54 protein-coding genes and 2 tRNA genes (1 of these 56 running past the window's edge) are annotated in these 55,577 nt (G+C 73.5%); 17 read left to right on the forward strand and 39 right to left on the reverse strand.

Features of this window, described 5'->3' with window-relative positions:
• Positions 1-85: 85 nt before the first annotated feature.
• The 7 genes from AB0M03_RS25915 to AB0M03_RS25945 all read right to left on the reverse strand — a co-directional run bounded on the left by AB0M03_RS25915 (position 86) and on the right by AB0M03_RS25945 (position 4,664).
• Positions 86-700: a response regulator transcription factor gene (locus AB0M03_RS25915; protein WP_363494822.1), complete on the reverse strand. Its 615-nt coding sequence runs from the start codon at positions 698-700 to the stop codon at positions 86-88.
• Positions 697-1,938, reverse strand: coding sequence for a sensor histidine kinase (locus AB0M03_RS25920; protein ID WP_363494945.1), 1,242 nt, complete (start codon positions 1,936-1,938; stop codon positions 697-699). Before AB0M03_RS25920 ends, AB0M03_RS25915 begins: the two co-directional genes overlap by 4 nt.
• Before the next feature lie 97 nt (positions 1,939-2,035).
• Complete coding sequence (locus tag AB0M03_RS25925; protein ID WP_363494824.1) at positions 2,036-2,854, reverse strand: ABC transporter permease; 819 nt, start codon at positions 2,852-2,854, stop codon at positions 2,036-2,038.
• The gene (locus tag AB0M03_RS25930) at positions 2,851-3,825 is read right to left on the reverse strand and encodes an ABC transporter ATP-binding protein (protein ID WP_363494826.1); all 975 of its coding nucleotides are present in this window, start codon (positions 3,823-3,825) and stop codon (positions 2,851-2,853) included. Before AB0M03_RS25930 ends, AB0M03_RS25925 begins: the two co-directional genes overlap by 4 nt.
• A gap of 172 nt (positions 3,826-3,997) precedes the next feature.
• Positions 3,998-4,070 (reverse strand) — tRNA-Gly (locus AB0M03_RS25935).
• A gap of 56 nt (positions 4,071-4,126) precedes the next feature.
• Positions 4,127-4,199, reverse strand: a tRNA-Gly gene (locus tag AB0M03_RS25940).
• Between the two features lie 147 nt (positions 4,200-4,346).
• Positions 4,347-4,664 (reverse strand): Lsr2 family protein, encoded by a 318-nt coding sequence (locus AB0M03_RS25945; protein ID WP_363494828.1) that lies wholly within the window; start codon positions 4,662-4,664, stop codon positions 4,347-4,349.
• A 472-nt stretch (positions 4,665-5,136) separates the two neighbouring features.
• On the opposite strand from AB0M03_RS25945, the gene purS reads away from it, so the two are divergent.
• From purS to AB0M03_RS25970, 5 genes are all read left to right on the forward strand, one after another.
• Positions 5,137-5,391 (forward strand): phosphoribosylformylglycinamidine synthase subunit PurS, encoded by a 255-nt coding sequence (gene purS, locus AB0M03_RS25950; RefSeq protein ID WP_363494830.1) that lies wholly within the window; start codon positions 5,137-5,139, stop codon positions 5,389-5,391.
• Complete coding sequence (gene purQ / locus AB0M03_RS25955) at positions 5,388-6,065, forward strand: phosphoribosylformylglycinamidine synthase subunit PurQ (RefSeq protein WP_363494832.1); 678 nt, start codon at positions 5,388-5,390, stop codon at positions 6,063-6,065. Before purS ends, purQ begins: the two co-directional genes overlap by 4 nt.
• A complete protein-coding gene (gene purL / locus AB0M03_RS25960) occupies positions 6,065-8,320 on the forward strand; it encodes a phosphoribosylformylglycinamidine synthase subunit PurL (RefSeq protein ID WP_363494834.1) in 2,256 nt (751 codons plus the stop codon). Before purQ ends, purL begins: the two co-directional genes overlap by 1 nt.
• A gap of 68 nt (positions 8,321-8,388) precedes the next feature.
• Entirely contained in the window at positions 8,389-9,201 is an 813-nt protein-coding gene (locus AB0M03_RS25965; RefSeq protein ID WP_363494836.1) for a sterol carrier family protein, read from the forward strand.
• Between the two features lie 76 nt (positions 9,202-9,277).
• Complete coding sequence (locus tag AB0M03_RS25970; RefSeq protein ID WP_363494838.1) at positions 9,278-11,026, forward strand: hypothetical protein; 1,749 nt, start codon at positions 9,278-9,280, stop codon at positions 11,024-11,026.
• A 47-nt stretch (positions 11,027-11,073) separates the two neighbouring features.
• On the opposite strand, the gene AB0M03_RS25975 is transcribed toward AB0M03_RS25970, so the two are convergent.
• From AB0M03_RS25975 to AB0M03_RS25995, 5 genes are all read right to left on the reverse strand, one after another.
• On the reverse strand, positions 11,074-11,946 hold the full coding sequence (locus AB0M03_RS25975; RefSeq protein ID WP_363494840.1) for a DUF3152 domain-containing protein: 873 nt from the start codon (positions 11,944-11,946) through the stop codon (positions 11,074-11,076).
• A 239-nt stretch (positions 11,947-12,185) separates the two neighbouring features.
• Complete coding sequence (locus AB0M03_RS25980; protein WP_363494842.1) at positions 12,186-12,767, reverse strand: hypothetical protein; 582 nt, start codon at positions 12,765-12,767, stop codon at positions 12,186-12,188.
• 125 nt (positions 12,768-12,892) lie between these two features.
• Positions 12,893-13,309 carry a GNAT family N-acetyltransferase gene (locus AB0M03_RS25985; protein ID WP_363494844.1) on the reverse strand — a complete coding sequence of 139 codons (417 nt, stop codon included), beginning with the start codon at positions 13,307-13,309 and terminating at the stop codon, positions 12,893-12,895.
• Between the two features lie 93 nt (positions 13,310-13,402).
• Positions 13,403-13,816 (reverse strand): DUF3151 domain-containing protein, encoded by a 414-nt coding sequence (locus tag AB0M03_RS25990; RefSeq protein WP_363494846.1) that lies wholly within the window; start codon positions 13,814-13,816, stop codon positions 13,403-13,405.
• A gap of 92 nt (positions 13,817-13,908) precedes the next feature.
• Entirely contained in the window at positions 13,909-14,361 is a 453-nt protein-coding gene (locus AB0M03_RS25995; RefSeq protein WP_363494848.1) for a hypothetical protein, read from the reverse strand.
• A gap of 395 nt (positions 14,362-14,756) precedes the next feature.
• Between AB0M03_RS25995 and AB0M03_RS26000 the strand changes: the two genes are divergently transcribed.
• Together AB0M03_RS26000 and AB0M03_RS26005 are read left to right on the forward strand one after the other, a co-directional pair.
• Positions 14,757-16,388, forward strand: coding sequence for a class I adenylate-forming enzyme family protein (locus AB0M03_RS26000; RefSeq protein WP_363494850.1), 1,632 nt, complete (start codon positions 14,757-14,759; stop codon positions 16,386-16,388).
• Positions 16,385-16,765 carry a hypothetical protein gene (locus tag AB0M03_RS26005; RefSeq protein WP_363494851.1) on the forward strand — a complete coding sequence of 127 codons (381 nt, stop codon included), beginning with the start codon at positions 16,385-16,387 and terminating at the stop codon, positions 16,763-16,765. Before AB0M03_RS26000 ends, AB0M03_RS26005 begins: the two co-directional genes overlap by 4 nt.
• Positions 16,766-16,857: 92 nt before the next feature.
• Here the strand turns inward: AB0M03_RS26005 and AB0M03_RS26010 are convergent, their stop codons facing one another.
• Positions 16,858-18,024: an oxidoreductase gene (locus AB0M03_RS26010; RefSeq protein ID WP_363494853.1), complete on the reverse strand. Its 1,167-nt coding sequence runs from the start codon at positions 18,022-18,024 to the stop codon at positions 16,858-16,860.
• Positions 18,025-18,317: 293 nt separating this feature from the next.
• Here AB0M03_RS26010 and AB0M03_RS26015 point away from each other — a divergent pair, with 293 nt between their 5' ends.
• The 3 genes from AB0M03_RS26015 to AB0M03_RS26025 all read left to right on the forward strand — a co-directional run bounded on the left by AB0M03_RS26015 (position 18,318) and on the right by AB0M03_RS26025 (position 20,795).
• Positions 18,318-18,962, forward strand: a complete 645-nt coding sequence (locus AB0M03_RS26015; RefSeq protein WP_363494855.1) for a ScbR family autoregulator-binding transcription factor — start codon at positions 18,318-18,320, stop codon at positions 18,960-18,962.
• Between the two features lie 369 nt (positions 18,963-19,331).
• Positions 19,332-20,261: a ScbA/BarX family gamma-butyrolactone biosynthesis protein gene (locus AB0M03_RS26020; RefSeq protein ID WP_363494857.1), complete on the forward strand. Its 930-nt coding sequence runs from the start codon at positions 19,332-19,334 to the stop codon at positions 20,259-20,261.
• Between the two features lie 60 nt (positions 20,262-20,321).
• Positions 20,322-20,795 carry a LysR family transcriptional regulator gene (locus AB0M03_RS26025; RefSeq protein WP_363494859.1) on the forward strand — a complete coding sequence of 158 codons (474 nt, stop codon included), beginning with the start codon at positions 20,322-20,324 and terminating at the stop codon, positions 20,793-20,795.
• On the opposite strand, the gene AB0M03_RS26030 is transcribed toward AB0M03_RS26025, so the two are convergent.
• From AB0M03_RS26030 to AB0M03_RS26045, 4 genes are all read right to left on the reverse strand, one after another.
• Positions 20,693-21,289, reverse strand: a complete 597-nt coding sequence (locus AB0M03_RS26030) for a TetR/AcrR family transcriptional regulator (protein WP_363494860.1) — start codon at positions 21,287-21,289, stop codon at positions 20,693-20,695. The genes AB0M03_RS26025 and AB0M03_RS26030 overlap by 103 nt on opposite strands.
• 183 nt (positions 21,290-21,472) lie before the next feature.
• The gene (locus AB0M03_RS26035; protein WP_363494862.1) at positions 21,473-23,140 is read right to left on the reverse strand and encodes an AMP-binding protein; all 1,668 of its coding nucleotides are present in this window, start codon (positions 23,138-23,140) and stop codon (positions 21,473-21,475) included.
• Positions 23,137-23,907, reverse strand: coding sequence for a class I SAM-dependent methyltransferase (locus AB0M03_RS26040; RefSeq protein ID WP_363494864.1), 771 nt, complete (start codon positions 23,905-23,907; stop codon positions 23,137-23,139). Before AB0M03_RS26040 ends, AB0M03_RS26035 begins: the two co-directional genes overlap by 4 nt.
• 131 nt (positions 23,908-24,038) lie before the next feature.
• A complete protein-coding gene (locus AB0M03_RS26045) occupies positions 24,039-24,800 on the reverse strand; it encodes a helix-turn-helix domain-containing protein (protein WP_363494866.1) in 762 nt (253 codons plus the stop codon).
• Between the two features lie 304 nt (positions 24,801-25,104).
• Here AB0M03_RS26045 and gap point away from each other — a divergent pair, with 304 nt between their 5' ends.
• The 3 genes from gap (at position 25,105) to hisC (ending at position 28,252) form a co-directional block, all read left to right on the forward strand.
• Entirely contained in the window at positions 25,105-26,112 is a 1,008-nt protein-coding gene (gap, locus tag AB0M03_RS26050; RefSeq protein ID WP_363494868.1) for a type I glyceraldehyde-3-phosphate dehydrogenase, read from the forward strand.
• A gap of 138 nt (positions 26,113-26,250) precedes the next feature.
• A complete protein-coding gene (locus AB0M03_RS26055) occupies positions 26,251-27,150 on the forward strand; it encodes a pyridoxamine 5'-phosphate oxidase family protein (protein WP_363494870.1) in 900 nt (299 codons plus the stop codon).
• A gap of 28 nt (positions 27,151-27,178) precedes the next feature.
• Complete coding sequence (gene hisC, locus AB0M03_RS26060) at positions 27,179-28,252, forward strand: histidinol-phosphate transaminase (RefSeq protein WP_363494871.1); 1,074 nt, start codon at positions 27,179-27,181, stop codon at positions 28,250-28,252.
• Positions 28,253-28,301: 49 nt separating this feature from the next.
• Here the strand turns inward: hisC and aroA are convergent, their stop codons facing one another.
• The 12 genes from aroA to AB0M03_RS26120 form a co-directional block, all read right to left on the reverse strand.
• Positions 28,302-29,540 (reverse strand): 3-phosphoshikimate 1-carboxyvinyltransferase, encoded by a 1,239-nt coding sequence (gene aroA / locus AB0M03_RS26065; protein WP_363494872.1) that lies wholly within the window; start codon positions 29,538-29,540, stop codon positions 28,302-28,304.
• Positions 29,537-30,007: a type II 3-dehydroquinate dehydratase gene (locus AB0M03_RS26070; RefSeq protein WP_363494873.1), complete on the reverse strand. Its 471-nt coding sequence runs from the start codon at positions 30,005-30,007 to the stop codon at positions 29,537-29,539. The genes aroA and AB0M03_RS26070 overlap by 4 nt, the downstream gene beginning before the upstream one ends.
• Positions 30,008-30,021: 14 nt before the next feature.
• Positions 30,022-31,185, reverse strand: coding sequence for a prephenate dehydrogenase (locus AB0M03_RS26075; protein ID WP_363494947.1), 1,164 nt, complete (start codon positions 31,183-31,185; stop codon positions 30,022-30,024).
• Positions 31,185-31,559, reverse strand: coding sequence for a chorismate mutase (gene aroH, locus AB0M03_RS26080; RefSeq protein WP_363494875.1), 375 nt, complete (start codon positions 31,557-31,559; stop codon positions 31,185-31,187). Before aroH ends, AB0M03_RS26075 begins: the two co-directional genes overlap by 1 nt.
• Positions 31,559-32,953 carry a class II 3-deoxy-7-phosphoheptulonate synthase gene (locus tag AB0M03_RS26085; protein WP_363494877.1) on the reverse strand — a complete coding sequence of 465 codons (1,395 nt, stop codon included), beginning with the start codon at positions 32,951-32,953 and terminating at the stop codon, positions 31,559-31,561. Before AB0M03_RS26085 ends, aroH begins: the two co-directional genes overlap by 1 nt.
• Positions 32,954-33,119: 166 nt before the next feature.
• On the reverse strand, positions 33,120-34,370 hold the full coding sequence (locus AB0M03_RS26090) for a multidrug effflux MFS transporter (protein ID WP_363494879.1): 1,251 nt from the start codon (positions 34,368-34,370) through the stop codon (positions 33,120-33,122).
• A gap of 145 nt (positions 34,371-34,515) precedes the next feature.
• Positions 34,516-35,154 carry an NAD(P)H-binding protein gene (locus AB0M03_RS26095; protein ID WP_363494881.1) on the reverse strand — a complete coding sequence of 213 codons (639 nt, stop codon included), beginning with the start codon at positions 35,152-35,154 and terminating at the stop codon, positions 34,516-34,518.
• Positions 35,155-35,200: 46 nt separating this feature from the next.
• Positions 35,201-36,001, reverse strand: coding sequence for a class II aldolase/adducin family protein (locus AB0M03_RS26100; protein ID WP_363494883.1), 801 nt, complete (start codon positions 35,999-36,001; stop codon positions 35,201-35,203).
• Between the two features lie 39 nt (positions 36,002-36,040).
• A complete protein-coding gene (locus AB0M03_RS26105) occupies positions 36,041-37,588 on the reverse strand; it encodes an FAD/NAD(P)-binding protein (protein WP_363494884.1) in 1,548 nt (515 codons plus the stop codon).
• A 165-nt stretch (positions 37,589-37,753) separates the two neighbouring features.
• Positions 37,754-38,788, reverse strand: a complete 1,035-nt coding sequence (locus AB0M03_RS26110; protein ID WP_363494886.1) for a hypothetical protein — start codon at positions 38,786-38,788, stop codon at positions 37,754-37,756.
• A 21-nt stretch (positions 38,789-38,809) separates the two neighbouring features.
• Positions 38,810-39,307: a flavin reductase family protein gene (locus AB0M03_RS26115; RefSeq protein WP_363494888.1), complete on the reverse strand. Its 498-nt coding sequence runs from the start codon at positions 39,305-39,307 to the stop codon at positions 38,810-38,812.
• Between the two features lie 59 nt (positions 39,308-39,366).
• Positions 39,367-40,908 carry a 4-hydroxyphenylacetate 3-hydroxylase family protein gene (locus AB0M03_RS26120; RefSeq protein WP_363494890.1) on the reverse strand — a complete coding sequence of 514 codons (1,542 nt, stop codon included), beginning with the start codon at positions 40,906-40,908 and terminating at the stop codon, positions 39,367-39,369.
• Between the two features lie 247 nt (positions 40,909-41,155).
• On the opposite strand from AB0M03_RS26120, the gene AB0M03_RS26125 reads away from it, so the two are divergent.
• Positions 41,156-41,893, forward strand: coding sequence for a CGNR zinc finger domain-containing protein (locus tag AB0M03_RS26125; protein WP_363494891.1), 738 nt, complete (start codon positions 41,156-41,158; stop codon positions 41,891-41,893).
• Positions 41,894-42,012: 119 nt separating this feature from the next.
• Here the strand turns inward: AB0M03_RS26125 and fbaA are convergent, their stop codons facing one another.
• The gene (fbaA, locus tag AB0M03_RS26130) at positions 42,013-43,035 is read right to left on the reverse strand and encodes a class II fructose-bisphosphate aldolase (RefSeq protein ID WP_363494892.1); all 1,023 of its coding nucleotides are present in this window, start codon (positions 43,033-43,035) and stop codon (positions 42,013-42,015) included.
• Positions 43,036-43,315: 280 nt separating this feature from the next.
• Between fbaA and AB0M03_RS26135 the strand changes: the two genes are divergently transcribed.
• Entirely contained in the window at positions 43,316-44,026 is a 711-nt protein-coding gene (locus AB0M03_RS26135) for a VTT domain-containing protein (protein ID WP_363494894.1), read from the forward strand.
• 123 nt (positions 44,027-44,149) lie between these two features.
• Here the strand turns inward: AB0M03_RS26135 and pyrE are convergent, their stop codons facing one another.
• From pyrE to AB0M03_RS26170, 7 genes are all read right to left on the reverse strand, one after another.
• On the reverse strand, positions 44,150-44,689 hold the full coding sequence (gene pyrE / locus AB0M03_RS26140; protein WP_363494896.1) for an orotate phosphoribosyltransferase: 540 nt from the start codon (positions 44,687-44,689) through the stop codon (positions 44,150-44,152).
• Positions 44,690-44,721: 32 nt separating this feature from the next.
• Positions 44,722-45,909 (reverse strand): SRPBCC domain-containing protein, encoded by a 1,188-nt coding sequence (locus tag AB0M03_RS26145; protein ID WP_363494898.1) that lies wholly within the window; start codon positions 45,907-45,909, stop codon positions 44,722-44,724.
• Positions 45,910-46,014: 105 nt separating this feature from the next.
• Positions 46,015-47,709: a spermidine synthase gene (locus AB0M03_RS26150; protein WP_363494900.1), complete on the reverse strand. Its 1,695-nt coding sequence runs from the start codon at positions 47,707-47,709 to the stop codon at positions 46,015-46,017.
• A gap of 154 nt (positions 47,710-47,863) precedes the next feature.
• Positions 47,864-48,409, reverse strand: a complete 546-nt coding sequence (locus AB0M03_RS26155) for a DUF2617 family protein (protein ID WP_363494902.1) — start codon at positions 48,407-48,409, stop codon at positions 47,864-47,866.
• Positions 48,410-48,795: 386 nt separating this feature from the next.
• Positions 48,796-49,956: a pyridoxal phosphate-dependent aminotransferase gene (locus AB0M03_RS26160; protein ID WP_363494904.1), complete on the reverse strand. Its 1,161-nt coding sequence runs from the start codon at positions 49,954-49,956 to the stop codon at positions 48,796-48,798.
• A 144-nt stretch (positions 49,957-50,100) separates the two neighbouring features.
• Positions 50,101-50,652 carry a YbjN domain-containing protein gene (locus AB0M03_RS26165; protein ID WP_363494906.1) on the reverse strand — a complete coding sequence of 184 codons (552 nt, stop codon included), beginning with the start codon at positions 50,650-50,652 and terminating at the stop codon, positions 50,101-50,103.
• A 144-nt stretch (positions 50,653-50,796) separates the two neighbouring features.
• A complete protein-coding gene (locus AB0M03_RS26170) occupies positions 50,797-51,150 on the reverse strand; it encodes a beta/gamma crystallin domain-containing protein (protein WP_363494908.1) in 354 nt (117 codons plus the stop codon).
• A gap of 296 nt (positions 51,151-51,446) precedes the next feature.
• On the opposite strand from AB0M03_RS26170, the gene AB0M03_RS26175 reads away from it, so the two are divergent.
• Positions 51,447-51,734: a helix-turn-helix transcriptional regulator gene (locus tag AB0M03_RS26175; RefSeq protein WP_363494910.1), complete on the forward strand. Its 288-nt coding sequence runs from the start codon at positions 51,447-51,449 to the stop codon at positions 51,732-51,734.
• A complete protein-coding gene (locus AB0M03_RS26180) occupies positions 51,731-52,579 on the forward strand; it encodes a hypothetical protein (protein WP_363494912.1) in 849 nt (282 codons plus the stop codon). Before AB0M03_RS26175 ends, AB0M03_RS26180 begins: the two co-directional genes overlap by 4 nt.
• A gap of 89 nt (positions 52,580-52,668) precedes the next feature.
• Here AB0M03_RS26180 and clpB read toward each other — a convergent pair whose 3' ends face one another.
• Complete coding sequence (gene clpB / locus AB0M03_RS26185) at positions 52,669-55,272, reverse strand: ATP-dependent chaperone ClpB (protein ID WP_363494914.1); 2,604 nt, start codon at positions 55,270-55,272, stop codon at positions 52,669-52,671.
• Between the two features lie 143 nt (positions 55,273-55,415).
• Positions 55,416-55,577 carry the final stretch of a LysR family transcriptional regulator gene (locus tag AB0M03_RS26190; RefSeq protein WP_363494916.1) on the reverse strand. Its footprint extends 756 nt past the window's final position, so only the last 162 of its 918 coding nucleotides appear in the window; the start codon falls outside the window, past its right edge — the gene reads right to left on this strand; the stop codon is at positions 55,416-55,418.

Below are 55,577 nucleotides of genomic sequence, written 5' to 3' on the forward strand. Positions count from 1 at the left end.
GCCTCCCAGCCTTCGGCCGGGAGGCGCCCCACGCGCCCCTGTTTTCGCCCGCCCTGTTCCCGGAGCCGGACCCAGGTTCCCGGAGCTAGATCCAGCCGTGTTCGCGGGCCAGGCGGACGGCGGCGTGGCGGTTCTCGGCGCCGAGTTTGCCGGCGGCGGAGGACAGGTAGTTGCGGACGGTGCCGGGGGAGAGGGCGGCACGTTCGGCGATCTCGGCGATCGAGGTGCCGTGGGCGGCCAGCTCCAGGACGTCCGTCTCGCGGGGGGTGAGCGGGCTGTCGCCGGCGCTGATGGCGTCGGCGGCGAGTTCGGGGTCGACGTAGCGGCCACCGGCCACCACGGTGCGGATGATGCCGGCGAGGTCGGAGGCGGAGACGGTCTTCGGGAGGAAGCCGCGGACGCCGACCTCCAGGGCCCGCTTGAGGTATCCCGGCCGGCCGTGCCCGGTGACGATCATCGTCCGGCAGGAGGGCAGGACGTGCCGGAGTTCGGCGGCGACCTCGATCCCGTCCAGGCCCGGCATCTGGAGGTCGAGGACGGCTACGTCCGGCCGGTGGGCGCGGGCCATGGCGAGGGCCTCCGGCCCGGAGGCGGCCTGGGCCACCACCCGGAGGTCTTCCTCCAGCCCGAGGAGGGTGGCGAGGGCGCCGCGGATGAGGTGCTCGTCGTCGGCGAGCAGGACGCGGACGGGTTCGGTCACGGGGCGGCCACCTCCAGGGCCGGCAGGTTCAGCGGGAGCGATGCGGTGAGGCGGAACCGGCCCGGGTCGGCGGGCGGGAGGGTGAGCCCGCCGCCGTGGGCGGCGAGCCGTTCGCGCAGGCCCAGCAGGCCGGTGCCGGGGTGGTCGCGCGGTTCGGGGCGCTCGCCCACGCCGTCGTTCTCCACCTCCAGCCGGGCGTGGCCGCCGTCGAGCCGCAGGGTGACGGTGCAGTGCCCGGCCTCGCTGTGCCGCAGCACGTTGGTGGTGGCCTCGCGGACGACCCAGCCGAGCACGGACTGGGCGACGGCGGAGAGGGAGGCGGCGTCCGGCCCGAGGTCGATGTCGCACTCGACGCCGGCGGCGCGCAGCACCGAACGGGCACCGGCGACCTCGGCGGCGAGGTCGGCGGTGCGGTAGCCGCGGACGACCTCGCGGACCTCGCGCTGCGAGTCCTGGGCGATCCGCTGGACCTCGACCATCTGGTCGGCGGCCTCGGTGCGTCCGCGGCGGGCGAGCTGAACGGCGAGCTCGCTCTTGAGGGCGATGGTGGTGAGGTTGCGGCCGAGCACGTCGTGCAGGTCGCGGGAGAAGCGGAGCCGTTCCTCGGCGACGGCGAGCCGGGCCTGGGCCTCGCGGGCGGTGTCGAGTTCCCAGACCACGGCGACGATCCAGGCGGAGCCGCGCCAGGTGGCGCCGACCAGGACCATGGAGACGGCGTTGCCGACCGCCAGGCCGGCCGCGGCCCCGGCGGGCACGCCGCCGACCAGGGCGGCGGGGGCGCAGAGCAGCAGGCCGAGCAGGCCGATCGGGGCGCAGGCCTTGGCGGGTACGGCGATGGCCAGCGGGGCGAACCAGAAGACCAGCAGCCAGGTGGCGGCGACGACCCCGGAGGGGACGGCCTCGGTGCTGCCGGAGTGGTAGGTGCCGAGCACGGCCCAGTACCCGCCGAGGGCGGTCGCGGTGAAGGCGGTCAGCCAGCCGGTGGGCCGCGGGCGGCGGCCCAGGTAGTGCTCGAGCCCGGTGCGGCAGCACACGAGGAACAGCGCCGTGGTGGCGAGCGAGGCCGTGGCGATCGCGATCCGGGTGGGGGCGGGCAGGCCCTCGCCGTCCTGCCCGGTGAGCGCGCCGACGACGACCAGCGGCTGGAGCAGGCCGGTCAGGTACAGCGACCAGCGGATGAAGATCTCGGTGCGCTTGGGCTTGCCGACGTCCCGCCAGCGCCGGGCCGGCTTCGGCATGTCCACGTCGTCCCCTCTCGACGGATGCACGGTCGTCAGATCCTCCCATCAGCGGTGGTCGGCGAATACGGGTGTGTTCCGGGGGTAACGGGTGCGGTCAGCGGCGGGGCTCCCAGCGGAACCAGCGGCGGGCGGCCCAGACGCCGGCGGCCAGCCACAGGACGCCGAGTCCGAGGTGGGGGAGGGCCTCCAGCCAGCTGCCCGGGAAGCCGGTGGGCTCGTCGGAGCCGTCGGTACCGAACCAGCCGAGGCGCATCAGCTGGAAGGCCGGGGTGGTGGGCAGCAGGCGGCAGGCGGTGGCCAGGCCGTCGGGCATGGTCTCCAGCGGGAGGAGCAGGCCGGAGCCCATCTGGGCGAGGAACAGCAGCGGCAGGGTGGTGATGCCCGCGGTCTCCACCGTCTTGGTGAAGGCGCTGGTGGCGGCGGCCAGGGCGATCAGCAGTCCGATGCCGAGGAGCAGGCCGAGGGCCATCAGCAGCGGGTTGACCGGGGCGGGCAGGCCGAGCCGGGCGGCGCCGACCGCGCCGATCAGGCCGCACTCCAGCAGGCCGAGGACGACCGAGGGCAGCGCGGTGCCGCCGAGGATCTCCAGGTCGCGGGCCTCGCCGGTGCGCAGCCGCTTGAGCACGAGCTCGCCGCGGCGGGCGACGTAGGCGGTGGTGAGGTTGTAGTAGACGACGAAGAGCAGGACCAGACCGGCGACGCCGTTGACCAGGTTGGCGTGCAGGTCGAGGTTCGGGGTGGTCGCGGCCTGCTGGTCGAGGATGCCCTTGAGGGCCACCATCATGACCAGCGGCATTGCGGCGGCCATGAAGAGCGCGGTGCGGTTGCGGAGCAGCAGGGTGGCCTCGGTGCGGCCGAGGGCGAGCAGGCGGCCCGCGGTGGTGGTCGGGGCGGGGGCGGCGGGCGCGGTCATCGGGTGCTGCCGATCGTCTCGGGGGTGGCGGCCGCTTCGGCGGCAATGGCGAGGAAGGCCTCTTCGAGGGTGGCGCTGCGGGCCTCCAGCCCGCCGAGGGCGACGCCGTGGTGGGCGGCCCAGCCGAGGAGGTCGGTGAGGTCGCTCTGCAGCCGGTGGGTGCGGACGGTGATCCGGCGCCCTTCCGCGGTGACCTCGGCGGCGGGCAGGGCGGGCAGGCCGAGCGCCTCGTACGGGCCGCAGCGCTCGGGGAGCTCGAAGGCGATCCGGGCCGGGCGGTCGGCGATGACCTCGCCAACGGTGCCGGTGGCGGCGATCCGTCCGGCGCGCATGATGGCGAGCCGGTCGGCGAGCTCCTCGGCCTCCTCCAGGTAGTGGGTGGTGAGGAGGACGGTGGTGCCCTCGCCGCGGAGCTCGCGGATCAGCCGCCAGACGGCGGCGCGGGCCTCCGGGTCCAGGCCGGTGCTGGGCTCGTCGAGGAAGAGCACCTCGGGGCGGCCGAGCAGGGCGACGGCGAGGTCGAGGCGGCGGCGCTCGCCGCCGGAGAGCTGCTTGACCCGGACGCCGGCCCGGTCGCCGAGGCCGACCAGGCCGAGGGCCTCGTCGACGGGCCGGGCGCCGGTGGTGAGCCCGGCCCAGCCGCGGCAGGTCTCGGCGACGGTGAGGTCGCCGGGGAAGCCGCCCTCCTGCAGCATGATGCCGATCCGCGGCCGGACGGCGGTGCGCTCGCGGTGCGGGTCGCGGCCGAGCACGCGCACCCGGCCGGCGGTCGGGGCGGCGAGGCCCTCCAGGAGTTCCATGGTCGACGTCTTGCCGGCGCCGTTGGTGCCGAGCAGGGCGAAGAGCTCGCCGCGGTGGACGGTGAGGTCGAGGCCGCGGACGGCGTCGAAGCCGTTCGGGCCGGCCGGGCCGTAGCGGCGGTGCAGTTCCACGGCCTCGACGGCGGGCCCGGAGTGGCTGGTGTCCTTCATGCCTCCAGCCTTCCGGCGCGCGGCGCGCACGGTCAGTGCGCGCCGTCATCGGCTGCCCGTGCGCTTCCACGGGTCGGTGGTGACAAATGTCATGGCGCCCGGCGGGGCCGGATGTGGGACAGGCCGGAAACCACGAAGGGCCCCCTCGCGAGAGGGAGCCCTTCGTATTCGGAGCGGACGACGAGATTCGAACTCGCGACCCTCACCTTGGCAAGGTGATGCTCTACCAACTGAGCCACGTCCGCATGCTGTTGAGTTGTACTGCCGGGTCGGGCGGAACTGCTGTTTGCTCGACACTGCGAGCGGACGACGAGATTCGAACTCGCGACCCTCACCTTGGCAAGGTGATGCTCTACCAACTGAGCCACGTCCGCATGGTGCCTGGGCACCGATCGCCCCGCCCGGCTGCCTTTCGGCCCCCGGTTGCGGCGACGAGAAATACTCTACCCCATCGATCGGAGTGCTCGCCCCACCCTTTCCCCGGAGGGGTACCGGGGCGGGGCTGCTGCTGCGGCCGGACCTCAGTTGGCCTCGGCGAACTGCTCGTAGACGGCCTTGGGGATGCGGCCGCGGGCGGGCAGCTCCATGCCGTGCGACTGGGCCCACTTGCGCACGGCGGCCGGGTCCGGGGTGAGGGCGGTGCGCCGGAAGGACTTGCCGGTGCGGCTCTGTCGGCGGCCGGCCGCGACGAACGGGGCGAGGGCCTCCCGCAGCTTCTCCGCGTTCTCCACGGAGAGGTCGATCTCGTACGACTTCCCGTCGACACCGAAGTGGACGGTTTCTGCGGCGGCGCCGCCGTCCAGGTCGTCGGAGAGCGTGACGACTACACGCTGAGCCATGGGTGTCAATCCTCTCGGGCAATTCGGCCGCCGGGTGCTGGTGCCCGGTGGCCCGTCCGCCGGCGGTGCGGGCGCATGACGGCAGGCGGGCACGCCGTGCCGAAAGACAGCCGCTTGCTGCCGCCGGTCGCCCTATTCTGCACCCAAAGGGGCTGGAAATCGAAGGCCCCGGCATTCCTTTTTTCCGGATATTCACGAGGCTTCACGAGGGGGAGGATTGCCGTCGATAGGCGTGGCCGACATGTCCGGTGTGCCGGTATTCGGGTGTTCTCGGAGGGGCCGCCCGGGCGGGGATTGAATCCGGAGAAAAGGGGCACCCGGGAGGATGCCCGGGAGGGCTTCGAACGCCCGGAGCCCTTGCTGCGTAAGGGGCGTTTGTCTACGCGCGTCGCTAGGAGTGGCCCGCGGAGGGGCCCGAAATCCCAGGTAGTCTGAAGGTCCCCCGCCTTCGCAATCACCACCGGGAGTGCCAGTGGCACGCGTCGTAGTCGACGTCATGCTCAAGCCGGAGATCCTCGACCCCCAGGGACAGGCGGTGCAGCGTGCACTGCCGCGTCTCGGCTTCGCCGGGATCGCCGACGTCCGCCAGGGCAAGCGTTTCGAGCTGGAGCTGGAAGGGCCGGTCGACGACGCCGCGCTGGCCCGCATCCGCGAGGCCGCCGAGACGTTTCTCGCCAACACCGTGATCGAGGACTTCACCGTCCGCGTCGAGGAGGAGGCGAAGTGACCACCCGCGTTGGCGTCGTCACTTTCCCCGGATCCCTCGACGACCGCGACGCACAGCGCGCGGTCCGCCTCGCCGGCGCGGAGCCGGTCGCCCTCTGGCACCGCGACAAGGACCTGCACCAGGTCGACGCGGTCGTTCTGCCGGGCGGATTCTCGTACGGCGACTATCTGCGCTGCGGGGCCATCTCCCGCTTCTCGCCGGTCATGGACACCATCATCGAGCAGGCCCGGCAGGGAATGCCCGTCCTCGGTATCTGCAACGGCTTCCAGGTGCTCTGCGAATCGCACCTGCTGCCCGGTGCGCTCACCCGCAACGACTCGCTGCACTTCATCTGCCGCGACCAGAAGCTGCGCATCGAGAACGCCGACACAGCGTGGACGTCCGATTACAGCAGCGGCCAGGAAATCGTCGTGCCGCTGAAGAACGGCGAGGGCCGCTTCGTCGCCGACGAGCACGTCCTCGACGAACTCGAGGCCGAGGGACGGGTCGTGGCCCGTTACCTCGACGTCAATCCGAACGGTTCGTACCGCGACATCGCCGGCATCACCAACGCCACCGGCAACGTCGTCGGCCTGATGCCGCACCCGGAGCACGCCGTGGAGCCGCTCACCGGCCCGACCACCGAGGGCCTGGGCTTCTTCACTTCCGTCCTGAAGCAGCTGGTGAACGCCTGATGAGCCTCGACACCGTCAAGAACGCCGAGCAGACCCCGGACGCCGCCCAGCCCTGGGCCGAACTCGGCCTCAAGGAGGACGAGTACACGCGCATCCGGGAGATCCTCGGCCGCCGGCCGACCGGCGCCGAGCTCGCGATGTACTCCGTCATGTGGTCGGAGCACTGTTCGTACAAGAGCTCCAAGGTCCACCTGAAGCAGTTCGGCGAGAAGGCCCCGGAGAACGACGCCATGCTCGTCGGCATCGGCGAGAACGCCGGCGTCGTCGACGTCGGCCAGGGCTACGCGGTCACCTTCAAGGTCGAGTCGCACAACCACCCGTCGTACATCGAGCCCTACCAGGGCGCGGCCACCGGCATCGGCGGCATCGTCCGCGACATCCTCGCGATGGGCGCCCGCCCGGTCGCGGTGATGGACCCGCTGCGCTTCGGTGCGGCCGACCACCCGGACACCCGCCGGGTGCTCCCGGGCGTCGTCGCCGGCATCGGCGGCTACGGCAACTGCCTGGGCCTGCCCAACATCGGCGGCGAGGTCGTCTTCGACCCCTGCTACCAGGGCAACCCGCTGGTCAACGCGCTCTGCGTCGGCGTCATGAAGCACGAGGACATCCACCTCGCCAAGGCCTCCGGCCCCGGCAACAAGGTCATCCTCTACGGCGCCCGCACCGGCGGCGACGGCATCGGCGGCGTCTCGGTGCTCGCCTCGGAGACCTTCGAGTCCACCGGCCCGGCCAAGCGCCCCGCCGTCCAGGTCGGCGACCCGTTCCAGGAGAAGCTCCTCATCGAGTGCACCCTGGAGATCTTCAAGGAGAACCTGGTCGCCGGCATCCAGGACCTCGGCGGCGCCGGCCTCTCCTGCGCCACCTCCGAGCTCGCCTCGGCCGGCACCGGCGGCATGCGGATCGACCTCGACACCGTGCCGCTGCGCGACAACACGCTCTCGCCCGAGGAGATCCTCATGAGCGAGTCGCAGGAGCGCATGTGCGCCATCGTCGAGCCGGACAAGGTCGAGCGCTTCCTCGCCATCTGCGAGAAGTGGGACGTCATCGCCACCGTCATCGGCGAGGTGACCGACGGCGAGCGCCTGGAGATCTTCTGGCACGGCGAGCAGGTCGTGGACGTGCCCCCGCGCACCGTCGCCCACGAGGGCCCGACCTACCACCGCCCCTTCGCCCGCCCGAGCTGGCAGGACGCGCTGCAGGCCGACGCCCCCACCGCCGAGCGGCTCGCCCGCCCGGCGAACGGCGCCGAGCTCAAGGACGCCCTGCTCAAGGTCGCCGGCTCGCCGAACCAGGCCTCCAAGTCCTGGATCACCGACCAGTACGACCGCTACGTGCTCGGCAACACCGTGCTCTCGGTGCCCGAGGACTCCGGCATGATCCGGATCGACGAGGAGACCAACCTCGGCGTCTCGGTCGCCACCGACGGCAACGGCCGCTACGCCAAGCTGGACCCGTACACCGGCGCCCAGCTGGCCCTGGCCGAGGCGTACCGCAACGTCGCGGCCGGCGGCGCCAAGCCGCTCGCCGTCTCCGACTGCCTCAACTTCGGCTCCCCCGAGGACCCGGACGTGATGTGGCAGTTCGCCGAGGCGACCCGCGGCCTCGCCGACGCCTGCCAGGTGCTCGGCACCCCGGTCACCGGCGGCAACGTCTCGCTGTACAACCAGACCGGCGAGGTCGCCATCCACCCGACCCCGGTGGTCGCGGTGCTCGGCGTCATCGACGACGTCACCCGCCGCACCCCGATCGGCTTCGGGGAGCAGGGCCAGCTGCTGTACCTGCTCGGCGACACCGAGGACGAGCTCGGCGGCTCCGCCTGGGCCCAGGTCGCCCACGACCACCTCGGCGGCCTGCCGCCCAAGGTCGACCTGGAGCGCGAGCGGCTGCTCGGCGAGATCCTGATCGCGGCCTCCCGCGACGGCATGATCGACGCCGCGCACGACCTCTCCGACGGCGGCCTCGGCCAGGCCTTGGTCGAGAGCTGCCTCAAGGGCGGCAACGGCGCCCGCGTGGTCGTCCCGGAGGGCACGGACCCGTTCGTGTTCCTGTTCTCCGAGTCGGCCGGCCGCGCGGTGGTCTCCGTGCCGCGCAGCGAGGAGGTCCGGTTCAACGACATGTGCGGTGCCCGCGGCCTGCCCGCCGCCCGGATCGGCGTCGTCGACGGCGACGCGCTGGAGGTCCAGGGCCAGTTCACCGTCACGCTGGCGGAGCTGAAGGACGCCCACACCGGCGTCATCGAGGCCCTGCTCGCCTGACCGGCGTACGTCCCGAGGGGCGGTCGGCTCTCCGGAGCCGGCCGCCCCTCGGCGCTACGCTGCCCCGTATGCCGACCAAGACCCGCACGTACGACCCGGCGAAGGTGCGCACCGCGCTCGCCGGGCAGACCGAGGCGCTGCGCGGCGCCGTCCGCGGCCTGACCGGGGACCAGCTGGACCTGCCGACCCGCCTCGGCGACTGGCGGGTACGGGAGTTGGTGTCCCACCTGGGCATGGTCGTCAGCTGGGTGCCGGCCCACCTGGACGACCCGCTGCCGGACGCCGCGGCGATCACGCCCCTGGACTGGGCCCGCAGCACCCGTACCGCGGCCGCCACCATCAACGACATCGCCGAGGAACTCGCCGCCGGCCCCTTCGCCGGGACCCGGGACGAGGTCGCCGCCGAGTTCGACCGCCGCTGCGACGAACTGCTCGCCGTGCTCGCCGGCCCCGCCGCCGCGGAGCCCGGGCGGCGGATCGCGATGCGCTTCGGGCCGATGCCGCTCGCCGACTTCCTGGTCACCCGGCTGGTGGAGACCGTGGTGCACGCGGACGACCTCGCGGACGCGCTCGGCCTCGACGCCTTCCCGCACGACCGGCAGGCGGTGGCCGCCGCCACCCGGCTGCTCGCCGACGCCTTCGCGGATCAGGCGCCCGGCGGCGCCGTGGAGTTGAGGATTCCGCCGTACGCGGTCGTGCAGGCCGTGGTGGGCCCCCGGCACACCCGCGGCACCCCGCCGAACGTCGTCGAGACCGACCCGCTCACCTGGATCCGGCTCGCCACCGGACGCCGCGCCTGGCCGGACGCCGTCGAGGCCGCCGAGGTGCAGGCCAGCGGCGAGCGCAGCGACATCGGCGGCCTGCTGCCCGTGCTGGGCTGACGCACCGTCGCCGCCCCCCATGTGCCGGTCGGTCTAAGCTCATGGGTCGTTCACCGGGCTACGAGGGGACCAGGGCATGAGTGACGGCGCGCTTGGGATACCGCCGCTGAGGGCGGGCCGCAGGCCGGCCGGGCGGGCGCTGCTCGGCTGGCTCGCGGACGAGCGGGCGCCGCGGCTGTGCCGGGTGGCCGGCTCGGCCGGGGCGGGCAAGACCCATCTGCTCTCCTGGCTCGCCGAGGCCGGCACCGGCGAGGACGTGCCCGAGCACCGGCGGGTGCACGCGGTGCTCGCCGGGGAACGGCTCACCGTCGACAGCGCGCTCTGGCAGCTCGGCCGGCAGCTCGGCCACCTCGTCCGCCGCCCGGACGAACTGCTCGCCGCGCTCGAGGACGACGGCCTGCGGATCGTGGTCTGCGTCCCCGACCTCGGCCGCGCCGTGCACCCCTCCCACCTGGTGGCCGGGCTGCTGCGGCCGCTGGCCGAGTCCGAGCTGGTGCGGATGGTCGTCGAGGCGCCCGACGGCGGTGCCGCGGCGGTCGCCTTCGGCACGGTGGTGCCCGAGCCCGCTGTCCTGGACCTCGACCTGCCGCAGTGGACGGAGCCCGCGCGGTTCGCCGCCTGGGCAGCCGCGGTCGGGGCCGACCCCGCTGCCTACCCCAGCCCCGGTGCGGCCGAAGGAACGGCCGGCCGCCCGGCCGAGACGGGCGCGGAGCTGATCGCCCGGGTGCCGCGCCACCCCGACGGCCGGCCCGACCTCGGTGCCGCGGACGCCGCCCTGCTCGGTGACCTGTGGACCGCCGCCGCCCGCGACGGCTCGGCCGAAGGCATGCTCGCCGACGCCCAACTCCTCAGCCGCGCCGAGCCGGTGGCGGTCACGGCGGCCCTGGACCAGGTGTACGGCGCCGTCCCCGCCGCCTGGACGGCGGCCGGCCCGGCACTGGTCGGCGAGCCCGACCCGGCCGTCCGGGCGGCCGTGCTGCGGACCCGGCTGATCGGCATGGACGACGAGGCCGCCGAGCGCCTGGCGGCCGTCCCCGCGCCCTGGCGGGCGGTCTGGGCGATGTGGCCGGACTCCTCGAAGGGCTGGCCGGGACCGGTGGCCGGCCTCGCGGTCGGCACCGGCGGCTACGCCGGGCAGCTGCTGCTGGCCGACCCGTCGGGCGTCGTCCGCACCGTCGACGCGCCGACCGGCCGTCCGCTGGCCCGGGTCGCGCTGCCCGCCGCCCGGCCGCTGCGCGGGCTGACCGCGGCCGCGGACGGCACCGTCGTCCTGCTGGACGCGGAGGGCACCGCGGCCGCACTGCCCCGGCCGGGCGCCGCCCACCCCGCAGAGGCCGTCGAGGCGGCCCTGGAGGCCCTGCGGGCGGCCGCCAGGGGCGGGTTGAGCGCGATCGCCGCCACCGGCGCGGAGGGACTGCCGGCCGTCGGCGACGACACGGGCGCCGTCCACCGGTACGGGACCGGGGTCGGGGCGGTCGGCGAGAAGCTGCACGAGGGCCCGGTGACGGCGCTGGCCGGAACGACCGGGCTGCTGGTCAGCGGCGGGTTCGACGGCTCGGTGCGGGTGTGGGCGGACGGCGCCGACGCCCCGGCCGACGAAGCCCTCGACCGTCGCGGGGGCCAGGTCACCGCGCTCGCCGCGGCCGACACCCCGGCCGGCCCGGTGGTGGCGGCGGCCTGGGCGGACGGCCTGGTGCGGGTCCGGGTGCCGGGGGCGGCGGAGCCGCTCGACGTGCGGCTCGGCTCGCAGGTCTGGGCGCTGGCCCTCGCCGGGGGGCTGCTGGTGGCCGGCACCGCGGAGGGCGTGGCGGCGATCGCGTACTGACCGGACGGGTGGCCCCGGGTGGACCGTCCAGGTGCCTCGGACAGGCCCTACGGGACGCTCGGGCCGCTGATGTAGACGCCCTCGGCGGTGTACGGCCAGGCGTTGGAGACGCAGCCGTTGAGGCCGTAGATCTGCTGCATCATGGCCGGTGCGGGCTTGCCCTTGCCGGGGCAGCCCTCGTGGCCGTGGCCGATCCGGTGTCCGACCTCGTGGTTGACGATGAGGGCCCGGTAGTCGTCGAGCGTGCCGCTGAACTGCGGGGAACCGGTCAGCCAGCGCTTGGAGTTGACGACGACCTGCTTGCCGACGTCGCAGTTGACCTCGCCCTTGGTGTCCAGGCCGGCCGATCCGCAGATCCGGTCGACGGTGTCGGGCGAGGCCACCTTGACGGTGAAGTCGTACACGCCGTCGGAGACCAGCTTGAAGCCGTTCTTCCCGTCGGCCGTCCAGCTGCGCTTGTCGCTGAGGATCGCCTGGACCTGTCGGGCGGCGGCCTGCGGGTCGATGCCGATGCCGTCCTCGACCTCCACCCGGTAGCGCCGGACCGTCCCCTTGCCGACCGCGCTGCCGCTGGCGGTGGCGATCGTGAAGGTGCCCTTGCCCTTCTCGGTGACCGCGCTGGGGCTGGGCGTCGGGCTGGGGGTCGGTGTCGGGGTGGGAGTCGGGCTCTCGGGGGCCTTCTGGGCGGCCGTCGAGGAGCTGCTCAGCGGCGGGATCGGCCGGGCCTGTGCGGTCGGGCCGCCGGAGCCCGTGCCGTCCTTGTCGCCGAGCACCATGAACGCCGTGACGCCCAGCACCGTGAGTGAGCAGAGCAGGCCTATGCCGAAGGCCGTGCGCCGCCGCGCCCGCCGCCGCCGCTGCTGACGGGCGCGGCGTCTGCCGGGCGCGGGTGCGTTCCTGGTGGCGGAGGCTGCTCGCACGAGGGACTCTCTGGTCGGGGACAGGATGTGACGGAGCGTCATGTGTTGCAGAATCGATACCGTCGATCCACCCTCGCACGCAAGCGGCCCCCATGTCCACATACCCGGTATGCACGGGGTCGCCCGGACGTCGCCGTCACGGGTCCCGTCCATCGCGGAAGGACGCGTTCCGGTCCGGTCCGGTTGCAGGCCGTCGGGCCGTGGGGCCCGTTCCCGTACGGCGCCGGTGCCGGCCGGCGTCAGTAGCGGGAGAAGGTGCGGGAGGGCCGGCCGCTGCCGGGGGCGAGGTCGACGAGGCGCACATCGCCGTCGGGGCCGGTGAGGCGCAGCCGGTCGGGGCCAGCCCAGTCCACCGAGGCGACGTCGAGCGCCGGGTCGTCGCTGCTGAACTCGCCGACCTGCCAGCGCCACAGGACGAGCCCGGAGCCGTCCTCCACGGAGACCCGGGTGAGCGTGTCGATCCAGTCGGAGGCCTGCTCCACCACCACGGTGCGTTCCGCGTTCCCGGGCGCGGACCTCCGGTCCGTCACCTCCCAGTCCGGGAGGAGCCCCATGGCCTGCAGGCCCACGGCCCCGGCGGTCAGGGTGGCGGCGACCAGCACGGTTTCGGCCCGGACGATGCGGGAGCGCGTCCGCAGGAACAGCGCCGCGGCGAGCAGGACGAGGGCGAGGACGCCCAGCACCACCGGGTGGTCGCACACCCGGGCGACGAACGCCGGGCCGCCCGAGCTGCCGACCCACAGGCCGATGCCCTGCACGGCGATCAGGGCCAGGCCGGCCGCCGCGAGTGCTGCGGGTCCGGGCCGCCGGGTGTCCGCCATGCGTCTTGCTCCTGTCCGTGCGGCCGCACCCGTCGTGCGGCGGTCCGTCAGGCGCACAGTCTGCCCTGCCGCCTGCGGGCCCGGGACGCGCTGTGGCGGAGCGACCGATGCTGCGGCGGGGAGGCTCAGCCCCGGTCGAACGTCCAGGACATGACGGTCCGGCGCTCCTCCGGGTCGCCTCCGGCCGCGCGGTACGTCGCGAGGGCGGCCGCGTCGTCCCCGCCGGTGACCGTCCACATGCCGTAGCAGTTGCGCTCACGGGCCAGGTCGGCGAGGGCCGCGACGAGGGCCCGGCCGATGCCGCGTCCGCGGTACGGCTCGTCGACACCGAGTTCGTAGAGGAACATCTCGGTGCCCTTGTCGGGGTGGGTCGTCTCCACCCCGGTGGCCATGCCGGCCGGGGTGCCGTCCAGGTAGGCGATCAGCAGGTGGTGGCCTTCGTCGGCGAGGAAGCGCCGGGTGGCCGCCGGCTCGGGGGCCGTGTCGAAGAGGTGCGCGGCGGCGGTGACGGCCGCGGGGTCGGTGATGCGGCGGATGTCCACGGGTGCGGTTTCCGTTCGCGCGGGTCTGGCCGGCCGGGTGCCCGCGGGCGGTCCTGGGGCCGCCCGCGGGTCCGCCGTGGCCGGCGGTGGTGGTCAGCCCAGGGTGTCGGCGGCGGTCGGCGAGCTGTCGCGCAGGAACTGGGCGCAGCGCTCGGCCTCGTCCTTCTCGTCGATGGAGGCGGCGGCCCGGCCGAGTGCGTGCAGGGCGCGCAGGAAGCCGCGGTTGGGCTCGTGCTCCCACGGCACCGGGCCGTGGCCCTTCCAGCCGTTGCGGCGCAGCGCGTCCAGACCCCGGTGGTAGCCGGTGCGGGCGTAGGCGTACGACTCGACGACCCGGCCCGCGGCGTACGCGTCGTCGGCGAGCTGCGCCCAGGCGAGCGAGGAGGTCGGGAACTTCGCCGCGACCTCGGAGGGCGAGGCGCCCTGGGCCAGCGCCTCCAGCGGCCCGGGCTCGGCCGGCAGGTGGGTCGGCGGGGGGCCGCCGAGCAGGTTCTCGTGAATGCTCATGCGGTCCAGTCAACCACTGTCGGGCGGCGTGCCGGGGTACCGCCGGGTGGGGCGGTGCCCCGGCACGCCCGGGGAGGCGCGGGCCCGAGGGGTCAGGCCACGCGGGTCATGGTGGCGCTGTGCAGCTGGCCGAGGCGGGTGCCGGTGGCGGTCTGGAAGGTGAAGTAGACCTGCACGGTCTTGTTGTTGAAGTTCATCACGTGGCTCACGGTGACGCCGTTGGGCTCGACCCAGTTGGTGAAGTAGAGGTTCCAGCCGACCTGGGAGGTGGCCAGGGTGGCGTCGAAGACCTCGCCGACGCCGTTGCCCTGCACGGTCTCGGAGTGCAGCTGGGTGCCGTCCGCGGAGTAGGTGTTCTTGTAGACGTTCCCGTTGTCCACGGTGATGAGGAACGTCTTGCCGGCGAACGGGGGCAGGGCGTTGTAGCCGGCGGCCGAGGCCGCGGCAGTGCTGCCGTCGTCGGCGGAGGCCTGGCCGGCGACGAGGGTGGCGCCGCCGGCGGCGATGGCGAGGGCGGCGGTGAGGGCGACGAGGCGGCGCTTCATGGGGCTGGTCCTTCCACGGTGGGACGGTGAGCTGGCGCGGTGGGGTGGTGCCCGGCCGAAGCTACCGACCGGCCGGACGGGGGTGTTGCCGGTCCGCGCACCGGCCGTCGTGGATCCGCGCACGCGTGCGACGCCGCAGGTGGGAGGGGGTGCGGCGGTGCGGGGAGGGCCGGATCCCGCGGAGCATCGGAGCTGCCGATTGCTATTGATACCTTCGGGAAGGTTTGTTTCCATCGGGGAGGTGTCCCCGACGCGTGCCCGCGCATTCGGCGGCGACCGCGTGCAGCGACAAGAGCCCGACCTTCCCCAGCGACACCGCCGGGCAGGTGTTCCGGCGCCCCAGACGATGGATGAACCAGAAGGGCCAACTCCAGCCCACTGGAACGGAGTTCGAGATGATCAAGCTGCAAGACGCCCTGCGGCACGCCGCTGAAAGGCCGGACCGTGTCGCCCTGGTGGACGGCGGACGCCGGATCACCTGGTCCGAACTGGCCGACGAGATAGCCAAGGTGGCCGGCGGTCTGGCCGCCGTGCTGCCGGAGGGACGCCCCGCCCGGGCCGCCTTCCTCTGCTGCAACGGCTGGGAGCTGGTCGTCACCACGGCCGCCTTCGAGACCCTGGGCGTGCCGATCACCGGTCTCGACTTCGAGGCCTCCGCCGAGGCCACCGCCGACGCCCTGGAGCAGCTCCGGCCGACCGTGGTGGTCAGCAGCAAGCTGCACCGCCCGCTGCTGATCGCAGCCGGCTGGGCCGACCGCGAGGGCGTCCTCCAGGTCCACCTGCACGGCGTGGGCGAGGAGTTGGCGGCCCCCGAGCCGATCGTGCCGAACCCGCAGGCGGGCGAGCCGGTGGCGTACTCCACGCTGGCCGCCGCGCAGACCGCGGTCACCGCCCCGATCTCGCAGCCCTACGAGTCCTTCGCGGTCAGCTACGACGCGGCCGGCTCGCCCCGCCTGGTGATCCGCCGCCGTTCCTACGAGGCCCGCCGGCTCGCCGAACTGGTCGACGAGTTCGCCTTCGACGAGGACGACACCTACCTGGTCACCGTGCCGATGTACCACGCCTCCAGCCCCGGCTGGGCACGGGTGTTCTTCGCCCTCGGCGGCACCGTCGTCCTGGGCCCGTACCACGACCTCGCCGAGATGTGCCGGCTGATCACCGACGAGGGCGTCACCGCCACGCTGATGGTGCCCCCGGTGCTCTCCCGGCTGCTCGCCCACCCGGCCTCCGCCGAACTGCGGGAGACGTCCCGGCTGCGCTTCCTGCTCACCGGCGGCCAGCACCTCAACCGCTGGATCGTGAACGAGGCCTGGGACCGCTTCGGCCCCGTCCTGCACCACTACTACGGCTCCACCGAGACCGGCCTGGTCACCGTGCTCGGCCCGGACGAGCTGGCGCTCTCGCCGTGCCGCTCCGGCCGCGCCATGCCGGGCATCGGCATCGCCGTCCTGGACGGCGAGCACCGCCCGCTGCCGCCCGGCGTCCGCGGCCGGGTCGCGGTCGCCAGCTACCAGCTGATGGACGCCTACGGGGACGCCCCCGCGCCCTCCGTCCTGGTCGACCTCGGCGACGGCCAGGGCCCGCGGCCCTTCCTGCTCACCGGCGACGACGGCGTCATCGACTACGAGGGCCGGCTCGAGCTCACCGGCCGCACCGCCGGTGCCGTCCGGGCCCGCGCGGCCGGCGACCGCGACGCGGCCTTCTTCGGCCTGGAGACCGAGCTGCTGGACCAGCCGGCCGTCCGCGACCTCGCCGTGCTGCGGGTGAACGTGCCCGACCACGGCCCGGTGCTGGCAGTGCCGTTCGTCCCGGTGGCCAGGGACCTGGAAGCGGCCGCGTACCGGGCGGTCAGCGCCGTCTGCGCCCGCCGCACGCCGTGGATCCCCGCACACGTGATCCCGGTCGACGCCATCCCGTACAGCCCCACCGGCACCATCCGCACCGGCGAGCTGCTCACCGAGATCATGCCGCTGGTCAACCTCTACATCCACCTGGACAAGCAGTCAGCTACGGAGATTCCCGCATGACCACGCCGGTTCCGCCGCACACTCCCGAGGACGAGCTGGAAGAAGCCGACCTCGAAGCCCGGCTCCTGCTGCTGGAGCGGGCCCTCACCGAACTGCCCGCCGCCCGCCAGACCGCGATCCTGATCGGCGAGATCCCCGACTACGGCGATCTGCTGCTGGTGGCCTTCGTGCCCGCCGACGCGGAGCGCGAGGAGTCCACCCAGCGGGCCGCCCGGGCCGCCTGCGCCCGGCTCGTCCCGGTGCTGCCGGCCCTGGTGATCCCGGTCGACGACATCCCGTACACCCTCGACGGCGAACTGTGCGGCCAGCAGCTCTTCGACGAGATGCTTCCGCAGATCGCCCGCGACATGCTCCTGCCCAAGGAGATGTCGGCCTGATCCGAGCCTTTCGGCTCGGAGGCGAGCGGGTGAGTCACAGACCCCGGAGCCCCGGGGGCACGAAACCCCGGGGCTCCGGTTCGCTCTTCCCGTCAGCCGGCGAAGGCGGCCAGGCCGGTGCGGGTGTATTCGGCGGCTGCGGCGTCCCAGCTGAGGGCGCCGTGCGCGGCCAGGGTGTGGACGTCCCGCCAGGACCGCTGGAGGGCCGAGTCCTGCCACTGGGCGGCCACCCCGCCGGCCCGGAACAGCCGTTCCACCGCGGCGACCGTGAACTCAACGGCCAGTGCGGTGTCCCGCATGTTGTGGCCCACCGCCCGGTCGCCGACCGGTCCGGCGTCGGCCCGCGCCGCGGCGTCCGCGAGCAGTGAGGCGGCGATGTCGATCTCGGCGGAGGCCCGCGCCATCACCTCGCAGCGCGCCGGGCTGACGGCGGGCCCGCCCGGCCCGTGCGCGTCCGCCAGTGGGGCCGCCCAGGCCCGCAGCGCGCCGCGCGCCGCGCCCACGGCGGGCGCGGCGAAGGCCAGTCCGGCGACCATCCGCGGCGGCACGCTGTGGCAGCGCGCCCGGCCGGCCCGGCCGGACTCCCGGACCAGGTCCATGAAGGCCGTGCAGCGGTGGGCGGGGACGGTCAGCGGCTCGGAGACGCTCACGTCGTGGCTGCCGGTGCCCCGTAAGCCGTTGCTGTGCCAGGTGTCGTGCACCGTGACGGCCTCCCGGGGGACGGCCGCGATGACGAAGTCGCCCGGCAGCGCGTCCGGATCGGGCAGCGCGAGCAGCACCCACGCCGCGTGCCGGACGCCGCTGACGCACCGCCAGCGGCCGGTGATCGTGATCCCGCCGTCGGCCGTCCTGGTCAGCCGGCCGGTCGGGGGCACCAGGGCGGCCGCGATCGGCACGTCCGGGGTGTCGCCCCAGATCTCCCGCTGGCCCTCCTCCGGCAGGAAGGAGGCGAGCCGCCCGTGCGCGGCCTGCAGCGCCGCACACCAGGCGGCGGAGGTGCAGCCCTCGGCGAGGGCGGAGGCGGCGGCCACCAGTTCGGCGAAGCCGCCCTCGGTGCCGCCCCATCGGCCCGGCACGAAGTGCCGGGCGAAGCCGGCGCGGGTCACCTGCTCGGCCAGTGCGGAGTCGAGGCCGCGCTGCCGGTCGGCCTCGACGGCCAGGCCGAGTGCCGTGGTGCGCAGGGCGTCCGCGGCGGTGGCGAGGGCCCCCGGCAGTGCGGCGGGCCCGGCTGTGGTGCGCGGATCGTCCAGAATGCTCATCTTTTCTCCCCCTGTCGTGGACGTGCGTCAGGTGTCGGGACGGCCCCGACGGCCCCGCCCCGGTGGTCGCGGGCGGAGCGGGCGCGCCGGTCGTCGCCGGCGCGGACAGCGTGGCCGACGGCGGCGGGCGGCGGAAGGCAGCTGCCACCGTCGGTGCGGACGGAGGTACACGAGGGCACGTGCACAAGGCGACGCGCCGTCGTGTCGCAGAATATTGGGAACATACCTTCGGGACGTTATGATTCGCGCGAAATCCGGCACGACCGTGTGCCGGCACCCCTGGAGGTTGAGCCATGGCGGCCAGCGGGAATCCGGACGGCGGCAGTACCGTCCGCAATGCGGTGGGTCGGGGAGCGCCGACGCTGAAGCAGGCGCGCGCGGTGCGCACCCGGGCGACGGTCCTGGAGGCTGCCGCAAGACTGTTCGCCCGCAAGGGTTTCAAGGTCGTCACCATGCAGGAGATCGCCGAGGAGGCCGGGGCCACCAAGGGCGCGGTCTACTTCCACTTCCCCAACAAGGAGGCGCTGGCGGCCGAGTTGGTGGGGGGCTTCTACGCGGCCGCGCCGAAGACCACCGAGGCGATGGACGACCCGGGCCTCGAGCCGCTGGAGACCGTCCGCCGGCTGACGATGGCGACGGCGTACCGGGTGCGCGACGAGGTGATGGCGCAGGCGGCGGTGCGGCTGCAGACCGAGCGCATGATCACCGACGCCGACCTGCCGCTGCCGTTCGTCGACTACATCGCCGTCTACACGCTGCTGCTGGAGAAGGCCAAGGAGGCCGGTGAACTGCCGCCGGAGACGTCGGCGGAGGCGCTGGCGAAGACGGTCGTCGCCTCGTTCTTCGGAGTGCAGCACGTGTCGTGGATCCTGCACGACCGCGCCGACGTGGTGGAGCGGGTCGAGGAGCTGCTGGACCTGATCCTGCCGAGGCGGTAGGGCCGGCCCTCCCCGCCCTCAGGGCCTTCCGGCCCTTCCGGGCCGCCGGCCCGGTCCCCCGTGACGTGCACGGCCCCCGCCCCCGGGTGGGGGCTGCGGCCTTTCCGGGCTCGTTCGTGCGGAGCGGTGCCCACCGCTTCTCCCTTGTGCGGGTGGGCAGTTGGCGAAGGTCAACGCTTGGCAACATACCTTCCCGGAGGTATATTTTCTTTCGGTCCCAGCGTCGGACCCTGGCAAGTGCCCTGTCGTTCACAGCCCCGTGGGGGAAGGCTCGCGATGGACACCTTTGCACCGGATCAACTGACCCATCCGACGGCCGGACTGCTGCCGCGGCAGCGGGTTGCCGCAGATCTCGACTTCCATCGAACGGTGTCGCGCAAACTGGTCCACAAGGCCGCCGTGTCCGAGGTGTTCCTCACCGATTCGGCCAGAGCCGCTGCGGACAGCTACCTGTTGGCCGCCCAGTGGCCCCGCGACCACGCGGTCTTCCAGCCCGGACCGGGCGGGACCGCGGACAGCATGGTCATCATCGAGACGGTCCGCCAGGCCACCATGTTCACCTTCCACGAGTACTACGGCATACCGTTGGAACTCCCTTTCGTCGCCCGGAGTTTCGACTTCGAACTGACAGACTGTCAGGCCGCCCGGGCCACCGCGGCCGCTCCGCAGGAAGTCACCCTCGACCTGGCCGTCGACATGCAGGCCGGGTGCCGGGTCGGGCGGCGGATGCCGTTCCGCACGCACACCGTCGTCCACGCGGGCGCCGGCCGCCCCTGTGCCCGGGTGACCATCGGCGGCGAGATCCTCGCCCCGGCCCTCTACCAGCGGCTGCGGGGCGCCCGCCCCGCCGGAACGGACCTCCCGCAGGGTACCGCGGGACGTCCGGCCGCCACCCCGGCCCAGGTCGGCCGCCGGCGCCCCGACGACGTGGTGCTGCTCACCGCCGAACCGGGCGACGGGGCCCGCTGGCGGCTGCGGGTCGACCAGGACCACCCGACCTTCTTCGACCACGGTTCCGACCACGTCCAGGCCGTGCTGCTGCTGGAGGCCATCCGGCAGAGCGGACTGCTCGCGGACGCCCCGCACGACGGCGCGTCCGACGAGGTGCTCACCGGTCTGCGGGTCGAGTTCCACGCGTACGGCGAGTTCGGCGCGCCGATCCTGCTCGACGCCCAGCCGTCGGTCGGGGCGCCCGGCTCGCGCACCGTGCGCGCCACGGCGGCCCAGGCGGGCCGCACGATCGCCGAGGCGGAGCTGACGTTCCGCCGCGCCGCCCTGACCGGCGGCCCCACGTCCTGACGGACCGCCGGGTGCGCGCAGTGCCGTCCGTGCCCGCCGGCCCGCTCGGAAGGAGTCCTGATGGAACTTCAGCACCTGCGTTCGTTCCTCGAGGTGTCGAGCGAGATGAGCTTCACCCGGGCCGCCAAGAAGCTGAACTACGCGCAGTCCAGCGTGACCGCGCAGATCCAGCACCTTGAGGCCTCGCTCGGCGCCGTGCTGTTCGACCGGCGGGGGAGGAGGATCGCGCTCACCGAGAGCGGATTACGTCTGCGTCCCGTGGCCGAGCGGATCGTGGCGCTGGCCGACCTGGCCCACCGCGAGGTGGCCGGGGCGGCCGACCGGCACTCCGGCCGGGCCGCCGAGCGCCCGGCCGGCGGCGGCCCGGCGCTGGGGCGGGCCGCCGCGGCCCGGTCGGCGGGCATGCGGCTCCCCGCCCAGCGGGGCACCCTTCAGCTGACCACCCAGCGGGCGCCCAGGGCCGGCAGCAGCACGTCCCAGGAGGAGCGCACCCGGGTGATCAGATCCAGCTCCTCGCGCACCGACCCGAGGTAGTGCGCACCGAAGATCACGGTGGTCATCAACTGGGCGACGGGCTCCGCCGGATAGGCGGAGTCCATTTCGCCGCACTGCTGCGCCTGGACGACCAGGCGCAGCAGTGTGCGTTCCACGTCCGACACGAACGCCGGCGTCCGCTTGGAGGACTGGGCCTCCTCGAGCAGCAGCCGCAGTGCCGCGTTGACCCTGATGTCGCGGTGCAGCCGTGCGACCAGTGCGCAGGTCACGTCCTTCAGGGTAGCCACCGGCGACTCGGGGTTCTCACCGACCCCGTCCTCGATCAACTTCCATGCGTCGTCCAGGTGTTGGACGAGCGCTGCGGCCAGCTCCTCCTTGGAGGCGAAGTGGCCGTACAGGGCTCCCTTGGTGACACCGGTGCTCTGGGCCACATGGCCGAGGTTGGTGTTGGTGTAGCCGTGGGCGGCGAACTCCTTCGCCGCGGCGTCCAGCACCGCCTCGTACGTCCTCCTGGCCCGCTCCTGCTGTGCCATCGGCTTCCTTCCGTTCGGCCCTCTGTGCCCGGAACTCACGTACCGCAGTTCACGGTTCGAGGGCAAACACTTCTGCCGGACCCCCGTCTGTTGTCCATTCCCTCTCCATAAACACGGCGAGCGGCCCCCGGCCGACCAGGGGTCCGGGTCGGGGGCCGCTCGTGCCGTGCATCGCGGGGGGCGTCAGGCCCGGGCGTTCCGGCCGGCGGCGCCCGCCTCGTACCGCTTGCGCAGCTCGGCGCGGCGGAGCTTGCCGATACCGGTCTTCGGCACGTCCTCGCGGGCGAGGGTGACCACGTCGCCGAGCCGCACGCCGTACCGCTCGGTGACCAGGTCGCGGATGCGGCGGTCGGCCTCGTCGGCGGAGACGTCGCCGCGCGGGTGGTAGAAGACGACCAGCTCCTCCTCGTCGCCGCCGGCCGCGGTGCACGGCGAGACGATGGTGAAGGACGGCTCCACGAAGGGGAGTTCCTCGACCAGGGCCTCGATCTCGTGGCCGTGGTACTCGGCGCCGTTGAGCGCGATCAGGTCGTCGACCCGGCCGGTGACGGTGAGGATGCCGTCCTCGACGACGGCGAGGTCGCCGGAGCGGAACCAGCCGTCCGCGGTGAAGCACTTGGCGTTCTGCTCGGGGTTCTCGTAGTAGCCGGAGAACACCGGGGCGCCGGTGACCTGGAGCCGGCCGACGGTGCCGGCCGGGAGCGGGGCGTCGTGCTCGTCCACGATCCGCAGCGAGACGCCCGGGTGCGGGCGGCCGACCGGGACGAAGCGCTCGTCGCCCATGGTGTCCGGGTCGAAGACGAAGTCGACGATGCCGGCGGAGGTCTCCGACATGCCCCAGCCGGGGTGCATGGACGTCCGGGGCAGGCCGAACGGCGCCAGCATGTCGAGGAAGCGCCGGATGACCCGGGCCTTGACCGACTCGCCGCCGTTCATGATGTAGCGCAGGCTGCGCAGGTCCCAGTCGCGGCCGGCGATCTCCTCGGCCCGGTCGTTGACCAGGCCGAAGGCGAAGTTGGGCGCCCAGGTGGTGTCGCAGCGGTGCTTGGATATCTGCTCGAACCAGCGGGTCGGATCGGCCAGGACCCAGTCGGTGCGGGCGTGCACCTGGGTGCAGCCGAGCAGCACGTCGCGGGCGTGGAACATGACCAGGCCGCCGATGTGGTCCAGCGGCATCCAGTTGAAGGAGCGGCTGGTGACGTCCAGGTTCCGCACGGCCGCGGTGGCGGTGGAGCGGGCCAGGATGTTGCGGTGGGTCAGCGCGACGGCCTTGGGGACGCCGGTGCTGCCGGAGGTCAGCAGCAGCACGGCGAGGTCGTCGGCGCGCGCCGGGTGCAGCTCCTCGGCCGGGGCGTGGGCGCGCAGCTCGCCGGTGCGGCCGAGCCAGCGGCCCGACCCGGCCATCGCCGGGCCGGCGGCGGCGCCGTCGTCGCCGACGACCACCCAGGGGTTCTGGTACCCGGCCCAGATCCACTCCAGCTGCTGGGCGGCCGCCTCGGGGGCGTCGCTGCGGCCGGGCGGCACCGGGATCGGTACCAGTCCGCCGAGGACGGCCGCCCAGAACGCGGCCAGCAGGTCCTGCTCCTCGCGGACCTGGAGCAGCACCCGGTCGCCGGGGCGGGCGCCGCCGGCCCGCAGCCCGGTGAGGATGCGGCGGGCGCCGTCGAGCAGCTCGGGGTAGCCCAGCGAGGCGTCGGAGCCGTCCGGGCGGACGAAGTGCATCCGGCCCGCGTCGGGCCGGGCGGCGGCCCGCTGCAGGGCCTCGCCGAGGTTGCAGACCGGGAGTTCGGGCGCCGGGCCGCCGTCGAGGACGGCGGGCGGCAGGGTCCGGGTGGCGGCGGGGGCGGTCATGCGGCGGCCTCCTTGCCGGACGCGGCGCGGGCGACGAACAGCAGCGGGCCGCGGCCCATCCGCGGGCCGGGCTCCTTGCGGAAGCCGCCGTACTCGGCGACCACCTCGAAGCCGGCGTCCACCAGCAGGTCGCGCACCTCGGGGGCGGTGAAGACGGTCTGGTCGAAGAAGTTGGCGTACATCGAGACCGTGCCGCCGCCGTCGCGGGCGATGATGGTCTCCTCGTTGCGCCACACCGCCCGGTGGGCGTGCACGGACTGCCGGGCGAGCCGGGTGACCAGCAGGCCGTCGCCCTGGTGGTGGGCGATGATGTTCGGCTGGTAACCGTCGACGAAGTTCAGCAGGTGGCCGATGTCGACCACGACGTGGCCGCCGGGGGAGAGCCAGCCGCGGACGGACTCCAGCAGGCTCCGCAGCTCGGCCCGGGTCAGCTGGTTGAGCGTGCTGAACAGGCTGTAGACCAGGTCGAAGCGCTGCTCGGTGCTCCACTCCTCGGCGCGGGTGTGCACGTATTCGACGTCGGCGGCGCCCGGCTCGGCGGCCGCGGCGGCCGCGTACGCGGTGAAGGACGCGCTCTGGTCGAGGCCGGTGCCGGGGTGGCCGAGAGCGGCGAGGGCCCGCAGGTTGGCGCCGGTGGCGCTGCCGATGTCGAGCACCCGGCCGCCCGGCGGCAGGTACGAGGCGAGGAACTCGGTCTCGGTGGCGAGGTCCCGGAAATCCTTGCGGATCACCTCGTAGAACTCGCCTGGGTATTCGAAGCTGGACAAGGGGAGGGCCTTTCGGTCGGGACCGGCGGCGCCGGTCGTCCCGGGGGTCGGTCCGGTCGGTGTCGGGCGGCGGTGCTGCGGTGCGGCGGACGGTCCGTCAGGCCGTGGCGCCCCGGCTGTGGTGGTGCCGGTCAGGCGGCGGCGTCGGCCGGGCGTGCGTGGTAGCGGCGGTACTCGCGCGGCGAGATGCCGTAGCGGTCCCGGAACAGCCGGCTGAAGTGCGAGGCGCCGTACAGTCCGGAGCGCTCGCCGATCATCGCGATGGTCAGGTGGGCGAGCCGCGGGTCGCGCAGCTCGGTGCAACTGCGGTGCAGCCGCTCGTCGCGGATCCAGCTGGCCGGGCTCTGGCCGTGCTCCTGGAAGAGCTTCTGCAGGTAGCGCAGCGAGATGTGGTGCTGCTGGGCGAGCATCTCCGGCTTCAGCTCGGGGTCGGCGAGCCGGGCCCGGGCGAAGTGCTTGATCCGCTGCAGCATGGCGCGGCGGGCGAGGCCGGAGCTGCGGGCGGGGCGGGGCGCCTCCAGGCCGCGGTCCATGTAGTCGGCGCAGGCCTGGGCGACGAGCCCGGTGATGCCGCGGGCGAGCAGCTCGGTGGTGCGGTCGGCCGGCAGTGCTCCCTGGTCGGCGAGCCGGCGCAGCAGTTCGGGGACGGCGAGCGGGTCGGCCAGCGGGCAGCTGACCCGCAGGTAGGCCTCGCCCGCGCGGTCGCGGTACTGGGAGATCCTGATGTCCTCCCCGGCGGTCTCGGGGGCGGTGCCCTCGACGACGGTGATCAGGACCTTGCCGAGGCTGACCTCGCTGACGTTCTCGGTGGCAGGTGGCGAGAGCAGGTCCGCGTCCGGGCGCCCGGTCGGCCCGCTCTCGGTGTGCCCGTTCTCGATGGGCAATGCATCCATGGCTCCCCCGCTGGGACTTGAGGCCGCGTTTGCCGACACCCGGTCCGCTCCGGGAGGGCGGACCCCTCCATCATGGAAACATACCTTCTGGAAGGTATGCAGATTTCATCGGCAGCAGTGATGCGGGCCCTGCTGTGAAGCCGTCCGGCCGTATCGTGCGCCGCGGCGCAACAACCCGTGCGCGTTCCGACAAGTGGCCCCCGCAGGGCCCGCCTAGCGTCGGCGGTACAGATCAGTGCCGGGCGCGCGGATCACCGGCGCTGCGCGCGCTCCCCTGTGCACCCACCCAGAAGGGGCCCCACCCGTGGCAATCAAGGTAGGCATCAACGGATTCGGCCGGATCGGCCGGAGCTTCTTCCGCGCCGCACTTGAGCAGAACGCCGACATCGAGATCGTGGCCGTCAACGACCTCACCGACGCGGCGACCCTGGCCCACCTCCTGAAGTACGACACCACGCTCGGCAAGCTGCCGGTGCCGGTGGCCGCCGGCGACGGCGAGATCGTCGTGGACGGGCGCAGCATCCGCGTCACCGCCGAGCGCAACCCGGCCGACCTGCCCTGGGGCGAGCTCGGCGTCGACGTGGTCGTGGAGTCCACCGGCGTCTTCACCGACGCCGAGAAGGCCAAGGCGCACCTCGCCGCCGGCGCCCGCAAGGTGATCATCTCGGCGCCGGCCACCAACCAGGACCTCACCATCGCCTTCGGCGTCAACGACGGGGCGTACGACGAGAACGTGCACAGCGTCGTCTCCAACGCCTCCTGCACCACCAACTGCCTCGCTCCGATGGCGAAGGTGCTCAACGACGGCCTGGGCATCGAGCAGGGCCTGATGACCACCGTGCACGCCTACACCCAGGACCAGAACCTGCAGGACGGTCCGCACAAGGACCTCCGCCGGGCCCGCGCCGCCGCCGGCAACATCGTGCCCACCAGCACCGGTGCCGCGAAGGCCATCGGCCAGGTGCTGCCGGAGCTCAACGGCAAGCTCGACGGCTACGCGCTGCGCGTCCCGGTCGTCGTCGGCTCGGTCACCGACCTGACCGTGACCGTCGCCCGCGAGACCACCGTCGAGGAGGTCAACGCGCTGTTCGCGCAGGCCGCCGAGGGAGCGCTGGCCGGCGTACTGCGGTACAGCGACGAGCCGCTGGTCTCCAACGACATCGTCACCGACCCGGCGTCCTGCATCTTCGACTCGGGCCTGACCAAGGTCATCAACGGCACCACCGTGAAGGTCGCCGGCTGGTACGACAACGAGTGGGGCTTCTCCAACCGCGTCGTCGACACCGTCCTGCTGATCGGCAAGCACGCCTGACCGGCGCCGCCGACCGCACGTGCGGGCCGGGCCCCGGGGGCGCACCCCGGGCGCCCGGCCCGCGCCCGTGAACCGACCGGACGACGGTCGGCCGAGCGCCGCACCGGACACGAACACCCGCACAGAAAGGGCCGACCGATGGTCAAGACGCCGTACCACGAGGGCGAGCAGGCGGTGCAGCAGCGGGCCGGCGAGGGCCACCCCGGCTGGGGCTCGCCGATGTTCGAGGCCGCGATCCCGCCGCCGTTCGACATGTTCCTGCGCCGCCAGCGGATGCTGGTGGTCGGCGGCGTGGACGGGGACGGCGCCGCCTGGTCCACCGTGCTCACCGGCCCGCGCGGCTTCGCCGGCGCCGTCGGCAGCCACACCATCCACGTCAAGGCCCTGCCGGTGCCCGGCGACCCGCTGGAGAAGGTCTTCGACGAGCAGCGGGACATCGGCATGCTCGCCATCGAACCGCAGACCAGCCAGCGCATCCGGATCAACGGCGTCGCGCAGCGGGACGGCGACACGCTCGTCGTCACCACCGAACAGGTGCTCGGCAACTGCCCCAAGTACCTGCAGCAGCGGGTGCTGCGCCCGGACGCGCCGCAGGCCGCCGCCCCGACCGTGCGCCGCTCGGCCGTCCTCGACGAGGACCAGCAGCGCTGGATCACCGGCGCCGACACCTTCTTCATCGCCAGCCGCGCACCGCAGCACGGCGCCGACGCCTCGCACCGCGGCGGCGCACCCGGCTTCGTCGAGGTCCCCGCGCCGAACAGGATCGTCTGGCCGGACTACTTCGGCAACTCCTTCTACATGACCCTCGGCAACCTCCAGCTCGACCCCGCCTGCGGCCTCACCTTCCTCGACTGGGAGGCCGGCCACGCCCTGCACGTCACCGGCAAGGCCCGGATCGACTGGGACGAGAGCCGCACCCAGGCCGTCAAGGGTGCCCTGCGGCTGGTCGAGTTCGACGTCGAGCAGGTGGTCGAGGTCCGCGACTTCACCACGCTGCGCTGGAAGTTCGCCGCCCCCTCGCCCTTCAACCCGACCTGATCGGGCCCGACCGCAGGAGGTACCCGCCATGAGCCGCTACGACGCCCCCCGGCTCAGAGCCGAGCTGGCCGCCGTCCCGGACTACGTCCCCGGCCGCTCGCCGGGCCGGGACGGCGAGCACCTCAAGCTCTCCTCCAACGAGAACCCCTACCCGCCGCTGCCCTCGGTGTCGGCCGCCGTCCGCCGGCAGGCCGACCGGATCAACCGCTACCCCGACCCGGCCTGCACCGCGCTCACCGAGGCCCTCGCCGACCGCCTGGACGTCCCCGCCGACCGGCTGGTGCTCGGCACCGGATCGGTGGCGGTCGGCCGGGTACTCGTCCGGGCCACCGCCGGCCCCGGCGACGAAGTCCTGTACGCCTGGCGGTCGTTCGAGGCCTACCCGATCATGGCCGAGGTCTGCGGGGCCACCTCGGTGCGGGTGCCGCTGCGCGCCGACGAGAGCCACGACCTCGACGCCATGGCCGACGCGATCACCGAACGCACCCGGATCGTCTTCCTCTGCACGCCCAACAACCCCACCGGCACCGTCGTCCGCCGCGCCGAACTGGAGCGCTTCCTCGACCGCGTCCCGCGCGACGTCCTGGTGGTGCTGGACGAGGCGTACGTCGAGTTCGTCCGCGACCCGGAGGCCGCCGACGGCATGGAGTTCCAGCGCACCCGCGGCAACGTCGTGGTGCTGCGCACCTTCTCCAAGGCCTACGGCCTGGCCGGCCTGCGGATCGGCTACGCCGTCGCCCACCCCGAGGTGGCGGCCGTGCTGCGCAAGGTGGGGCTGCCCTTCGGCGTCAGCCAGCTCGCCCAGGACGCCGCCCTCGCCTCGCTCGCCGCCGAGGAGGAGCTCCTCACCCGGGTCGAACTGCTGGTGAAGGAACGGGCCCGGGTCACCGCGGCGCTGCGCGAGAGCGGCTTCGCGCTGCCGGACAGCGAGGCGAACTTCGTCTGGCTGCGGCTCGGCGACCGCACCGCCGAGTTCACCGCGGCCTGCGCCGCACTCGGCGCCTTCGTCCGCCCGTACGGCGCGGACGGCGTCCGGATCACGATCGGCGAGCCGGAGGCCGACGACGTGGTCCTGCGGGCGGCCGCCGCCTGGCGGCACTGACAGCAGTAGGGGGCGCCACCCGGTGGGTGGCGCCCCCTACGTGGTGCGGTCAGGCGAAGAGGCGGGCGAACTCGGTGTGGAACTCCGGGAAGGTCTTGCCGACGCAGGCCGGGTCGTCCAGGAGGATGCCCGGCGCCTTCAGGCCGAGCACCGAGAAGGACATCGCGATCCGGTGGTCCCGGTGGCAGTCGACGGTGCCGCCGGAGACCGGGCCGGGGCGCACGGTGAGCCGGTCCGGGCCCTCCGCCACCTGGACGCCGAGCCGCCGCAGGTTGCCGGCGACCGCGGCGATCCGGTCCGACTCCTTGAACCGGGCGTGCCCGATCCCGGTGACGGTGATCGGCCCGTCCGCCAGCGGTGCGATCGCCGCCAGCGTCATGAAGGTGTCGGAGATGTCGCCCATGTCGACCTCGAAACCGCCGCGCAGCTGCCCCGCCCCGGTCACCGTGGTCGCCTCCGGGCCGATCTCCACCTCGGCGCCGGCCTTCCGCAGCACCTCGGCGAACCGCAGGTCGCCCTGCAGGCTGTCGCGGCCCAGCCCCGGCACGGTCACCGTCCGGCCGGTCACCGCGGCCGCGGCGAAGACGTACGAGGCGGTGGAGGCGTCCGGTTCGATCCGCAGGTCGGTGGCCCGGTAGGCGCCGCCCACCCGGAGCCGTCCGCCCGGGCCCTCGGTCACCTCGGCGCCGAAGCGCCGCATCAGGGCCACCGTCATGTCGATGTACGGGCGGCTCACCAGGCCCGCCGCGTGCACCGTCAGCGGGTTCCGCATCAGCGGGGCGGAGAGCAGCAGGCCGGTCAGGTACTGGCTGCTGGTGGTGGAGTCGAGCGCGATCTCGCCGCCCTGCAGCCCCTCGGTGCGGACCACCAGAGGCAGGCGGCCGCCGGGGGCGGCCTCCACCCGGGCGCCGAGCCGGACCAGGGCGTCGACCAGCGGGCCGAGCGGACGGGCCCGCAGCTGCTCGGTGCCGTCCACCTCGAACCGGCCGAAGCCGGTCGCGGCGAGCACCGGCAGGAAGCGGGCCGCGGTGCCGGCGTCCTCGCACCAGATCCGGGCCCGCCCGTGCGGGCCGCGGCCGGTGCCGTGCACCACCCAGTCGCCCTCCTCCTCGGCCACCTTGACGCCGAGTTCCTCGAGCGCCCGCCGGAAGGCCACGGTGTCCTCGCTGACCAGCGGTGCCCGCAGCCGGCTGGGCCCGAGGGCGGCCGCGGCGAGCAGCAGCGCCCGGTTGGTGATGCTCTTGGAACCCGGGATGCGGGCGGTCGCCCCTCGGGCGGTGGTGGTCACGCGGTGGCTCCTCGGCGTTCCGGGTGGGTGCCCGCCCCGGTGAGGCGGGCGACGGCGTGCAGCGCGAGCCGGTAGGAGTCCGGCCCGAGGCCGGTCACCGTGCCGTCGACCACGTCGGACAGCACCGAGATCCGGCGGAACGGCTCGCGCGCGTACGGGTTGCACAGGTGCACCTCGATCGCCGGTGCCCGCCGCAGCGCCAGGGCGTCCCGCACCGGGTACGAGCAGTGCGTGAACGCGGCAGGGTTGAGCACCAGCGGGGCCGCCTCCTCGGCGACCCGGTGCAGCCAGCCGACCAGCTCCGCCTCGCTGTCGGTCTGCAGCACCACGGCGCGCAGACCCAGTTCGGCGGCGGTCTCCTGGCAGGCCCGGACGAGCTCCGGGTAGGCGGGGCGGCCGCCCGGGCCCGGCTCGGACAGACCGAGCCGGGCCAGGTTGGGGCCGTTGAGCACGTAGACCAGCGTCACCGACGGCTCCTTCGTCAGCTCGGCACGGAGACCCGGTCCGCGGGTCCGAAGCCCCGGTCCGCCGACCCGGCGGAGCGGAGGGAGGCGTACACCGGGCGGACCCGCTGCACCGTCCAGTTGGCGGCCAGCAGCCGGTCGGCGAGGAGCCCCGCGGTGTCGGTCGCCACCACCATTTCGACCAGGCCGCTCGGGCGGCCGGTGGAGTGGTCGATGGAGACGTCCTCGATGTTGACCCCGGTCTCCTGGACGGCGGCGAACAGCCGGGCGAGCTCGCCCGGGCGGTCGCCGATCACCACCGGCACCACCGCGCCGCCCGCGGCGCCGGGCTTGCCGGGCAGCCGGGCCCGGCCGGCGTTGCCGCGGCCCAGCAGGTCGATCACCCGGGTCATCTCCTCCGCCCGCTTCGCCGCGTCGACCTCGGCGAGGCCGCGCAGTGCGCGGACGGTGGTGGCGAGGTCGTCGGCGAGCTCGCTGAGCACGTCGGCGACGGCCGTCGCATTGGACTCCAGGATGTCGCCCCACAGGCCGGGGTCGCCGCCGGCGATCCGGGTCATGTCCCGGACGCCCTGGCCGGCCAGCCGGGACGCCTCCTCGGGGGCGTTCTCCAGCCGGGCGGCCATCAGTGCGGCCACCACGTGCGGTGCGTGCGAGACCAGGGCGACCGCCCGGTCGTGCGCGGTGCTCTCCATGACCACCGGCACCGCGCCGCACATGGCGACCACGGCCAGCGCCCGGTTCAGCGTCTCCCGGGAGGTGTGCTCACAGGCGGTCAGCACCCAGGTGCGGCCCTCGAAGAGGTTGGCGCAGGCGGCCAGCGGCCCGGACCGCTCGCCGCCGGCCATCGGGTGGCCGCCGACGAACAGGCTCGGGTCCGGTGCACCGCCCATCACGGCCTGCTCCGGTTCGTGCTTGACGCTCGCCACGTCGGTGTAGGCGTACGCGAGGCCGCGGGCCTGATGGTCGGCCAGCACCCGGCCGACCGCGCTCGGCGGCACGGCGAGGACGGCGATGTCCACCGGCTGCTCCGGCGGGCAGTCCACCCCGCCGCCGAGTGCGACGGCGGTGCGGACGGCGTCCCGGTCGGTGTCGATCAGGTGCACCAGCACCCCGCGGCGGCTCAGTGCGAGCGCCACCGAGGTGCCGATCAGCCCGGCCCCGACCACCGCGGCGGTACGGATCACCGGGCACCCGCCAGCCGGTCGCCCAGGTCGGGGCGCAGCGCCCGGGCGCCGCCGAGGTAGACGTGCCGGATGCGGTCGCGGGTGAGCGGGGTCTCGGCGGTGACCAGCACCCGGACGGTGCGCGGCAGGCCGCCGTCGATGTCCAGCTCCTGGGCGCACATCAGCGGCACGTCGGTCAGCCCGAGGTCGCGGGCGGCCCGGGCGGGGAAGCCGCTGCGCAGGTCGGGGGTGGCGGTGAAGAGGATGGACACCAGGTCGTCGGGGACGAGCGAGTTCGCCGCCATGACCTCCTCCAGCAGCAGCCGGGTGGCGTCCATGACCTCCGCCGGGTCGTCCCGGTCGACCTGGATCGCTCCGCGGACGGCGCGCATCAGATCACCGCCTGCAGGGTCTTGATGCCGGCGGCGGTGCCGCGGCCGCGGTACATCTCGGCGACCAGGAAGGCGAGGTCGAGCGACTGGCTGCGGTTGAGCCGGGGGTCGCAGGCGGACTCGTAGCGCTGGTGGAGGTCCTCGGCGACCAGGCCGAAGCCGCCGCCGACGCACTCGGTGACGTCGTCCCCGGTGATCTCGACGTGGATGCCGCCGGGGTGGGTGCCGAGGGCGCGGTGCACGTCGAAGAAGCCGGAGACCTCGTCCAGGACCGCGTCGAAGCTGCGGGTCTTGTGGCCGGTCGAGGCGGTGAAGGTGTTGCCGTGCATCGGGTCGCAGACCCAGGCGACCTTGGCGCCCTCGGCGGTGACCTTCTCGACCAGGGAGGGCAGCAGGTCGCGGATCTTCTCCGCACCCATCCGGGTGATGAAGGTGAGCCGGCCGGGGGTGCGCCTGGGGTCGAGCCGGTCGATCAGGGTGAGGGCCTCGTCCGCGGTGGTGGTCGGGCCGAGCTTGACCCCGATGGGGTTGCGCACCTTGGAGGCGAACTCGAGGTGGGCTCCGTCCAGTTGGCGCGTGCGCTCGCCGATCCACAGCATGTGGGCGGAGACGTCGTAGCGGTCCTTGGAACGGCTGTCGAGGCGCGACATGGCGCACTCGTAGTCCAGGATCAGCGCCTCGTGGCTGGTGTAGAACTCGGTGCGGTGCAGCTCGGTCGGGTCGACGCCGCAGGCCCGCATGAAGGAGAGCGCGGAGTCGATCTCCTCGGCGAGCTGCTCGTAGCGCTGGCCGGCCGGCGAGGTGCGGACGAAGTCCTGGTTCCAGGAGTGCACTTCGCGCAGGTCGGCGTAGCCGCCGGAGATGAAGGCGCGGACCAGGTTCAGGGTGGCCGCGGAGGAGTGGTACATCCGCAGCAGCCGCTGCGGGTCGGGCGTGCGGGCACCGGCGGTGAACTCCAGTCCGTTGACCGAGTCGCCGCGGTAGGAGGGCAGGGTGACGCCGCCGCGGGTCTCGGTGGGCTGCGAACGCGGCTTGGAGTACTGGCCGGCGATCCGCCCGACCTTCACCACCGGCACCGAGGCGCCGAAGGTCAGCACCGCGGCCATCTGCAGCATGGTCTTCAGCTTGGAACGGATCTGGTCGGCGGAGACCCCGTCGAAGGTCTCCGCGCAGTCGCCGCCCTGGAGCAGGAAGGCCTCGCCCCGGGCGACGGCCGCCAGCCGGGCGGTCAGGTTGTCGCACTCCCCGGCGAACACCAGCGGCGGGTAGGTGCGCAGCTCGTCGCAGACCTGTTCCAGGGCTGCGGGGTCGGGCCACTCCGGCTGCTGGGCGGCGGGCAGGGTCCGCCAGGACTCCTCCCGGGGCAGGACGTGGGTCGAGGTACCGAACGGCATGACGATCTCCGGCTCGTGAAATGGACGCGGTGCGGCAGAGCGTGCGAGGCGACTGGGGGCGCGACGCCCGTCTTTCAGTGGTTCCGGGGGACTTTCGGTGCTTCCGGGGGAGGGGGAGCGGGGGCCGCCCCGCCGGGCGTCGGCCCGGCGGGGCGGGGGTGGCGGATCAGGCGTGCGCGGCCTGCTCGGTGCGGGAGTCCGCGCCGGCGGCGGCCGGGGCTGCGCCCGAGGAGCGGGTCAGCGCCGCGAACGAGGCGAGCGCGCCGCAGCCCAGGACGGCGATGACGATGCCCATCGGCACCGCGGTGGACTCGCCGGCCAGGCCGACCAGCGGCACCACGGCCGCGCCGATGATGTGCTGGGACAGGCCGAGCAGGGCGGCGGCCGAACCGGCCGAGTCGCCGTGCTCCTGCAGGGCCAGCGCGGTCGCGGTCGGCATGACCAGGCCGACGCTGGAGACCACCACGAACAGCGCGACCAGCAGCGGCACCAGGCCCGCGTCGGCGAGCACGGTGGCGAGCAGGCCGAGGCCGCCGACGGCGGAGCCGGTCAGGCCGACGGCCAGCAGCGGGCGCGGGCCGGTGCGGTGCACGATCCGGCCGCAGATCTGCGCGCAGACCACCAGGCCGGCCGCGTTGACCGCGAACACCCCGCTGAAGCCCTGCGGCGACATGCCGTGGATGTCCTGCAGCACGAACGGCGAGCCGGCGATGTAGGCGAACATCGCCGCGAACGCCAGGCCGCAGGCCAGGTTGTAGCCGACGAAGACGCGGTCCGAGAGCAGCTTGCGGAAGACCGGGCCGGTGGCCCTGAGGCCGCCGGTGCGCCGCTTCTCCACCGGGTGGGTCTCCGGCAGGGCGACGGCGACGACGGCGAGCATCAGCGCGCCGAGGATGCCGAGCAGGGTGAAGATGCCGTGCCAGGAGGTGAAGCGGAGCAGCTGGCCGCCGGCCACCGGGGCGAGCACCGGCGCCAGGCCGGTGATCAGCATCAGCAGCGCGAAGTACTTGGCGGCCGCGGCGCCCTCGTGCTTGTCGCGGACGACGGCGGCGGCGATCACGATGCCGACCGCACCGCCGAGGCCCTGGATCGCGCGCAGCGCGACCAGCAGCCAGATGTTCGGTGCGACGGCGCACAGCAGCGCCGCCACGGTGTAGACGGCGAGGCCCCACAGCAGCGGCTTGCGGCGGCCGGCGGCGTCCGAGATCGGGCCGGCGAAGAGCTGGCCGAGGCCGAGGCCGAGCAGACAGGCGGTGAGGCTGAGCTGGCCGGCGGAGGCGCTGGCGTTCAGGTCGTGGGTGAGGTCCGGCAGGCCGGGCAGGTAGGTGTCGTTGGACAGCGGGCCGAGGGCGGTGAGTGCGCCGAGGATGGCGACGACGGCGCCGCCGCCCTTGGCCCGGGCGTCGGTGGATGACATGGTTTCGGGTTCCCTCCGGGGTGGTGGCCCGTCCGGCCGCGCGGTCACCGTGGGGACGGTCGCCGGCGGCCGGTCGGGCCGGTGGTGCTGATTCGAGGTGCAGGCCGCCGGGTGGGGGACCGGCGGCCCGGTGACGCGGCTGGCGTCAGTACGCGACGGAGACCCTGGTGCGCAGGGCCTGCCCGCCTTCGAGCTGGTCGGCGAAGGCGACCGCGTAGTCCGGGATGCTGATCCGGGTCCGGCCCTCGGCGTCGACCAGCAGGTCGTCTCCGCCGAGCCGGTAGACCCCGGTGCGCTCGCCGGGCTCGATCAGCTTGGCCGGCGAGATGTACGTCCAGTCGAGGTCGTCGACCGCGCGGTAGCGTTCGAGCGCCTCGATCTGGGCGAGGGCGTTGGCCTTCCACAGGTCGGGGAAGTGCGGGTCGTCCACCACGCGGGTGCCGTCGGCGGTGCGCAGGCTGCCTGCGCCGCCGAGCACCACCAGGCGCTTCACGCCGGCCTTGCGCAGGCCGGCGACGAGTCCTTCGGTGGCGCCGAGGAGGATCGTGCGGTCGTCGTCGGAGCCGATCCGCGGTCCGACCGCGGAGGCGACCGCGTCGTGGCCCTGGGCGAGCTCGGCCACCTGCTCGGCGTCGGCGACGTCACCGGCGACGAGCGGGACGGCCGAGTCGGCGCCGGAGCCGCCGGACCGGGTCACCCCGGTGACCTCGTGTCCGCGGGAGACCAGTTCGGCGGCGATCGCGGCACCGATGTTCCCGGTCGCTCCGAACAGCAGAACCTTCATGACCACTCCTCGTGTGGCAGGGGTGTGCGGGGTGTCCGACGGGTCGTCACTCGTCGAGCAGGTCGGGCTGCTCGTGGACGATCTCGTCCCAGAGCAGCTGGAAGCTGAAGCGGCCGAGCTGGGCGTCGCCGAAGCCGGCGCCGGCGGAGACGGCCTGTTCGTGGGTGAAGCTCTTGGGGGTGCCGGCGGCGAGCGCGAGCAACTGCACCTCGGCGCAGCTGTCGAAGGTGAAGAACCAGTGCACGGCCTCCTCCAGCGAGCCGCCGACCGTGATCAGGCCGTGGTGCTGGAGCAGGATCGCCCGGTTGTCGCCGAGCTTCTGCGCGATGTCCTTGCCCTGCTCGACGGCGACCGAGGGGCCCTCGTACTCGGTGTAGAGCACCTGCTTGCCGTAGAAGGCCGCGGACTCCTGGTCGATCGGCTCGAGCAGCCGGCCGAGCGCGCCGAGCGCCCGGGAGTGGGCGGTGTGGCCGTGCGCGGCGGCCTCGGCGTCCGGGTTCATGTCGTGGATCGCGGAGTGGATGACGAAGGCGCTCGGGTTGACCTTGTGCCTGCCCTCCACCACGTTGCCGTCGGAGTCGACCAGGATGAGGTCGCCGACGGTGACCCGCTTGAACGAGACGCCGAACGGGTTGACCCAGAAGTGGCCGGGCAGTTCGGGGTCGCGGACCGAGATGTGGCCCGATATGCCCTCGCCGAAGCCGTACTTGCCGAACAGCCGCAGGGCGGCCGTGAGCCGCTGCTTGCGGTACCGGCGCTCCTCGGCGGCGGTGGCGAACTGCGCGTCGCCGGGCAGCGGCAGGCCGGTGGCGGTGTCCGCCAGGTAGCTCGGGGTGGTCGTGGTCACGGGGTGCTCTCCTTGGCTGTGGGCTCGGTCGGGGCGCGGTCAGGCGCTCTGCAGGACGCGCTCGGCGCGCAGGCCTGCGATCCGGTCGGAGTGCGCGAGGACCGCGCGGACGATGTCCTGGCTCCGGTCCACCAGGGAGGGGATGCCGAAGGTGAAGAACAGCGTCCCGGCGGCGATGTTGCCGAGGGCGTACCAGCGAGGTTCGGGCCGGCCCTCGACGGAGAGCCGGCTGGTCGCCCGCGCGATGTGCAGTCCGCCGTGCGGGTGGCGGTCGGCGAGCCGGTTGCGGGTCAGCGAGTTGACGAGCGGTGCGGCGGCGTTGGGGATCTTGCCCTCGGAGGCGTTGACGGCGTTGATCACCACGTCGGCGCGGAAGGCGTCCTGCTCGGAGGTCTCGATCGTGTAGCCGCCCTCGGGGCCGGCGGAGACGTCCTGCAGGCCGGAGACGATGGACAGCTGGCCCTCGTCGGCGAGCCGCAGCAGCTCGGTGGCGCTGCTCGGCGGCATGGGGCAGCAGAGGCTCATGATGGTGCGGTAGTGGGTGCGCAGCAGCTCGACCTTGTCGCGCTCGGAGAGCAGCGGCCAGATGTCCGGGCCGGTGTCCGGCACGGCGCGCTGGAGGATGCGCAGGCCCAGGTCGGGCGAGTCGACCTCGGACAGCTGGCGGCGCAGCCGCTCCACCGGGTGCTCGCGGTGCGCGCCGGTGATCTCCTCGATCACCGCGGTCAGGTCGGCGCCGGACTCGGCGAACTCCTTGCCGATGAGGTCGGCGAGCTCCTGGATGCGCAGGCTGGTCTGACGCCGCGACAGGCGCTGCATCTTCTCCGGGGTGACGTGCTTCAGGTCGAAGTGCACCGGCTTCTGCCGGACGCCGGGCAGCATGCCGCGCCGGGAGAGCAGGCTGATCCGGCCGCGGTGCCCGCGGGAGGCCAGCGAGATGATGATGTCCACGGCGGTCAGGCCGCTGCCGATCACCGCGACGTGCTGGTCGGGCCCGACGGCCTGGAGCTTCTGGGTGATCGGGTACGGGTCGCCGATGAACCCCTGGGAGCCGGTGAGCCCGTACACGTCCTTGGGGCTGTCGCCGCCGACGCACAGCACGGCGTAGTCGAAGGCGCGCACCCGGCCCTCGTTGGTGCGGAGCATGGCGCGGCCGGCGGCGAGGTTGGCCGAGGTGACGGACTCGCTCACCAGGTCCACCCGCCAGCCGCGCAGGCGCAGCTTGGCGAGCGCGGCGTGCGCGGTCTGCTCCAGGTACTCCCCGTACTCGGTGCGCGGGGCGAAGCGGGCGCCCGCCCTGGGGTCGAGGCCGGTGACGCCCTCGGGCAGTCCGAGGATGCGGTCCCTGGTCATGAGCCACCGCTCGAAGTGGCGGTCGTCCCCGGCCCGGACCGACATGTCGTCCGGGGTTGCGTTGACCCGCACCGTGGTGGTGTCGGACTGGTACGCCCGGCCGCGCCACAGGTGCGGCGACGGCTCGAAGACCGTGATGCTGCCCGGGACGGTGTCCCGCTGGGCCAGGGCGTCGATCAGGCAGACCGCCGAGGCCCCGCCTCCGATGACTGCGAGTGAGATCGCCGATGACATGTCAGTTTCCTGCCACTCGTGGATGTCCGGCGCCGTCCATGCGCTGTCTCCTCCGCGTATCCGAACGGCCTGTGGTTTCGGCCCGGCACCGGGAGCGGGGATGTCCCCCGGTGCCGGGCCGCGGGGCAGGGCGGGGGAGAGCCCTGCCTGATCGATGGCTCAGCCTCAGCTGTGCTGGTAGTTCTCCATCGAGACGATGTAGTCGCTGCGGTTGGCGCGGTACTTGATGCAGTAGTCCTTCGGGTACCAGCCGGCCACCTGCCAGGCCTGCGGCTGCTTGATCGGGAAGCATCCGCTCTGGTAGGCGCCGGTGGCCAGGCCGTCCAGGTACGCCTTCGTGATCATCGGCTCCAGGAAGCTGATCTTCGCGTCGTAGGCGCCGTAGATGAAGGTCTGGGTGAACTTCTGGCCGTGCCACTCCGGCGAGCTCTGGTCGATCAGGTGGTTGCCCATCGCGACCTCGGCCACGCCGTTGTCCATGTAGCCGCTCGGCATGTACTGCGACGGGATCGGCTTGGTGGCCGTGGCGAAGTCGTCGCAGTTGATGGCGAGCGCGCACGGGCCGGGGCGGATCGCGTCCCGCTCCGCCTTCGGCTGCACGTAGAAGTGGAAGTCGAAGTGCGGGGTGTCGTAGATGCCCTCGGGGCCGTGGCCCATCGAGTTGTAGTTCAGCAGCGCCCACTTGTACGGGATGTCGGCGGTGTTGGTGAGCGCCGCCGGCAGGTCCAGCGGGCGCTCGTGGCCGCCCATGCACTCGGTGTGCTCGTCGATCGCACCGTTGCCGTTGATGTCGTAGCAGTGGTGCTGGTCCGTCATCGTCGTCGGCAGGTTCTGCAGCGTCGACTTCGGGAAGACGAAGCCGATCGAGAGCGGCTTGCCGTTCGGCTCCTGCTGCGCGTAGGTGCGCACGTTGCCGTTGCCCAGGGCGCTCGGCGCGCCGTACGAGGCGCACGGCCCCAGGTACGACGGGGTCGCCTGCAGCACCGGGTCGACGGCCACCTTGGGCAGCGTGACGTTGAACTCGGCGGTGGTGCTGGTGTTTCCGGTCAGACAGACCTTCACCGGCGTGGTGTCCGCGGCGGTCGTCGCGGCGTCGGCCGAGGTGGCGGCCGGCGCCAGCAGTGCGGCGGTGCCGAGCAGCGCGGCCGCGGCCGAGGAGGCGATGAGGGGTCTCTTGTACGCGTTCTTCGACGTGCTCATGGTGGTGCGATCTCCGTTGTCTCAGGAACGGGTGAGTTCGAGGGTGTGGAATCCGCCCTGGAGGAAGATGAGCGGCGCGGTGGAGTCGGCGGCGCCGAGCTTCACGACCTCGCCGATCACCATCACGTGGTCGCCGATCACCAGCTCGTCGCGGTACGCGACCTCCATCCAGCCCGCCGCCTCGAGCAGCAGCACGCCGGTGGCCTCGCCGAAGCTGTGTGCGGCCTCGGTCAGCGAGACCTGACGCGACTGGGGATCCTTGGCGAACGCCCGGGCGTAGCCCTCGGAGTCGCCGTCGAGGATGGACACGCCCCACACGCCGGCCGTGCGCAGGTCCGCGAGGAACCGCGAGTCGTGGCGGAAGCAGAGCGTGATGATCGCCGGGTCGAGCGAGACCGACGTCAGCGAGTTGACCGTGATGGCGTCGTGCCGGCGGCCGTCGGCGCCGTCCGTGTAGGTGCTGACGACGCAGACCCCGGTGGCGAAGTGGCGCATGACACTGCGTAGATCGTGGTTCATTACCGCCTCCTGTGAGCGGGGCGGGCGGCCGCTCCGTGCGGCCGCCCGCCGGGCCGGGATCAGTCGGTCTTGGCCCAGCGGCCGGAGCGCCAGCCGTCCAGGTCGTATTCGTCCATGGCCTTCTGCACGAAGTCGCCGTACTGGTCGAGCAGGCCGGCCGCGCGGGTCCAGTTCAGGGTGTCGAGGCGCACCTGGTCCGGGCCGCCCGCGTAGTTGAGCTCGTAGAGCTCGTGCCGTGCGCCGAACTCCGAACCGACCGCGTCCCAGGCCAGCTTGAAGAGCTTGGCGCGCTCCTCGGCGGTGGTGCCCGAACCGCGGTAGTAGCGGTCGAACAGCGGGCGCAGCTCCGGGTTCTGGAGGTCCTTGTGGCTGGACGGGGTCATCAGCAGGGCGCCCGCCAGGTGCTCCTCGAAGAAGCGGTGGGTGCGGTCCCAGCTGATCGGGGCGAGCGCCCGGTAACCGGCCGAGTAGTCCATGCGCGGCAGGACGGTGCCGCCCTCGCCGGGCTCCGGGTCCATCGCCATCGCGGTGGTGACGGCCCAGGTCTGGTGGCGCCAGGCGAGCAGCTCGCCGAGGCCGGCCTGGACGCCGCGGAACTTGTCGGTGCCGTTGAGGCGGGTGCCGCGGTCCAGGATGCCCGCCATGAACTCCAGCTTCACGGCCATCCGGATCGCGCCCTGGAAGAAGCCGCGGGAGAGCAGGCCGGAGCGCGGGAAGTACTGGTGGATCTTCTCGGTGTCCCGGTAGATCAGGACGTTCTCCCACGGGATGAACGCCTTGTCGAAGATCAGCACCGCGTCGTTCTCGTCGAACCGGCTGGAGAGCGGGTTGTCGAACGGGCTGTTGGCCTTCTTCTCGTACGACGGGCGGCAGATCACCTTCATGCCCGGCGTGTTCAGCGGCGCCATGAAGGCCAGCGCCATGTCCTCGGCCTTGCCCTTTTCGAGGTTGGCGAGGTGGATCTGGCCGACGAAGGCGACGTGGGTCAGCGCCGAGGCGGTGGCCATCAGCTTGGCGCCCTCGACCACGATGCCGTCGTCGCGCTCCTCGACGACCTTCAGGTAGACGTCCGGGATGTCGTGCGCGGCCTTGTGGCGGTCCACCGGCGGGTTGACGATCGCGTGGCTGATCGACAGCGCCTGGCGGGCGTACTTCTCGTACCAGGCACGGGCGTTGTCGCCGAACGGCTCGTAGAACGAGTGGGTGACGGCGAGGCCGGCCATGAAGGAGGCCTTGTAGTCCGGCGTCCGGTTCATGAAGCCGTAGCTCAGGCGCGCCCAGTGCTCGATCGCGTCGCGGGCCTTGACCAGGTCGTCCGCCGTGTGGGCCGGGGTGAAGAACCGGTGCACACGGGCGCCGGTGTACCGGTCGACCGTGGTCATCATGTCCTTGGTGTCCGGGTGGTGCAGCGCGTCGTACAGGTGCGCCATCGAGCGGGCGGCGTTGCGGAACGCCGGGTGCTCCGTGACGTCCTTGACCAGCTCGCCGTCGATGTACACCTGGCGCCCGTCACGCAGGCTCTCCAGGTACGTGTCGCCGTTCAGCAGGTCGTTGGGCGCTTCGGCGCCGGGCTGTGCCGGGTCGGATTCGGCCTGAGCCATCGTGCTTCACTCTCCCCATCGGGCGTTCGGATCTGCGTGTCCGGGTCTGGCACATCCGAAGCTAGAAAAGATTCCCGTGGGTCAGTTATGAGGGTGCGCACGGCCTCTGGCCGTTGCGCGCACACCGGGTGCGGAGCCGTTCCGGCACGCTCGGCCCGGCGCCAGACTGGCCCGGTGCCGCCGCACTGCCCGCGCAGTGCCGACCGGGAACCCGGGCGCGAGCGGCGACGACGGCCGAGGGAGCACGATGCGCGCGCACGGCACACCGCTGACCACCCCCGCCGACGCCCGGCTGACCCTGCTCGACCTCGCGCTCGGCGGCCCGGGCCCCGACGTCCGCCGGCACGGCCCGGCCGGCACCGCCCGCACCGCCGACCCGGCCGACCGGCGCCCGCTGCTCGGCGAACCCATCGCCCTCGACCTGCTGAACACCCGCTGGGACGCCCCGGAGGGCACCGCCGACCTGCTCGACGACCTGGACGGCTTCCGGATCTGGCTCTCCTCCGCGGGCCTGTCCGGGCTCTGCCCCGCCGACGCCGCCGCCCTCTCCGCCACCCGGCACACCCGCGAGGCGATCCAGGCCACCCTCGCCCCGCCCTACGACCAGCGCCGGCCCGGCGGGGCCCCGGCCGACCCGGACGCCGTCCGCGAGGTCGACCGGCTGCTCCGGCACGGCGCGCTGCGCCACCGGCTCACCGCCGCCGGGCCCGCCACCACGGTCGAGGTCGACGACCCGGCGTGGCTGGCCGGCTGGCTGGCCCTCGAGGACTACCTGCAGCTGCTCGGCTCCTCCCCGGAACGCATCCGCAGCTGTGCCGGGCCGCACCGGCTGCCGCTGTGGTTCCTGGACACCTCGCGCAACGGGATGCGCCGCTGGTGCTCGATGGCCGAGTGCGGCAACCGCGCCAAGGCCGCCCGGCACTACCGGCGGCTGCGCGGCGAGGAGCCCGCCCCGCGCGGCTCCGCCCGGGTCGCCGTGGGCTAGGGCCCGTCCGGCGGATCCTGCCGGCCGCGCGGCGCCGGAACGCGGAACGGCCGTGCCCCCGGGAGCGGACTCCCGGGGACACGGCCGTCTGTCACGCGCCCTCGCGGACGCGGTACGCCTTACTTGATGCGGTTGCCCGCCGAGCGCAGCTGCTGCGCGGCCTCGACCACGCGCGCGGCCATGCCGGCCTCGGCCAGCTTGCCCCAGGTGCGCGGGTCGTAGGTGTTCTTCTTGCCGACCTCGCCGTCGACCTTCAGCACACCGTCGTAGTTGCGGAACATGTGGTCCACGACCGGGCGGGTGAAGGCGTACTGGGTGTCGGTGTCGAGGTTCATCTTCACGACGCCGTTCTCCAGCGCGGTGGCGATCTCCTCGGCGGTCGAGCCGGAGCCGCCGTGGAAGACGAAGTCGAACGGGTCGGCCTTGCCGTACTGCTTGCCGATCTCGGCCTGGAGCTCCGCGAGCAGCTCCGGCTTCAGCACGACGTTGCCAGGCTTGTACACGCCGTGCACGTTGCCGAAGGAGGCGGCGAGCAGGTAGCGGCCCTTCTCGCCCAGGCCGAGCGCCTCGGCGGTGCGCACCGCGTCGTTGACCGTGGTGTACAGCTCGTCGTTGATCTCGTGCGAGACGCCGTCCTCCTCGCCGCCGGTCGGGGTGATCTCGACCTCGAGGATGATCTTGGCGGCGGCGGCCTGGGCCAGCAGCTCCTGCGCGATCGCCAGGTTGTCGGCCAGCGTCTCGGCCGAGCCGTCCCACATGTGCGACTGGAACAGCGGGTTCTGGCCCTTGGCCACGCGCTCGGCGGAGACCGCCAGCAGCGGGCGGACGTAGCCGTCCAGCTTGTCCTTCGGGCAGTGGTCGGTGTGCAGCGCGACGGTGATGTCGTACTTCGCCGCGACGATGTGCGCGAACTCGGCGAGCGCGACGGCGCCGGTCACCATGTCCTTGTTGTGCTGGCCGCCCAGGAACTCCGCACCACCGGTGGAGATCTGGATGATGCCGTCGCTCTCGGCCTCGGCGAAGCCGCGCAGCGCGGCGTGCAGGGTCTGGGACGAGGTCACGTTGATGGCCGGGTAGGCGAACTTGCCCGCCTTGGCCCGGTCCAGCATCTCGTTGTAGACCTCGGGAGTTGCGATGGGCATGCGAATCCGCTCCTGTCGGTGTGGGGCGATCGGACGACGCTGTCCGACGCTCGATACGCCTGTGGCTCACGGCGTGGTTCGCGGTACGAGAAGAGGGTGGTACTCGACCGCAGGCCGGACACCGGGGCCCATCTTCCCAGACTCCCCGTTTCCGGTCACCCATGGCCCGCCAGTCGGGACGGGCCCGAACGCTACGCGCCGGTAGCCCGGAGTCCGCACCCCGGTACGCCCGACGGTGCTCTTTAGGCCGTTCTCAACAGGGGGACGCTATCCTGCGCGCGTGGACTACAACCAGCTCGCCGTCAATCTCCTCGACGCCAAATCGCTGATCTCGTCGCTGGGCGCCATCGGCCTGCTCGCGATCATCTTCGCCGAGACCGGCCTGCTGGTCGGGTTCTTCCTCCCCGGCGATTCCCTGCTGATCCTGGCCGGCGTGGCCGCCTCGAGCGCGGCCTCGTCGGTGCTCGGGGACGGGGCCAAGCTGCCGATCGCGCTGCTGCTCATCGGGGCCCCGATCTGCGCCATCGTCGGAGCCCAGCTAGGGCACCTCATCGGGACGAAGGTCGGCCCCCGGCTCTTCGACAAGCCGGACTCGAAGATCTTCCGCCGCGAGTACGTGGTGAAGGCCGAGTACTACTTCGACAAGTTCGGCCCGGCCAAGGCCGTGGTGCTGGCCCGCTTCATCCCGATCGTGCGGACCTTCCTCAACCCGGTCGCCGGCACCCTGGAGATGCCCGCCAAGACCTTCTTCGTCTGGAACGTCGTGGGCGGCGTGCTGTGGACCGAGTCGATGCTGCTGATCGGCTACTTCTTCGGCGACGCCATGGCGCCGGTGATCGACAAGTACCTGATCCCCGCGGTCGCGCTGATCGTGCTGATCTCGATCTCCCCGATCATCGTCGAGGTGATCCGCGAGCGCAGGAAGAAGAAGGCGGGCGGCGACGTCGAGGTCGCCGAGCCGGTCGGCACGGGCCGCCACCGCAAGGGCTGACGAGCGCGGCCCGGCGGACGGGCCCGAGGAACGAGCGACGGCCGGTGTGACACGTGGTTTCACGTGAAACACCGGCCGTCACTGTTTCCGCTGCTCCTGCGGCCCCGGAGGGGGCGGGCGGGCTCAGAGGCCCAGGTCGTCCAGGGTGTAGGCGGTGATGTACGGGAGGCCCGTCTCCGCGATCGCCGGGGCCGCACCGCGTTCCACGATCACCGCGACGCCCACCACCTCGGCGCCGGCCTCGCGCAGCGCCTCCACGGCGGTGAGCACCGAGCCGCCGGTGGTGGAGGTGTCCTCGACCGCCAGCACCCGGCGGCCCTTCACGTCCGGCCCCTCGATCCGGCGCTGCAGGCCGTGCGCCTTGCCCGCCTTGCGGACCACGAAGGCGTCCAGCTTCCGGCCGCGGGCCGCGGCGGCGTGCAGCATCGCGGCGGCCACCGGGTCGGCGCCCAGGGTCAGACCGCCGACCGCGTCGAACTCCAGGTCCGCGGCCGCATCCAGCATCACCCGGCCGACCAGCGGCGCCGCCTCGGCGTCCAGCGTGATCCGGCGCAGGTCGACGTAGTAGTCGGCCTCCCGCCCGGAGGAGAGGGTGACCTTGCCGTGCACGACGGCCTTGTTCTTGATCTGCGCCAGCAGGGCGTCGCGGTCCTCAGTGCTCATGAGCAGCCAGTCTACGACGTGTGCACCCACGGTCAGCGACGGCGCAGCGCCCGCACCAGCACCACGGCGCCGCCCAGCAGGGCCACCCCGCCGCCGATCACCCACGGCATCGCACTGCGCTCGCCGGCACCGCCGTTGAGCAGCTTCGGCTCCGCGCCGCCCCAGCGGCTGGCCGCCCGGGCACGGGCGCTGCGGGCCGGCGGGGTGGGGGCGTACCGGCCGTGCGGCGGTGCGTGGTCCACCTCCTCCGCCGAACGGCCGACGATCGAGCGCCGGACGGGGCCGGACATCGCCGGCTCGGGCTCGTAATCGAACGCGGCGGGCTCCTGGTCGGGCGCGGGCAGCGGCTCGTCCTCGTCGGAGAAGGCGATCAGGTCGGACAGGTCGTCGTCGAGGTCGCGCACGGCGTGGTCGTCCAGGTACACGACGGTCGCACCGGCATCCTCGTCCTCGCCGGCCTCCTCGGGCTCCTCCTCGCCACCCTCCTCGGCCTCGGCGGCAGCCTCCTCGGGTGCTTCGGCGGCGGCTTTCTCGGTTTCGGCGGGCTCCTCGGCCTGGGCGGCCACGATCGGCTCCGCGGTCTCCTCGGCGGCCTCGGCAGCCGGGGCCTGCTCCTCGGCGGCGGGCTCCTCGGTGACCTGCTCGGTCTGCTCGACCTCCGCGGTCTCCACGACCTCCGCGGTCTCCACGACCTCCGCGGTCTCCACGACCTCGGCCGCGGCGGCCTCCTCGGCGGGCTCTTCCTCGGGCTCTTCCTCGGGCTCTGCGGAGGCCGTGCCACCGCCGGCCTCGGCGGTGAGCGATTCGGCCAGGCGATCGAGCAGGCGGCGTCCGGCGGTCTCCAGGGCGTCGTCCGGGAACTCGGCGAGCCGGCCCTCGGCGCTCAGGTCGCCGGCGAAGCGCAGCACGCTGCCGTCCGGGTGCTCGTGCACGCTCACCCGGACGGTCGCCGTGACCTCGCCGCTGCCGCGCACCTCCTCGCCCTCGGCGAGGGCCGTCAGTACGCCCTCGCGGCCGGGGATCAGCGACAGCGAGCCGCGGTAGGTGATGGTGGAGCTGCCGACGCGGACCTTCAGCCGGCCGTCGATCTGCCCGTCCGGTGTGCGCGACGACCCGGCGTCGGTGCTCAGGCCGGGGACGCAGCGGGCCAGCAGCTCGCGGTCCTGCAGGGTCTGCCGGACGGCGGTGGCCGGCAGCGGGACGACAACCTCATGCTCCATACCGGCGAGCCTACCCACCCGGGTGCCCGCTGCGGAGGGTTGGCGTCGGGTCGTTCGGCGGACGGTTGCGAGCTGTACACGGACGGCCCCCGGCCGTGGTCGGTCCTAGCCGAGCAGCCGGTACGGCGCCGGCAGGCGGGCGGGCCGCCGGGCGGCCAGGCGGGCGGCCGACTCGCGCAGCCCGGCGGTGGTCAGGGCGCGGGGCGGCGGGGCGTCCCGGGCCAGTGCCAGCACGGGCCGGGTGCGGGAGGCGAGCAGGAACGCCGGGGCGGTGCCGGTACCGTCGGCCCCGCCCTGCGCAGCCGCGGCCCGCTGCTCGCCGGCGGCCGCCGGGCGGGCGGGCGGGCAGGCCGGCCGGGCGCCGGCGGGTGCCTGGTAGGCGACGGTGTGCAGGCCGTCCGCACGCAGGCCGGCCTCCGCGGTCCACAGCCCCTCGGTGACCGGGCCGCCGCGGACGGCGATCCGCCCGCCGGGGGCGAGCCGCCTGGCCGCCAGCCCGAAGAACTCCTGGCTGTGGGCGGCACGGCCGTCGTCCCCGGACGGCGCCGGCAGGTCGGAGACGATCACGTCGTAGGGTGCCGCGCCCGCTCGGCCGGCACGGCGCAGCCAGCCCATCGGTTCGGCGTGCACCAGCCGCACCCGCGGGTCCTCGTACGCGTGGCCGGTCAGGTCGGCGAGCGCCGGGTCGTCGCGGACGAGGCCGGTGAGCGCGGCGTCCGGCTCGACCACCACGACCTCGCGGACGGCGGAGTGCCGCAGCACCTCGCGCACCGCGGGCCCGCCGCCGCCGATCACCAGCACCCGCCCGCTGGGCCCGCCGGCCAGTGCGGGATGGACGAGCGCCTCGCTCTCGCGGTACTCGTCGGGACCGCAGACGGCGAGGCGCCCGCCGACGAACAGCTCCAGCGGGCCGCCCGCCCCCGGGCCCCCGGCGAGCACGATCTCCTGTTCCCGGCCGGGTACGGCGAGCCGGACCTGCGCCCCGTACAGGGCCTGCCGGGCGGTCCGCTCGATCGCACCGGTGAAGGCGGCGGCGCAGGCCAGGACGGCGAGCACCAGGCCGCAGCCGGCCCACAGCAGCAGCCTGGCCCGCGGCGGGGGCTCCTCGCGGAACAGCCACAGCACCACGGCGGCCCCGGCCACCGCGTTGACCGCGCCGGTGGCCAGTGCGCCGGCGGCCGGGCCGAGGGCGGGGAGCAGCAGGAAGGGGAAGGCCAGGCCGCCGATCAGCGCGCCCACGTAGTCGGCGGCGAACAGGTCGGCGACCGCCCGTCCGGCGTGCTCCCGGCGGATGCGCTGGATGAGGGTCATCAGCAGCGGGATCTCGGCGCCGATCAGCACGCCGATCAGGAAGGTCGTGGCGGTCAGCCCGACCGAGGCCGCCCGGTGGCCGTCCAGCCAGGCCCAGCAGGAGTACAGCGCCAGCACGGAGAGCCCGCCGGTGAGCGCGAGCACGCACTCGACCAGGGCGAAGGAGGTGGCGGGCCGGTGGGCCAGCCGCTTGGCGAGCAGCGAGCCGACGCCCATCGCGAACACCATCACCGACAGCACCAGCGAGGTCAGGGTGACCGAGCCGCCGAGCAGGGTCTGGCCGACGGCGACCAGTTCCAGTTCGTAGACCAGGCCGCAGGCGGCGCAGACGAACGCGGCCAGCAGCACCAGGGGCCGGGCCAGGCGGCGGCGCAGGCCGGGCGGTGCGGCACCGCCCTTCCACGGCCGGGTGAGGGCCCGGACCCGCGGCGTTTCGGGAAGGCCGTCGAGGCCCGGCTGGGCGGGTGGACCCGCCGGACGGTTGATCATGCACAAACGCTAGCGACATCGCCCGGCCGCGGCGGCACCCGTTCGAATGACACCGCCCCAGACGGAGTTGACGGTTCGTCGGAAGAGCCGGGCCGCACTGCTCCGTCCGTGCGAACCCCGCGAACCGGTCCGGCCGCCGTGCGGGCCGTCCGGGTCACTCGGTGCGGCCGGTGCCGGAGGGGCCCTGCAGCACCAGCGAGGAGCGGGTGCACACCAGGCGCCCCTCCTGCGGGTAGGCGTGCCAGGTGCGCCACAGCACCCGCGTCTCCTCGCACTGTGCGACCAGTGCGGTGAAGGCGCACGGGTCGCCGGGGAAGGTGCCGGCCAGGCCGTACGGGTGCTCCGCCACCAGCGCCAGCAGCTCCTGGGCGCGGGCGGCGAAGGTGTGGGCGGGGAGTTCCTCGATCCGGGCGGCGAACTCGTACTCCCAGTCGGCCACCCGCTCGGCCACCCGGGCCGGCAGCGGGGTGCGCCGGCCGGGCAGGCAGGCCACCGTCTCCAGGCAGTTGCCGGGGCCCGCTGCCACCACGACCTGGTGCGAGGCACCGAGCAGGCGCAGCTGCAGGGTGGCGCCGCCGCCCGAGGGCGCGTCGAAGCTCAGGTCCCGCACCGCCAGGGCGGGCAGCGGATCACCGCCCAGCTGCCAGGCGAGGTCGCCGGCGCGGGTGTCCGTGTAGGCGGTCTGCAGTGTGGTGAGCATGCTCGGCTCCGCGTTTCAAACTCCGTAACGCGCCCGCCGTCAGCGTCCGACCCACCGTCGGGCCGGCGTTCGAGGCTGTGCGGTCCAGGACGCGGCCGACCGTGGAAGGAAGGATTCCGGCTGGAGACTCAGCAGCAGCGAAGCACGAATTCTCCGGGTCCGTCGGGGATTTACCCATCCTCGACCAGCATTCACCGTTCCGAGTGCAGTCGCCGGAGCACCCCGCTCATTCGGGGTGTCGAGTCTGCGAACCGTGTTCCCATGCCCCCGCGCACGCGCCTCCCGCGCCGGCGGTGCGCCCCGCGCACCCGGCCGCCCGTTCGACCCCGTTCCGGTTGCCGGCCGCCGCATGTGACCGCACGTCGGCCGCGTCGTGCGACCGCCCGTCAGAGCCGGCGCAGCCGCGCGACGGCCTCCTGGAGGACCTCGTCCCGCTTGCAGAAGGTGAAGCGGACGAGACTGCGCCCCTCGTCCGCATTGTCGTAGAAGACCACGTTGGGGATGGCGACGACGCCGCAGCGCTCGGGCAGGGAGCGGCAGAACTCGAGGCCGTCCTTCTCGCCGAGCGGGGTGATGTCGGTGGTGATGAAGTACGTGCCCTCGGGCCTGAACACCCGGAACCCGGCTTCGGCGAGCCCGTCCGCCAGCAGGTCCCGCTTTCGGCCCAGGTCGGCCCGGAAGCCGGTGAAGTAGTCGTCGGGCAGCCGCAGCGCCTCGGCGACGGCGTACTGGAACGGGCCGGCGGAGACGTACGTCAGGTACTGCTTGGCGGTGCGGACGGCGGCGACCAGCTCCGGGGCGGCGGTGACCCAGCCGACCTTCCAGCCGGTGAAGGAGAAGGTCTTGCCGGCGGAGGAGATCGAGACGGTGCGCTCGCGCATGCCCGGCAGGGCGGCGATCGGGTGGTGGCTGCCGCTGAACACCAGGTGCTCGTAGACCTCGTCGGTGACCACCAGCAGGTCGTGCTCGACGGCGATCTCGGCCAGGGTGCGGAGCTCCTCGGCGTCCAGCACGAGGCCGGTGGGGTTGTGCGGGGTGTTGACCAGCAGCAGCCGGGTGCGCGGGGTGATCAGCGCGCGCAGCTCGTCCAGGTCGGGCCGGAACGCCGGCGGGCGGAGGGTGAGCGGCACCCTGGTGGCCCCGGCCATGGCGATGCAGGCCGCGTAGGAGTCGTAGAAGGGTTCGAAGGCGATCACCTCGTCGCCCGGCTCCAGCAGGGCGAGCAGGGCGGCGGCAATGGCCTCAGTGGCACCGGCGGTGACCAGGACCTCGGTGTCCGGGTCCCGGGTGAGCCCGTGGAAGCGCTGCTGGTGCTCGGCGATCGCGGTGCGCAGCTCCGGGACGCCGGGGCCGGGCGGGTACTGGTTGCCGCGGCCCTCGCGCAGTGCCCGGACGGCCGCCTCGCGCACCTCCTCGGGCCCGTCGGCGTCCGGGAAGCCCTGCCCGAGGTTGATCGACCCGGTCGCCGTGGCCAGCGCGGACATCTCGGCGAAGATCGTGGTGCCCAGGCCGTGCAGGCGGCGGTTGAGCAGGGGCCGGGCGTCCATGGGCGTCTCTCCAGCGGTCTCGGCGGCGGGTGCGGCCCACCGTAGTGCCCCGACGGGGCCGTTCCCAGTGGCCGCGGAGCGTGGCGGCGGACGAGCAGGGCCCGCTGCCCGGCAGCCGGGAAGCGGGCCCTGCGAGGGGCGGGGTCAGGCGTCGTCGCCGCCCTCGGACTCCTCGCCGTCCTCGATGTCGTTCTGCAGGCCGAGGCGCTCGACGATCCACTGCTCGAAGCCGACCGAGGCCTGCGTCCAGTTGGCGGTGGTGGTGACGAAGTACTCCAGGCTCACGCCGGTGCCGACGATCATCTGGGACTCGCCGATCAGACGGACGACGCCGTCCTCGTGGGTGTGGGTGTAGACCTTCGGCCAGAGGGTCTCGCGGTTCCACTCGTCGACCAGGTCGAGGATCTCGCCCTTGCGCTCCAGCGGGTACGCGCGGTCGTAGAAGGCGCGGACCGCGAAGAGCTCCTTCTGGTCGCCGCGGAACATGTAGTAGACGCGGAAGCCCTCCCAGGGGGCGGTGAGGTCGCCCTCCTCGTCCACCACGTGCTTCAGCTGCATCTGGTCGAGCAGCTGGGCCACCAGGTTCTGGTCCGGCACGATCACCGGCGGGGGGCCGGCCGGGGCGCCGCCGGGCTGACCGCCCTGCGGCCCCTGGGGGGCGCCGAACGACGGGATGGACGACGGGTCGATGCTCATGGTGATCCTCAAGTCTCAAAGCACGGGGGTGGTCGGCAATGAGAGGCCGCCCTTCCATGTCCCATCCTGCCTCATCCGAGGCCCAGGGCACAGGGGCTCCCGGCGGCGGCGGCGGGTCCGGCCGCCGCCGGGCGGCCCGGCAGTTCAGAAGATCTGCAACCACCGCACGGTGCCCTGGGCACCGTTGTCGTAGTAGCGGTCGTCCTCCCAGGTCCACGGGTCGAGGTGCCGGGTGACCCCGCCGTTGATGCTGGTGTAGTAGTACAGCAGGTTGTTGCCGGAGTAGATGTTGTCGACGTTGTAGATCGTCACGTCGGCGTAGCCCGCGTTGGCGAAGCACAGGTGGCCGGACCAGCCGTAGTTGTAGATGTTGACGAAGTCCGTCCGGCCGGCGCAGTTCACCCGGTTGATGGCGGAGGCGTCGGTCGCGGGCAGGGCCAGGGCGAGTACGGCGGCGGCCGCCGGGGTGAGGGCGGCCTGCTTCCAGCGGCGTGTCATGCGGTCACCGTTCCTGTTGCGTGGCCGGCCGGGCCGGCGGGGGTCGGTCGTGGTCGACCGGATCTTCGCAACAGCCCCGTCGGGCGGCCAGGCGGTTGACCGGACGTTCGGCGGCGGAACAGCCGACGGCCGACGGCAAACCCAGCTCTTGAGTGATGCATGTCACGCGCCGGGTGATCGGAACGCGTTGCCGCCCGCCGCCGCCGCGGTTAGTTTGCGGTGCAACCATCTCGGCGGCGCCAAAACCCGCCGCCGGACGTCTGGTTGGGTTTCGTCGGTGGATGGGGGAGTCGTCGGTGGGGGAGTCCGAGTCGGGGGCGGTACCGGACCGGCTGGGGGCGCTGCTGCGCAGCCTCCGGCTGGACCGGGGAATGACCCAGGAGGAGCTGGGCGCGGCGTCCGGAATGAGCGTGCGGTCGATCCGGGACCTGGAGCGCGGGGTGTCCTGCCCGCGGATCTCCACGCTCCGGCTGCTCGCCCACACCTGGCAGCTGTCCGAGGCGCAGGGGGCGGAGCTGCACCGGCTCGCCCGCGCCAAGCGGGACGGGGCCCCGGGCCGGCAGGGCAGCGCGGTGCGGTCGTGACGGGGGCCGGGAGGGCCGCGGCCGCGCTGGCGGCGCTGGCGCTGGCCGGGTGCTCCGGCGGCGGGAGCGCCGCCCCGGCGCTCACCCCGCCCGCGGTCGGCTCGCCCGCACCGCCGCCGTCCGGCCGGGAGGGCATGGTGGCGCTCCCGCTGTCCGCGTACGGGCTCGACCGCGACCAGGACGCCCGCCAGCAGCAGGCCGTCCGCGCGCTGACCGCCGACTGCATGCACACGGCCGGCTACACCGCCTTCACGAGGGACGACGCCTTCGAGAGCAGCAGCGGACAGGTGTCCGACGCGTCCGCCATGCCGGCCGGCGCCTTCGGCTACCTGCGGGCGGAGATCGCCGCCGTCCAGGGCTTCCACGGCCCGGTGCCCACCGCCCCGCCCAAGGCTCCGAAGCCGCCCGCCTCCGAGGCGGAGGGCGCGGCGACCCAGGAGTGCGTGAAGAAGGCGCTGGCCGCCGTCCAGCCGTCCGACACCTCCGGGTCCGAGCTGGTGAAGGGCCTGTTCGGGCAGTCGCTGGAGGCGACCGGCCGGGACGGGCGGGTGGTCGGCGCCACCCGGGCCTGGACCGACTGCATGAAGGCCGCGGGCTTCCCGGACGTGACCCCGGAGGGCCTGGTCACGCGCTACCACGGGCCGGGCCGGCCGACCCCGGAGGAGCTGGCCGCCGCCACCGCGGACGAGCGCTGCACCGCCGACAGCAACCTGGCCGGCATCTGGTTCGCGGTCGCGGCCGGCTACCAGCATCAGCTGATCGCGGCCAACCAGGAGAAGCTGACCGCCTACCGGAAGTCGGTGGCCGAGCAGACCGCGAAGCTCACCCGGCTGGTCGGCGGCTGAGACGCCGACCGGCCCGGACGACGGGGCGGACCCCGCTGCCCGGGCCGGCAGTGCCGCGCCCCCGGCTCACTCCACCGGTGCGCCCCGGCTCACTTCACCAGCGACGCCCTGGGCCCGACCGAGAGCCGGTCGTGCTCCTCGTCCCGGTCGACCAGGACGGTGTCGCCGTCGTGCACCCGGCCGGAGAGGATCTCCTTCGCGAGCTGGTCGCCGATCGCGGACTGCACCAGGCGGCGCAGCGGCCGGGCGCCGTACGCCGGGTCGTAGCCGGTGAGCGCCAGCCAGTCCCGGGCGGCCTCGGTGACCTCCAGGGTGAGCCGGCGGTCGCGCAGCCGGTCGGCCAGCCGGGACACCTGCAGGTCGACGATCCGGCTGAGCTCGCCGGTGCCCAGCGGGTCGAAGACCACGATGTCGTCGAGGCGGTTGAGGAACTCCGGCTTGAAGGCCGTGCGCACCGACTCCAGGACGAGGTCCTTCTTCCGCCCCTCCGGCGTGGTCGGGTCGACCAGGAACTGGCTGCCCAGGTTGGAGGTGAGGATCAGGATCGCGTTGCGGAAGTCCACCGTGCGGCCCTGGCCGTCGGTGAGCCGCCCGTCGTCCAGCACCTGCAGCAGCACGTCGAAGACCTCGGGGTGGGCCTTCTCCACCTCGTCCAGCAGCACCACGCTGTACGGGCGGCGCCGGACGGCCTCGGTGAGCTGGCCGCCCTCCTCGTAGCCGACGTACCCGGGCGGGGCGCCGACCAGGCGGGAGACCGAGTGCTTCTCGCCGTACTCGCTCATGTCGATGCGGACCATCGCCCGCTCGTCGTCGAACAGGAAGTCGGCGAGCGCCTTGGCGAGCTCGGTCTTGCCGACGCCGGTCGGGCCGAGGAACAGGAAGGAGCCGGTCGGGCGGTCCGGGTCGGCGATGCCGGAGCGTGTCCGGCGCACCGCGTCGGAGACCGCGGTGACGGCCTCGGCCTGGCCGATCAGGCGGCGGCCGATCTCCTCCTCCATCCGCAGCAGCTTGGCGCTCTCGCCCTCCATCAGGCGGCCGGCCGGGATGCCCGTCCAGGAGGCGACCACGTCGGCGACATCGTCCGGGCCGACCTGCTCCTTGACCATGGTGGCGTTCGGCTCGTCCGCGGCGCGGTCCTGCGCCTCGGCGAGCTCGCGCTCGGCGGCCGGGACCTCGGCGTACATCAGCTTGGAGGCGCGCTCGAAGTCGCCGTCGCGCTGGGCGCGTTCGAGGGAGACCCGGAGGCCGTCGAGGCGCTCCTTCAGCTCACCGACCCGGTTGAGGGACTTCTTCTCCTGCTCCCACCGGGCGGTGAGCACGCTCAGGTGCTCCTGCTTGTCGGCGAGATCGCGGCGCAGGCGGGCCAGCCGGTCGACCGAGGCGGCGTCCGACTCCTTCTCCAGCGCCAGCTCCTCCATCCGCAACCGGTCGACGGCGCGCTGGAGTTCGTCGATCTCCACCGGGGAGGAGTCGATCTCCATGCGCAGCCGGGAGGCGGCCTCGTCGACCAGGTCGATGGCCTTGTCCGGCAGGAAGCGGGCGGTGATGTAGCGGTTGGAGAGGGTGGCCGCGGCGACCAGCGCCGCGTCCGAGATCTCCACCTTGTGGTGGGCCTCGTAGCGGCCCTTGAGGCCGCGCAGGATGGCGATGGTGTCCTCGACCGAGGGCTCGCCGACCAGCACCTGCTGGAAGCGGCGCTCCAGGGCCGGGTCCTTCTCGATCCGCTCGCGGTACTCGTCGAGCGTGGTGGCGCCGACCATCCGCAGCTCGCCGCGGGCCAGCATGGGCTTGAGCATGTTGCCCGCGTCCATCGCGGAGTCGCCGCCGGCGCCCGCGCCGACCATGGTGTGCAGCTCGTCGATGAAGGTGATGACCTGGCCGTCGCTGTCCTTGATGTCGGACAGGACGGCCTTCAGGCGCTCCTCGAACTCGCCGCGGAACTTCGCGCCGGCCACCATCGCCGAGAGGTCGAGGGCGACCAGGCGCTTGCCGCGCAGCGACTCCGGGACGTCCCCGGCGACGATCCGCTGGGCGAGGCCCTCGACGACGGCGGTCTTGCCGACGCCGGGCTCGCCGATCAGCACCGGGTTGTTCTTGGTGCGGCGGGACAGCACCTGGACGACCCGGCGGATCTCGGTGTCCCGGCCGATCACCGGGTCGAGCTTGCCGTCGCGGGCGGCCTTGGTCAGGTCGGTGCCGTACTTCTCCAGCGCCTTGTAGGTGCCCTCCGGGTCGGCGGAGGTGACCCGGGCGCTGCCGCGGACGTCCTTGAACGCGGCCAGCAGGGCCTTGGGGGTGGCGCCGTTCTGCTTCAGCAGGTCGGCGACCGCACCGCCCTCGGCGGCGAGGCCGACCATCAGGTGCTCGGTGGAGAGGTACTGGTCGTCCAGGTCGGCGGCGCGCTTGCCGGCCTCCTGGAGCACGGCGAGGGTGTCGCGCGCCAGCTGCGGGGCGGCGACGGTCGAGCCCTGTGCGGTCGGCAGGGCGGCGAGCTGCTGGCGGGCGGCGGCGGCCACCCGCGCCGCGTCCGCCCCGACGGCCTCGAGCAGCGGGCGGGCGATGCCGTCCGGCTGCTCCAGCAGTGCCAGCAGGACGTGCACCGGCTTGACGTCCGGGTTGCCTGCGGCGCTGGCCTGCCGGATCGAGGCTGACAGGGCGTCCTGCGTCCTGCTGGTGAACTTGCCGGCATCCACTGGTGGCGTGCTCCTTCCGGGAGGGTCTGGGGCGACTCCGACAGACCGGGCTGTCCGGGTCTGACTTGTACAGCATGCAATAAGTTGAGTCTATTCCACTCAACTTTCCCCGTCCAGCAGATCCGGGTCCCGTCACCCGCTGTTCACCCGCGCCGGGACGGCTCCCTGGTCAGCCCCAGCAGCAGCCGGGCCGGGCCCGCGGGCCGCCGGCCGACCGGCCAGACCGCCCGCAGCGGCCGGTGCAGGTCCAGGCCCTCCTCCACCGGCACCGCCACCAGTCGACGGGTGGCCAGCTCCTCCACCAC

This window comes from Kitasatospora sp. NPDC051914 (genome assembly GCF_040680995.1).
Classification (GTDB): Bacteria; Actinomycetota; Actinomycetes; order Streptomycetales; family Streptomycetaceae; genus Kitasatospora.

Coding starts and splice junctions, on each gene's coding strand:
- AB0M03_RS26125 (WP_363494891.1), top strand. CDS start 41,156: ATGCGCGCGCACGGCACACCGCTGACCACCCCCGCCGACGCCCGGCTG.
- AB0M03_RS26055 (WP_363494870.1), top strand. CDS start 26,251: ATGGTCAAGACGCCGTACCACGAGGGCGAGCAGGCGGTGCAGCAGCGG.
- purL (WP_363494834.1), top strand. CDS start 6,065: ATGAGCCTCGACACCGTCAAGAACGCCGAGCAGACCCCGGACGCCGCC.
- AB0M03_RS26110 (WP_363494886.1), bottom strand. CDS start 38,788: ATGAGCACGTCGAAGAACGCGTACAAGAGACCCCTCATCGCCTCCTCG.
- AB0M03_RS25945 (WP_363494828.1), bottom strand. CDS start 4,664: ATGGCTCAGCGTGTAGTCGTCACGCTCTCCGACGACCTGGACGGCGGC.
- AB0M03_RS26165 (WP_363494906.1), bottom strand. CDS start 50,652: ATGAGCATCGACCCGTCGTCCATCCCGTCGTTCGGCGCCCCCCAGGGG.
- AB0M03_RS26015 (WP_363494855.1), top strand. CDS start 18,318: ATGGCGGCCAGCGGGAATCCGGACGGCGGCAGTACCGTCCGCAATGCG.
- AB0M03_RS26095 (WP_363494881.1), bottom strand. CDS start 35,154: ATGAAGGTTCTGCTGTTCGGAGCGACCGGGAACATCGGTGCCGCGATC.
- AB0M03_RS26045 (WP_363494866.1), bottom strand. CDS start 24,800: ATGGATGCATTGCCCATCGAGAACGGGCACACCGAGAGCGGGCCGACC.
- AB0M03_RS26005 (WP_363494851.1), top strand. CDS start 16,385: ATGACCACGCCGGTTCCGCCGCACACTCCCGAGGACGAGCTGGAAGAA.
- pyrE (WP_363494896.1), bottom strand. CDS start 44,689: ATGAGCACTGAGGACCGCGACGCCCTGCTGGCGCAGATCAAGAACAAG.
- AB0M03_RS26035 (WP_363494862.1), bottom strand. CDS start 23,140: ATGACCGCCCCCGCCGCCACCCGGACCCTGCCGCCCGCCGTCCTCGAC.
- AB0M03_RS26120 (WP_363494890.1), bottom strand. CDS start 40,908: ATGGCTCAGGCCGAATCCGACCCGGCACAGCCCGGCGCCGAAGCGCCC.
- hisC (WP_363494871.1), top strand. CDS start 27,179: ATGAGCCGCTACGACGCCCCCCGGCTCAGAGCCGAGCTGGCCGCCGTC.
- AB0M03_RS25970 (WP_363494838.1), top strand. CDS start 9,278: ATGAGTGACGGCGCGCTTGGGATACCGCCGCTGAGGGCGGGCCGCAGG.
- AB0M03_RS26160 (WP_363494904.1), bottom strand. CDS start 49,956: ATGGACGCCCGGCCCCTGCTCAACCGCCGCCTGCACGGCCTGGGCACC.
- AB0M03_RS25980 (WP_363494842.1), bottom strand. CDS start 12,767: ATGGCGGACACCCGGCGGCCCGGACCCGCAGCACTCGCGGCGGCCGGC.
- AB0M03_RS25990 (WP_363494846.1), bottom strand. CDS start 13,816: ATGAGCATTCACGAGAACCTGCTCGGCGGCCCCCCGCCGACCCACCTG.
- AB0M03_RS26030 (WP_363494860.1), bottom strand. CDS start 21,289: ATGGCACAGCAGGAGCGGGCCAGGAGGACGTACGAGGCGGTGCTGGAC.
- AB0M03_RS26155 (WP_363494902.1), bottom strand. CDS start 48,409: ATGCTCACCACACTGCAGACCGCCTACACGGACACCCGCGCCGGCGAC.
- AB0M03_RS26010 (WP_363494853.1), bottom strand. CDS start 18,024: ATGAGCATTCTGGACGATCCGCGCACCACAGCCGGGCCCGCCGCACTG.
- fbaA (WP_363494892.1), bottom strand. CDS start 43,035: ATGCCCATCGCAACTCCCGAGGTCTACAACGAGATGCTGGACCGGGCC.
- AB0M03_RS25965 (WP_363494836.1), top strand. CDS start 8,389: ATGCCGACCAAGACCCGCACGTACGACCCGGCGAAGGTGCGCACCGCG.
- AB0M03_RS26170 (WP_363494908.1), bottom strand. CDS start 51,150: ATGACACGCCGCTGGAAGCAGGCCGCCCTCACCCCGGCGGCCGCCGCC.
- AB0M03_RS26085 (WP_363494877.1), bottom strand. CDS start 32,953: ATGCCGTTCGGTACCTCGACCCACGTCCTGCCCCGGGAGGAGTCCTGG.
- AB0M03_RS26105 (WP_363494884.1), bottom strand. CDS start 37,588: ATGTCATCGGCGATCTCACTCGCAGTCATCGGAGGCGGGGCCTCGGCG.
- AB0M03_RS26150 (WP_363494900.1), bottom strand. CDS start 47,709: ATGATCAACCGTCCGGCGGGTCCACCCGCCCAGCCGGGCCTCGACGGC.
- AB0M03_RS25995 (WP_363494848.1), bottom strand. CDS start 14,361: ATGAAGCGCCGCCTCGTCGCCCTCACCGCCGCCCTCGCCATCGCCGCC.
- AB0M03_RS25920 (WP_363494945.1), bottom strand. CDS start 1,938: ATGCCGAAGCCGGCCCGGCGCTGGCGGGACGTCGGCAAGCCCAAGCGC.
- AB0M03_RS26000 (WP_363494850.1), top strand. CDS start 14,757: ATGATCAAGCTGCAAGACGCCCTGCGGCACGCCGCTGAAAGGCCGGAC.
- AB0M03_RS26145 (WP_363494898.1), bottom strand. CDS start 45,909: ATGGAGCATGAGGTTGTCGTCCCGCTGCCGGCCACCGCCGTCCGGCAG.
- aroH (WP_363494875.1), bottom strand. CDS start 31,559: ATGCGCGCCGTCCGCGGAGCGATCCAGGTCGACCGGGACGACCCGGCG.
- AB0M03_RS26115 (WP_363494888.1), bottom strand. CDS start 39,307: ATGAACCACGATCTACGCAGTGTCATGCGCCACTTCGCCACCGGGGTC.
- AB0M03_RS25925 (WP_363494824.1), bottom strand. CDS start 2,854: ATGACCGCGCCCGCCGCCCCCGCCCCGACCACCACCGCGGGCCGCCTG.
- AB0M03_RS26090 (WP_363494879.1), bottom strand. CDS start 34,370: ATGTCATCCACCGACGCCCGGGCCAAGGGCGGCGGCGCCGTCGTCGCC.
- AB0M03_RS25930 (WP_363494826.1), bottom strand. CDS start 3,825: ATGAAGGACACCAGCCACTCCGGGCCCGCCGTCGAGGCCGTGGAACTG.
- AB0M03_RS26025 (WP_363494859.1), top strand. CDS start 20,322: ATGGAACTTCAGCACCTGCGTTCGTTCCTCGAGGTGTCGAGCGAGATG.